Here is a 57,301-nt window from a genome sequence, read left to right on the forward strand (position 1 = left end):
CTTGGGTTCGAGAACTCAGTACAACCGGACAACATGACTAAATGATGACAGCACGGAGATCAAACACCGCCAATTCACTGACTCCGGAAAAACGCAATGGCGCGTTGATGTGGCAGCAAATCGCTAACACCTTAGGCACTGAAATTCGCGACAGAAACTTTAGTGCAACCGGAAAATTACCGGGTGAAAGTGAGCTTGCCGAACGCTTTGGCGTGAAGCGCCACACACTGCGCCAAGCTGTCGCTGCATTGCAAGTTCAGGGCTTGGTAAGAGTTGAGCCGGGACGCGGCACGTTTGTGCAAAACGATTTACTTAACTACCCTTTGTCGCGCCGTACACGTTATGGCGACAACTTGCGCGCCCAAGGTTTGCAGCCCGGCAAACAGCTGCTAACCGCCATGGAAATTCCCGCACCTGAACATGTTGCTGAGCAATTAAAAATTCAATCGGGCGCTGCGGTTTTGATGATTCAAACCTTGGACGAAGCCGATGACCAGCCTATCGGTCTGGCCACTTCTTACTACCCCGCTGCGCGTTTTAACGGCTTGCTAGAACGCTTGGGCGATGGCTCGCAAATTAGCGACATCTTGCGCCACTTTGGTGTGGCTGATTTTGTGCGTGCGAAAAGCTGTATCACCACACAAATGCCGTCAGAAGAAACTGCGCGTTTACTGAAACAGTCTGTACTGCGCCCCTTGCTATGCGTTGAAAACTTAGATGTGGATATGAATGGCGTGCCGGTTAAATATGGCGAGACTTTGTTTTGTGGCGACCGTGTGCAACTGGCTGTGACGTCCGGAGAAAATTCATGAGCGCGCGCTATGCAGTGTATTTTTCACCGGCGAGCAATTCACCTTGGTGGAATTTAGGCAGTCGCTGGTTGGGGCGCGATGAGTCGACTGGAGAGCGCTTGGTACAGCCCTTGTTTACCGAGGATTGTCCTGAAGACTTTCAGAGAATTACCGCAGAGCCAAGACGCTATGGTTTTCACGCCACTTTGAAAGCGCCGTTTCGACTCGCGCATGGCGTGGATGAGTTGGTACTTTTGCCGCGTATGCAGGCTTTGGCTAAAACACTCAAGCCCTTAACTTTGTCTCCTTTGGGGCTGGCTAGCTGGGACGGATTTGTTGCACTCGTGCCGCAACTACCCACTGCAGAATTGTTAGCGCTGGCTGCATCTTGTGTGACTGAACTCGATGATTTGCGCGCACCTTTGACGGCGGATGAATTAGCGCGCCGCACGCCAGGCCTAGACGCGCGCGGCTTAGCGTTGTTGGCGCAGTTTGGTTATCCGCATGTACTGGAGCGCTTGCGTCTTCACTTCACGCTCACTGGCCGGGTTGCACCACAGACTCGGCAGTGGGTGGAGTCTGTATTGCACCCTGCGCTTGAAGGGCTCAACAGACAATCGCCCTTGGTTTTAGACCGGCTGTGTTTATTTGCCGAGTATCAGCCCGGCGCTGCATTTTTGCGGATTGCTGACGTGCAGGTGGGTGCGTGAGTTGGGTGTTTGTCTGCGGCCCTTCCGGTTCAGGAAAAGACAGTGTGATGGCCTGCGCCCGCGAACTTCTTATCGCGCACGACAACATAGTTTTTGCCCGCCGCATTGTGACCCGACCGGTGCAGCCAGGCTCAGACCACGACCCTCAAACCGATTTGCAGTTTGAGCAAGCCTTGCGCGATCAAGCCGTGTGTTGGCATTGGCAGGCGCATGGATTTTTCTACGGCATTGACAGTCGCTATACCCAAGCGGTGAGGGACGGGCAGGTGGTGGTGGTGAATGCTTCGCGCGCCCATGTCGAAAGCTTGTCACCATCAGCTGGTTTTAGCGTGGTGGAAATCAGCGTGGAGCCGGCTCAACTGGCCTTGCGGCTTAGTCAACGCGGTCGTGATTCAGAAAGTTCGCAAGCCCTGCGGTTGGCACGCAATGCCAGTTTTTCTTCTATCCGTGCTGACTGCGTAGTGGACAACAGCAAGGCGCTGGCCGACGCTGGACGCGCGTTAGCTGATTATTTATTGCAGGTTTTCGGTAAGGCGTGAGTACAGACTTTTTCGATTAAATTTTCGGCGTTCAAAAGGCGCTGCTTGGGTTGAACCGAGCAGCGCCTTTTTTATATTGTTGGGGTTAAATAACCGCAGCCCGAATCCGCGCAGAAATCACATCAAGTATGGACACCGTCACGACCACAATAATCATCACCGCGCAAGTCTCAGCGTACTGAAACGCTCGAATAATTTCCCACAACACCACGCCGATTCCACCGGCGCCCACCATGCCGACTACAGATGCTGAGCGCACATTCGATTCAAACCGGTACAGCGAAAAAGAAATCCAAAGTGGCAATACCTGCGGAATGATGGCGTAGATAATTTCTTCCATCGCATTCGCACCCGTGGCGCGAATGCCTTCTACCGGCTGTGAATCTATAGATTCCACCGCTTCAGAAAACAACTTAGCCAGCACGCCAGTGGTGTGAACAAAGAGCGCCAACACACCAGCAAAAGGCCCAAGCCCTACGGCGACGATAAACAGCATTGCAAACACCATCTCGTTGATGGCGCGCGCTGCATCCATAAGTCTTCTGACCGGCTGACGCACCCAAGCTGGTGCAATGTTGTTGGCCGACAGCAAGCCTAAGGGCACTGCAAAAATAACCGCTAGCACCGTGCCCCAGACTGCGATAGATAAGGTGACCAGCATTTCTTGAATGTAGAAACGCCAGTCTCTGAAGTTGGGTGGGAAAAAGTCCGCCGCGTATTGCGTCATGTTGGCCGAGTCACGCCATAAATCAAACGGGCGCATATCCGCACCCCGCCATGAACCGGCCAGCAATGCCAGGCTAACGCCCCAAAGCAGCAGTGTTAGCCAGCTTTTTTTGCTTTCCTTCAGGTCTACTGGCGGCTGCATTTTTGCATTCGTCATATGCAATATCGACACTTACTGACCCAGTGCGGCGAGTTTTTGGTCGATTTCAGCAATTTTGCTGGCTTTTTCTGCAGCGGCCATGCCAGCGTCTGTTTCAAACTTATTTTTTTCTTTGAATAATTCGAGTTGGCGAATGGGCACTAGTTGGGCGTTCGTTGAGGCTTTAAAACCGGATAGCTTACTAAGCTTCATCAAGGCGTCTTTTTCCTGCTGACCACCTGAGCCATAGGCAAAGAAGAAATCTTTGATGCTTTGCTTGGTTGACTCTGGCAGGTCTTTGCGCATGACTAAGGGGTCTAGTGGTATCAGCGGTGAGGTCCAGATGACGCGGAGAGCGTTAAATTTTTCTGGCAGTCTTTCTTTTAGTTTTTCTAAATTTTCACTGTTGTTGGTCGCCACATCAATTTGCTTGTTAGCGACTGCCAGCGCGTTCGATTCGTGGTTGCCGCTACGTGAGACTTTAAAGAAAGTACGTGCATCAATTTTGTTTTTTGCAAATACGTAAAAACTGGGGACTAAAAAACCGGATGTCGAATTCGGATCACCATTGCCAAAAGACAAGTCCTTGCCTTTTTTAAGCATGTCGTCCAGTGTTTTGATGGGGCTGTCTTTGTTCACAATTAAGTGCGAGTAGTAGCCTTTAGTGCCATCGGCGTTAACCATTTGCGCAAACACTTCAGCGTCGGCACGGTCTACAGCTTCCATCGCCGACTTGTTGCCAAACCAAGCCACCTGTACTTTATTAAAGCGCATGCCTTCAATAATTCCTGCGTAATCAGAGGCAAAAAAAGCGTTGATTTTCATGCCGGTTTTCTTGCCCATAGCATCCAAGATAGGTTGCCAGTCAGACTTCAAATTTTGTGAAGATTCGGTAGAGATGATGCCGAAATTGAGCTCTTTAAGATCTGCTGAATGTGCTGGTGTGAGAGCCAGAAGTGCGGAAGTACTTAAACTGAATAAAAGTTTTTTGAGCATAAAAATAGTCCAGATTAAAAATTAAAAAATTAAGACGAAAAACTAACAACGAAATGAGAAGAAAATAATCTGTTTTAAGCGACACGTGTTAGCGGCACGGCCCAGATTCGGTTTGGTACTGGTTTGGCCTTGTCTTCAAGGCTAGAGATGTGATCGCCAAGGGACAATATATCGTCTGCTTCAGCGCCATAAAGCCCGCGCAGCACTGCCGGTGTCAGACCTGCTGAAGGACCGTCATAAACCACAACGCCATGATGCAATGCGATGGTTCTAGGGCAATATTTAATCGCCACATTGACTTGATGCAGCGAGACTACGACGGTGCATTTGTCTTCGCGATTAATTCGCGCAAGTATGTCCATGACTTTGCGTGATGACTCTGGGTCTAGTGAGGCGATAGGCTCATCAGCCAAAACTACTTTTGCGCCTTGCACCATGGCGCGTGCGATGGCGGCGCGCTGCTGCTGACCACCGGACAAAGTTGATGCGCGTTGGGCCCAGCATTCAGCAATACCGACGCGGCGCAATGCCTCGATGCCACCGGCTTTTTCTTTTTCACTAAACCAGCGCATTAAGCTACGCCACATGGGCACGCGGTGCAGCGTACCAGTCAGTACATTGACTATGACTGGTAGTCTGCCGACTAAATTAAATTGTTGGAAGACAAAGCCGATATCAGATCGTACTGAGCGAATATCTTTGGCTACTTTGCCGTTTTTTTGCACATTGCGGCCATGCACGGTGACGGAGCCCGCTGCCGCTTTATCCCCCACCATCAAGCCCGCCATGTGGCGCAGCAATGTAGATTTACCCGAGCCCGATGCGCCTATCAAGGCCACCATTTCACCGGCTTGAATACTGAGTGAAATATTTTGCAATGCCTTTTTACCGCTGCTGAAAGTTTTGCTCAGCGAGTCGATTTCAATTGCGTTTTTCATGCTATCCCTTTGTGTTACTTCACAAATTTAAGGGGGCAATGTGTCTTTTTCATGTCAAATACTGCATTTTTTTGTTCAATGCAAGGTGTGCTTGCCAGAGGATGCAATCAGAAAAAAATGACTTACGGGCGTGATGTGAAGATAAGAATTAAGTCATTTATAGGGTTTCATTTTTGACAAAAGTTATTGATGAATCAACCTAAAGAAAATAGTTAAAGCAACATACTTCACTGATTCTTCGCTTGGTTCTAACGAATGCCCGCTTCGCTGCTTAAGCACTGGTCTTGCCGCATGAACTTCTATTGAAGCTGAAAGACCTGCTTGTGCGGGTGATAGCTCTGCGAGACGCAAAAACTTTTACCGCTAATTACATCGTCGGCTCGTGCCCACGTTAAATCTGGCTAGATTTCAACCGTGCTAATGCTGACACTGCTGATTCAAAATTTTTGGTTGATGGTCAACACACCTGTGCATGTAAAAAATTTACTAGGTAGCCGAATCGTCAGTAATGCATTAGGTTTTTAAGGACGCTACAGCGTTCTTGAACTTTTATTTTGCGTTTTGCTTATTGCTGCGATGCTGATGGATAAAACATTGACAGGGCGTTATGCCTTTGTAGTCTTCATAAGACGAAAAAAATCCCGCTGTAGCTAATTGCTAAGCGGGGTTTTAATGCGGTCAAAGACCTAATTGTTCAACAGACTGGTGCCCGAGGCCGGAATCGAACCGGCACGCCTCTCGGCGGGGGATTTTGAGTCCCCTGCGTCTACCAATTTCACCACCCGGGCAGTCTTTGTTGAGAACTCAATTATGGCACAGTGTGGGGATGAATTATCCAACTCTTGAAGATGCCGTCGGTAAAACACCGTTGGCTAGACTTCAGCGCATAGGCGCTGCTGACAACGCAACTCGCAACAATATTATTTTGGGCAAACTTGAAGGCAATAATCCGGCCGGCTCGGTCAAGGACAGACCGGCTCTGGCGATGATTAAACATGCAGAGGAACGCGGTGAGATCAAGCCCGGCGACACCTTGATTGAGGCCACCTCTGGCAACACCGGTATTGCCTTGGCTATGGCTGCTGCGATTAAGGGCTACCGAATGGTGCTCATCATGCCGGAGGACTTGTCGATTGAGCGGGCCCAGACTATGAAAGCTTTCGGCGCTGAGTTACTACTCACCCCCAAAAGCGGCGGCATCGAATATGCGCGCGACTTGGCCATGAGCATGCAGGCGGATGGCAAGGGCAAGGTTCTCGATCAATTCGCTAATTTTGATAATCCACGCAGCCACTATGAAAGCACCGGCCCGGAAATCTGGGCTGATACGCACGGTAAGGTGACGCATTTCGTCAGCGCCATGGGAACGACTGGCACCATTAGCGGTGTATCGCGGTTTTTGAAAGAAAAAAATCCAGCGATTCAAATTGTTGGTGCTCAGCCCAGTGAGGGCTCACGTATTCCCGGTATTCGCAAGTGGCCAGAAGCTTATATGCCGGCTATTTACGATCCTCGTCACATCGATCAGGTCACACAGGTCAGCCAACTAGATGCGGAAGACATGTGCCGCCGTATGGCGCGCGAGGAGGGTATTTTTGCGGGCGTTTCCGCTGCCGGTGCTTGCTGGGTAGCCCAGCAATTGAGTCAAACCGTGCGGGACGCAGTGATTGTCTTTATCGTCTGCGACCGCGGTGACCGCTACCTCTCCACCGGGATCTTTCCCGCATGAACACCACTTTTCGTTTTTGTCCTCAATGCGCTAATCCGCTCGCACCTATCTCTCGCATGGAAGATGGGGGTGAAAAAACCCGTATGCGTTGCGCCCAGTGCGACTATGTCCACTGGAATAATCCGACGCCGGTGCTAGCGGCGGTGGTCGAGGTTGGCGGTCAAATTTTGCTGGCGCGCAATGCCGCTTGGTCGGGCCGTATGTTTGCGCTAATCACCGGTTTTATGGAGGCTGGCGAGACGCCGCAGTTCGGCATTGCACGCGAGATCAAAGAGGAAACCAATTTAGACACTAGCGCGCTCGACCTGATTGGTGTGTATGAGTTTGTGCGCCAAAACCAAATCATCATTGCTTACCATGCGGTCTGCACTGGCGATGTTGTGCTGTCGCCTGAGTTAGCCGAGTATCGCTTGTACGACCCACAAAACATTAAGTGCTGGCCTGCGGGCACCGGCTACGCAATGGCTGACTGGCTTAAGTCGCGCGGTCATAGTCCGACTTTTGTGGAGTGGCCTAAGGCTTCCTAAGTATCCGCTTTTGAGGCCTGCCAGCGCCGTTGGTCTTTGTCCGCTGCGTCTATTTATAGTTAACTGCTGGGCTAAAATTTGTTTTCATTAAAGGACGCTCAGCCATGCACATAGACAAAGAACTCGACACCAGCAATCTCAATTGCCCGTTGCCCATACTCAAGGCAAAAAAGGCTTTGGCCGAGATGCAAAGTGGCGAAGTTTTGCGTGTGTTGTCTACCGATGCTGGATCAATACGTGATTTTCAAGCTTTTGCTAAACAAACTGGTAATGACTTGTTGGAGCAAAAAACTGAAGGCGCATCTTTTTTCCATGTACTTAAGAGGCGTTAAATTTTTGTAAAAAATTAGTGACAGGCTTTAACAGTCGTTATCTGATGCTATCAACTCTTAATTGTATTTACAGGTTAAAAGTGATAGAAGAAACTTGCAAAAGTCTAGCGGCTGACTTTTGCTAGTTTTTCTAAATCCGTTGATTTTGAAGTCAGAACTTTTTTAATCGAGTTTGAGCTGGGCTAGATATTGTTTAAATTCAGCGCCCACTTCGTGGTGTTGCAAAGCCAGCTCGACGGTGGCTTGTAAAAATCCTTGCTTGCTGCCGCAGTCATAGCGTTTGCCCTTGTATTCAAAGGCGTAGACGCTTTCTTGCGCGATCAAACTCGCAATCCCGTCGGTTAGTTGAATCTCACCGCCTACGCCGCTGGTTTGCTGGCGGATATGCGCGAATATTGCCGGTGTCAAAATGTAGCGACCGGCCACACCCATGAGGGACGGTGCAACTTCAGGGGCAGGTTTTTCTACAATCTTGTTGACTCTCAATAAACCTTTTGACACTACATCGCCGGCCACTATGCCGTAGCGACGCGTGTGCTCGGGCGGTACTTGTTGCACAGCGAGAATCGAACTTTGCAATTCGTTGAACTGCTCGACCATTTGCTTCATCACTGACGGGCCACCACTAGGGCCGACCATTAAGTCATCAGCCAATAGCACGGCAAAGGCTTCATTACCCACTAGGTGTTCGGCACACAAAACGGCGTGGCCAAGACCTAGCATTCGGTTTTGGCGAACATAGGAGAAGTTCATGCCTTCAGGCTGGACTGACTTAAGGATTGCCAAGAGTTCGAATTTTTTGGCTTTTTCGAGTTCAGTTTCTAGCTCGTAGGCATTGTCAAAATGGTCTTCAATCGCGCGCTTGCTGCGGCCGGTGACGAAAATCATATGGCGAATACCGGCTTCATAGGCCTCTTCAACCGCGTATTGAATCAATGGCTTGTCAACGACAGGCAGCATTTCTTTGGGCTGGGCCTTGGTGGCGGGAAGAAAGCGGGTCCCTAGTCCTGCAACCGGAAATACGGCTTTTTGGAGAGTAAATTTTTCAATGACGTTCATGTGTAAATAGTTCTAAAATTTGCATGTACTGTAGTGCGTAAACAATAGATTAAAACATCTCGAAAATAAATGACCAAAGTAGGCATAGAAATAATCCTGTTTAGGCATAAAGCACACCTCTTTCGCCATCTCAACTAGCTAAATATTAGTCAGCCAAAATTACAATGTTCTTGTCTTAGCGCTTGGTATTAGACCGCCAAGCTGCAAAAGGAGTACCAAGCTTTGGACATCTTGTTATTAGACGCCTTGATGCCAGCGGCCAGAGCCTGGCTGGAGGCTCGCTATGAGTTGGCTTTTTGTCCCGAACTGGCGCAAGACTCAGTTGCTCTGCGTCAAAAGGCTCACAGGGCCTGCGCGATTGTCTTGCCGCGAAAGACGCTACTCACCCGTGAACTCATCGCTTTCATGCCGCGGCTCAAGGTGGTGTGCCGGCTGCATACAGGCATTGACAACGCCGACCTAGAGGCTTGCAGGGAACGCGGCATCAAGGTCGTGCATGCGAGCAGTGCCAACCTCAGATCTAACGCGGAATATTTACTCAGTAGCTTGCTGCTTTTGTATAGGCGCGGCCTAGTGTCGTCCCTCATGGGGCGGCGCCTTGCCAGTGTCCCGATCGGTCGAGAGCTGCATGGCAGTACGGTGGCCATACTTGGACTGGCGCCCACAGCTCATATTCTGGCCAATATGTTGCACAGCCTAGGGGTTAAGTTAATTGGCTATGACCCCGTTGTGCCGCCTACAGCGCCGGTCTGGGCACAACTCAAGATAGAGGCAGTTTCGCTGCCTGAGATGATTGCCCGAGCTGATGCTGTGTCGGTGCAGATGCTGTATGCCCCCCGTTTTAAAGATTTCATCAACCATGCTTTGCTCGCTAACTGTAAGCCGCATCAGCTGTGGGTAGGCATTAGCCGCAGTGAGCTGTTCGAAGAACGCGCTCTGGCCGCTGCGTTAGTCGATGGTCGGATTGAAGCATTTATTCTTGATGGTGCCAGTTCCAGCTTTGCTGGACCAGACTCACCGCTGACGGGGATTAAAAGCTTCTTCATCACGCCGCGGCTTGCTCCCCACACCCGCGAGGCCAAACTGCGTTCGAGTTGGTTTTTGGCGCGTCGTCTGGATGAGGTGCTTAGCGCTCCTAGCGTTGATGCCAGTACTGACACCAGCTCTGATGCGATGGTGAGGCACCTGCCCATGGATATACCGATAGATATACCGATGGACATACCCATGTTGGCTTCGCCTTCACAGTGGGGTGAGTCGCCGTCTGGATTGAATGCTGGCCTTTGATCTCCGGCGAACAACCGCTTAAAAGCTAAGTCGGCTTTGCCAGAGCCGACTTTTTTTTCCTTTACAAACGCAGCAATTGCTCTTTAATTTTCTCCAGCGTCGCGCTGAAGTCGGCTAGTCGCTTGTGCTCTTGCGCCAGCACCGCCGGCGGCACCTTGGCCACGAAAGCTTCGTTAGCCAGTTTGGCGTTGACCTTGATCAATTCGCCTTCGAGGCGCGTAGCTTCTTTGCCCAGACGGGCTTTTTCTGCCACCACATCGACTTCCATGTGCAGACAAACACGTGCTTCACCAACCATGGCCACGGGTGCGGATTGCGCTGCTGCGGCCCAAGCGGCTTGATCATCAAACAACTTGACTTCGCTAAGTTTTGCCAACGACTTGAGCACCGGTGCGATGGTGTTCATAAAGTCGCTGTCGCCGACCACAAATAAAGGCAGGCGGGTGGCCGGTGAGACATTCATTTCGCCGCGCAGATTGCGGCAAGCGTCGACCAAGGTTTTGAGCTTGACCACATGGGCTTCAGCTTGCAAATCGATTTTTTCGCTTTGGCTTTGTGGGTATGCCGCTTGACCAATCAGCGGGCCTTTTTGCATGCCTGCGACGGGCGCGACTTTTTGCCAGAGCTCTTCGGTGATGAAGGGAATCAAGGGGTGAGCCATACGCAATATGCCTTCTAGCGTGCGTATCAAGGTACGGCGGGTGGCGCGTTTTTGTGCGTCTGTGCCGGTCTGAATTTGCACTTTTGCGATCTCTAAATACCAGTCGCAAAATTCGTCCCAGACGAATTGGTAAATGCTGCTAGCCACATTGTCTAAGCGGTAGTCAGCAAAGCCTTTGGCGATGTCGGCTTCAACTCGTTGCATGGTCGAGGAGATCCAGCGGTCGGCTTGCGAGAAGCTCAGGTAGTTGTGAAACTCCGCGCCCGGTGCGCATTGCGCCTTGGTGTGCTGGGCTAGGCCGCAGTCTTGGCCTTCGCAATTCATCAGCACAAAGCGAGTCGCGTTCCAGAGCTTGTTGCAAAAATTGCGATAGCCTTCGCAGCGCTTGCTGTCGAAATTGATGCTGCGACCCAAGCTTGCCAGTGAGGCAAAGGTAAAGCGCAGCGCGTCCGCGCCATAGGCGGGAATGCCGGCTGGGAATTCTTTCTCAGTGGTTTTACGCACCTGTGGTGCGGTCTCTGGCTTGCGCAGACCTTGTGAGCGTTTCTCTAATAATGGCGTTAATTCAATGCCATCAATCAAGTCAACCGGGTCCAGTACATTGCCCTCCGACTTGCTCATTTTCTTGCCTTGCGAGTCCTTCACCAAACCGTGGATGTAAACGTGTTTAAAAGGGACTTTGCCGGTGAAATGCTTGGTCATCATGATCATTCGGGCGACCCAAAAGAAGATGATGTCGTAGCCTGTGACAAGTACGCTTGACGGCAAAAACAAATCGAGCTCTTTGGTTTTTTCAGGCCAACCCAAAGATGAAAACGGCACCAGTGAGGATGAGTACCAGGTGTCAAGCACGTCTTCATCGCGGCGCAATGTTTTGCCGGGCGCTTGTTTTTGGGCGTCTTCTTCGTTGGCGGCGACGTAGACTTTGCCGTCCTCGTCATACCAAGCTGGAATCTGGTGGCCCCACCAGAGCTGGCGCGAAATACACCAGTCTTGGATATTGTTCATCCACTGGTTGTAGGTGTTGACCCATTGCTCGGGCACAAAACTGACTTCGCCGTCGCTGACAGCATCACGCGCTTTTTGGGCGATGGATTTGCCGGTTGGGTCGCTCTCGCTGACCTTGCTCATGGCGACAAACCACTGGTCGGTCAACATCGGTTCGACCACCGCGCCGGTCCGGGCACAGACGGGTACGGTGTTTTTATGCGGTACGGCTTTTTGCAAAAAGCCACCTTTTTCTAAGTCCACCAGCAAAGCTTTACGGCAGTCGTAGCGGTCCAGACCTTGGTAAGCCGCAGGACCGTTCTCATTGATCTTGGCGTCTAGCGTGAAGATGGTAATTAGCGGTAAGTCGTGGCGCAGCGACACGGCATAGTCGTTAAAGTCGTGCGCGCCGGTTATCTTGACGCAGCCGCTGCCGAATTCACGGTCCACAAAGTCGTCCGCAATCACCGGAATTGAGCGATCGCACATTGGCAAGTCAACGCGCTGGCCAATCAGGTGCTTGTAACGCGGGTCTTCGGGGTGTACGGCCAGCGCGCCGTCGGCCAACATGGTCTCGGGGCGGGTAGTGGCGATGTGCATGCCGCGCATCGGATTGCCATCGGCGTCTAGCTGTGGGCCGTCGCTAAAGCGGTATTCGATATGCCACATAAAGCTGTCGCGGTCTTCGTTTTCAACTTCCAAATCAGACACCGCCGATTTGAGCACCGGGTCCCAGTTGACTAAGCGCTTGCCGCGGTAAATCAGGCCTTGCTCATAGAGCTGGACAAAGGTGGAGGTCACTACCTTGGACATTTTGCTGTCCATGGTGAAGTACTCGTATTTCCAAGACACCGAGTCGCCCATGCGGCGCATCTGGCGCGTGATGGTGGCGCCGGACTCTTCCTTCCACTCCCACACCTTGGCGACAAAATTCTTGCGGCCTAGGTCGTGGCGGGTTTTGCCTTCGGCTTGTAGTTTGCGCTCGACCACAATTTGCGTGGCAATGCCCGCATGGTCGGTGCCCGGCACCCACAGGGTGTTGTGGCCCAACATACGGTGGTAGCGGGTGAGCGAGTCCATGATGGTTTGGTTAAACGCATGACCCATGTGCAGCGTGCCGGTGACATTGGGCGGCGGTAATTGCACGGAAAAAGATTCTTTTTGCGCGTCCAGCGTTGGGTCGTACTGACCGCTTTGCTCCCACAGATCGCCCCATTTGGCCTCAATCGCTGCGGGCTCAAAAGACTTGGCCAAGCTGTCTAACGCAGGGGTGGGCGCGAATACTTTGATGGCTTCTGGCGGAGTGGACGCTGGGGGAGTTGCTGCTTGTGTCATGGGGGCAATGAGAAAGCGGCATCCGGGAATGCCGCTTGTGGGTTGTGAGGGAGTTGGCTTTATTTTATTCGACTCCGCACTGGCTATTGTTTTGCGCTTGTTTGCTACGTTTATAAGCCTGTAGACATATCGAATTTAGGCATCAGAGATGCTGGCTTAGGGAGTAGACATACAGGATGAATAACCTGCATCCGCACAGTGCCATTGGCTTAATCATGCCTAAGCAGTGCTCTGCGGCAGGAGAGGACAAAAGGAATTTTTAGTTGGCACAGTAGTTGCATTGTGGTTGATGTCTGCGATTGAACGCCAATCTTTTGGAGTCGGATCTTGTAAGCGCTCTCCAACCTTCTAACGCAAGCCCTTAGCCCCAATAAAAGGAAAAAAATGGCCTACCTCGCCCCTTCAGAGTTTGTCACCAAAATGGTTGACGCCGGTGAAGCCAAAATCTTCATGTCCACCCGGGACACCCTCATCCGAGCCTTTATGGCGGGTGCGATTTTGGCTTTAGCAGCAGCTTTTGCCGTCACTATCAACGTGCAAACTGGCCAACCCTTGGCTGGTGCCATCCTTTTTCCCGTGGGCTTTTGTATTTTGTATCTGCTGGGTTTTGATCTGCTAACGGGCGTGATGACGCTTTGCCCGTTGGCATTAATAGACAAGCGCCCGGGCGTTACTTTGCGCGGTGTGCTGCGTAACTGGTGGCTGGTGTTTGTGGGCAATTTCGCAGGTGCTTTCACTGTGGCTTTGATGATGGCGGTCATTTTTACCTTTGGCTTTGAAACAGCGCCTGGCAAGGTAGGTGAAGCCATTGGTCACATCGGTGAAAGTCGCACACTGGGTTATGCCTCACATGGTGCTGGCGGTATGTTGACTTTGTTTCTTCGCGGTGTGTTGTGTAACTGGATGGTGTCTACCGGCGTTGTTGGCGCAATGATGTCCACCACCGTGTCGGGCAAAGTGATAGCCATGTGGATGCCAATCATGTTGTTTTTCTATATGGGTTTTGAGCATTCCGTCGTAAACATGTTTTTGTTCCCCTCGGGCTTGATGTTGGGCGGTAACTTCTCCCTTTATGACTACCTTATCTGGAACGAGATTCCCACGGTATTGGGTAATTTGGTGGGTGGCGTGGCTTTTGTCGGTCTGGCTCTGTACTCGACCCATTTGCGCACCGCGCCTAAGCGTGTTGCTTAAGCCTATTTTTTATAACTGACGTGACAGCATTGGTGCACTGTTGCACCAAGCTGGCGTATAAATTTTCTAAATTAAACCTGAAAGTAAAACTATGAATCGCAACGACGTAACCGAGATGATTATTGGTGTAAAGATAGCCAAGAGCATCAAGTGGTCTGATGTGGCTGAACAAGTCGGCCTGTCTAAAGAATGGGTCACAGCCGGGTGCTTAGGCCAGATGACTTTTGATGCCACTCAAGCCGCCAAGGTGGGGGAAGTATTTGATTTACCCGCAGCAGCCATCGCATTGCTTCAAGTGGTGCCCTACAAAGGCTCATTGATTACCGCCGTGCCTACTGACCCTTTGATTTATCGCTTTTACGAACTCATCAGCGTTTATGGCACCACGTTCAAAGCCCTCATTCACGAGGAATTTGGCGACGGCATCATGTCAGCCATTGACTTCAAGATGAACTTGGCGCGTGAGCCTCATGCCATGGGTGACCGGGTTAGCATCACTATGTCGGGCAAATTTTTGCCATACAAATCCTATTGATTGTGTTTCTCCTTAGGCTGCAGCGGCTAAGGCTGCATGCCTAGCGGGCTCACCACCATACTTCACGCTTATGCAAATCTCGGTTGGCCAGTACTCTGACAAAGGTCGAAAGGCGGTTAACCAAGATTTTTGTGATTTCCGTATTCCCGATGAACCTCAGCTCAGTGCCAAAGGCATAGTAGTTGCACTGGCTGACGGTATCAGCAGCAGCCAAGTCAGCCAAATCGCCAGCAAGGCAGCAGTCACGGGATTTATCGAAGACTACTACTGCACTTCTGACGCGTGGTCGGTTAAAACCTCGGCTGAACGTGTGCTAGTGGCCACCAATGCTTGGCTGTCTGGTCAGACCCGGCAAAGCCCTTATCGCTTTGACAAAGACCGGGGCTATGTCTGCACTTTTAGTGCGTTGGTGCTTAAGTCCACCACGGCACACTTACTTCATGTGGGCGACAGCCGCATTTACCGTCTGAGCGGTCAGTCGCTGGAGCAACTCACCAGCGATCACCGCATTTGGTTATCTTCGGAGCAAAGCTATCTCAGTCGGGCTTTGGGTGCAGACTCGCAACTCGAAGTGGACTACAAAGCCCTACCGCTAGCGCTTGGCGATGTATTTTTATTAGCCACTGACGGCGTGTTTGAGTTCGCTGAGCCTGAGTTTTTGGTGACGACTTTGCACAATGGATTGGCCCAAGCACATGGGCTAGATGCTGCGGCTAAGCTAATCGTCGAGCATGCCCTAGCGCGGGGCAGTACTGACAATCTCACCGCGCAAATCGTGTTTATAAAGGCATTGCCTGCACCTTCTGCGGGCGAAATGCCAGAACGCTTGCGCCAGCTCTTACTGCCGCCACTGCTGAGCGCCCGCACAGAGTTTGACGGCTACAGCATAGTGCGTGAGATTCACAGCAGCAGCCGCAGCCACGTTTATTTAGCCCTAGACAACGCCAGTCAAACCACGGTGGCGCTGAAAACGCCAGGCGTTGATATGCATTTAGACGCGGCGCATTTAGAGCGCTTTTTGCTTGAAGAATGGGTTGCCCGGCGACTCAATAGTCCCTACATCCTCAAACCCATGCCGCCCGAGCGTGAGCGCCACTACGTCTATGTGGTTAACGAGTTCATCCAAGGCCAGACCTTGGCCCAGTGGATGATTGATCACCCCAAACCCAGCCTTGATACGGTCAGGGCCTTGGTGGTGCAAATTAGCAAGGGCTTGCAGGCGTTTCACCGGCTAGAGATGTTGCACCAGGACTTACGCCCAGAAAATATACTCATAGACCACACCGGCACGGTCAAGATTATTGATTTCGGTGCTACCCGCGTCGCTGGCCTGGCCGAAACCGCAGCGCTAGGCACGCTAGAGCACATTTTGGGAACCCCTCAATACACTGCGCCTGAGTATTTTTTAGGCGAGCCGGGCAGTAGCCGGTCTGACTTGTTTTCGCTGGGTGTGTTGACCTATCAAATGCTGACTGGTGAACTTCCTTTTGGCGCCGAAGTTGCCAAAACTCGCACTGTTCTGGCTCAGCGTAATCTGCGCTACAACTGCGCATTAGCGGATGACCGTGAAGTGCCAAGTTGGATTGACGCCGTGTTGCGCAAGGCAGTCAACCCGAACCCCGAGAAACGCTACCAAGAACTTTCAGAGTTTGTGTTTGATCTGCACCAACCCAACGCCGAATTTGTAAACAGCCGCCGCGCACCATTTTTAGAGCGCAATCCTTTGCTGTTTTGGAAGCTGCTGAGCTTGTCGCTGGCATTAGCCTGCTTGGCGTTGATCGCAGGATATAGCCGCGCTTGAGATAAAAAAAGTGCGGGTTCCGAATCTTTAATGAATCGCGGATTCAAGTCTGAAGTGCAACTTTGAAATTAACCGTACGGGTGGGTGAGATGTGAGAGCATCCAAGCTTCCCGACTACCAAGTCAAAGTTGCCCAGAATGATTTACACACACCTCACCCGTGACGAACGTTACCAGATTGCAATCCTCGTCAAAGCAAACTTCAATCAAAGTGAAATTGCAAAAATGATGGACCGTGATAAATCGAGCATCAGCCGTGAGTTGCGTCGTAACCGCGGTCTACGAGGCTATCGCCCTAAGCAGGCAAATGACAAAGCCCAAGAACGTAGACTTGCCTGCGCCAATAGTCCTAGAGTTGCTGACTCGACATGGGCTGTAGTGGAGGAAAAGTTGGCTGAGGCTTGGAGCCCCGAGCAAATCAGCGGCCACCTCGAAGCTAGCCACCAACCCGGTGTTAGCTATGAGAGCATTTACCAGTACATCTACGCTGACAAACGCGCGGGCGGCACCTTGCATAAAACACTGCGTTGCCAGAAGACGCGAAAAAAACGCAGCAGTGGCCGTGAACGGCGCGGCACCATCTCTCACCAGGTCTCAATAGAACTGCGACCCGACATCGTGCTTGAGCGTGCGCGCTTTGGCGACTGGGAGGCTGATCTGGTGATTGGTGCCGGGCAGAAGCAAGCACTAGTGACGATTAATGAGCGTGTCTCTCGCTATTCAATAATTTTCCACGTGCCATTCAAAACAGCGCAAGTCGTAGGGGACGCGTTAATCACTTTACTCAAACCGTTCGCTCATTGCGTGCACACTCTCACGACTGATAACGGCAAGGAATTTGCCCAGCATGAACGAATAGCTTCTGCGCTGAGTGCAGATTTCTTTTTCGCCCATCCATACGCCTCGTGGGAGCGTGGGGCGAACGAGAATATGAACGGTTTGATTCGCCAGTTTTTCCCAAAGGGGATGCGCTTTAATTGCATCACCGACGATGACATTGCTTTAGCGATGCACAGGCTCAATCATCGTCCTAGAAAATGTTTAGGGTATCGAACGCCGCATCAGGTTTTTATGGAACAGTTAGAGTCCTATCAGCATACGGTTGCACTTCAAGCTTGAATCCGCCAATCAAAAAATGGTTTAGTTTTTTAGTTTGCATTTTTAAATGTGATGCCAAATTAGCATGACGCGCCGGGGATTTTTTGCGGCGTTGAGTTACTAATTTTGGTCCTAAATTTTTGGTCCTAAAGTTAGCGTTATTTTTTGTGTCGGCGTCACTACGTTTGCGGTAAAACTGCCCCGTCAATAGTCAATAAATCCGTTATCTCGTGTGGTCAAGCGCCGCTAGCGCCAACGCAAGTCTTGCAAAAAAATCTTGCCGCGATTAGGATTTTGCGAGGGATTTTTTAGAAAAAAAATAATGACTTTTATTTTTAACCGGCCTTTGATTGATAGTGTTTACGCCTTTGAGGCAACAAGCGCTAGTTTAGTTAGCAGGCTTTTTACCTAACGTAAATCTGGAGAATGTTTATGGTTCAACTACTCAAAGCCGTGGCTGCTTTTTCTGCATTAGCTGTTGCCGCTCGACCATCTGATCGTGATGTTCCTATGAGCCCAACACCACGCAACAGCTACCCGCAACTTGGACAGGAAAATATTCCCAACACACCGCTTTTGAGTCGACAAATCAGACAGCTGCTGCAGTCAAGCCTACCCACCACTGACATCCCCACCACCACAACTCCGTTCGTACCCACGACCGACTTTCCCACTACCACCACTCCGTTCGTACCTACGACCGACTTTTTCACCACTACAACTCCGTTCGTACCCTCGACCAACCCTCCCACTGCGCCGCCTCAAAGTAACACCACTACTACCGCGCCGCCTACAAGTACAGCCACCACTACCGCGCCGCCTACAAGTACAGCCACCACTACCGCGCCGCCTACAAGTACAGCCACCACTGCCGCACCGCCTATAAGTACAGCCACCACTACCGCGCCGCCTACAAGTACAGCCACCACTACCGCGCCGCCTACAAGTACAGCCACCACTGCCGCACCGCCTATAAGTACAGCCACCACTACCGCGCCGCCTACAAGTACAGCCACCACTGCCGCACAGCCTACAAGTACAGCCACCACTGCCGCTCCGCCTCCAAGCACAACCACCACTGCCGCACCGTCTACAAGCACAGCCACTACTACTACGCCGCCTCAAAGCACCGCCACCACTACCGTACCGTTTACAAACACGGCCACCACCACTACCGCACCTCGTCAAAACAGCAGCAGCACGATAGCCGTGCTGTCTCAAAACACTACAACCACCACTGCCGTTCCTCTTCAAAATAGCAGCAGCACGACTGCTGCATTTTCTCAAAATTCAACCACTACGACTTCTCTAAACAGCATCACCACAGATCCGTACACCACTACAACTTCTCCTAACCTCATCACCACAGATCCGTACACCACCACGACCTCTCCAGACCGCACCACCACAGATCCATTCAACGGCACCGATACTGATCCTGACGGCGTCAATACTGATTCCACGTCTACTAATTCCAGCACTAATGCTAGCCATAAATTAAACACTGGCGAGGCTGTTGGTGTGGGTGTGGCTATTGGTGCTCTAACTGGTATTGCTATAGGGGCCTATGGCCATAAAAAGTACAGCGAGAGAGACGCGGAAGAAAGTATGAAATCAATGGGAAAAAGGTCGCAAAAAGATGTGGACGACGCTGTTTTAGCCCGCGCGATATTAAAAGTAGAAAATAAAAACAATTCCCCTGACCAATTGAGGAAAGCGGATCAGGCAGTGACGGACGCATTAGAGGCACTAAAAGAGTTCAAAAATCCTGTTTCGATATCTCTAAGCGAGTTAAATAGACCGGCAGAAAAAATAGCTACTCCAAAAACTGCTGATTTTGAAAATAAGTATTCAAGGAATTTGAGTAATTCAAATGTTAGTTTTGAGTCAAGGGAACCCGAAGAAAATGCTGGTGGTACTGGTCTTTTATAAGCACCACGCCGTATTTTTACAAAGAGTTTTTTTACTCTGCGTTTGCGTAGTGAAATACCAAAACTATTTTAAAAATCCCCCTTTAGCGATGAAAACCGCAAGCCAATATTGGCTTGCCAATCGCAGTGCAATGCGCGTCGACCCTGCCAAGTCAAAAATTATGGCGCGACATGCGCTAGTCATGCTTGATTGATTTTTTCTGTCCACTGTAGTTATTGATGACTGGCTTAGCTTGATATTTCTCACACCGCTTGCGGGCAGAAAATATAGAGCTAACCGGACATTGCTGGACTTTGTCAGATATACCCAGATATCTCTAGGGATAGGCAGATAAAGCCCGTATCAGTGGGTTTGCTACTTTAGGTACTAAGTACAGTTACGATAGCCACAGGCGCAGTCATCTGGCTGCATTAATATGTGTTGCACCGGCTTTCCCAAACACCATGTCGCTAGCGGTAAAGTCAGTTGTTCATCCGATTCTTTGAGAAATACCTTTCATGCAGTTTTTACTCTCGCCGGCTAAATCTCTTGATTACGAGACTCCCGCTCATATCGCCAGCCACAGCCAGCCGCTGTTCACGCCCCAGTCTGCCGAATTAATTGAGGTGCTCAAGACGCAGTCACCGCAGCAGATAAGCGCTTTGATGAAGCTATCTGACGCGCTGGCCAATCTAAATGTGGCGCGCTATCAAACATGGTCGCCGCGTTTTACTGCACAAAACGCCAAACAGGCGGTACTGGCTTTTAATGGCGACGTCTATGAGGGGCTAAACGCCAAAACACTCAGCGAGCGCCACTTGATCTGGGCGCAGCAACATGTCTGCATACTCAGCGGCTTGTACGGCGTGCTCAGGCCGCTGGACTGGATGCAACCCTACCGGTTGGAAATGGGTACTGCGCTGGTCACAAAGCATGGCAAAAATTTGTACCAGTTCTGGGGCACACAGATTGCCGACTACCTTAACGCCAAGGCGGCGACGGATATTTCACCGGTGATTGTTAACTTGGCCAGTGAAGAGTATTTCAAGGTTGTTGACCGCAAGGCGCTCAAGGCGCGGGTGGTGAACTGCGTATTTGAAGACTACAAAGGTGGCAAGTACAAAATTATCAGTTTTCATGCCAAGCGCGCGCGCGGCCTGATGCTGCGCTATGCGATTGAGAACAAGCTCACAAGTGTTGATGCACTGGAAGGCTTTGACGCCGAGTCTTACTCGTTTGAGTCCGAGGCCTCTACGCCAGATCGATTAGTTTTCAGACGCAGGCTGGTCGACTGATCCAATTGACTTAAATACCCGCTCGCAAAAAATCCAGCAGACCTTCCTCCAGACTGAGCAAGCCAGCAAGCTTTTTAAAGGAATTTTTGTGTATGAATTCATCGGCCAGCACTCCTTCTTCGATACAACCCGGCCAGCCACTCACGCCAGCGTTACAGGCTTGGATCACGGCGCAGTCAGCTTTGGGACGTACCCGACAAAGTATTTTTAAATCCATGCTGGACGCGGGTTGGCTGGCCGTTAGCGCCAGTCTTGCTCTGCGGCTGACGGACGAAGAAAACGCGGCTTTTGGCGTGCCGCTACTGGCCGAACTGCTAAAGAGCGTCGTCGCTCTGCCTTTGTCGGTGCTGGATGCCGACTCCAATATGGTCGACGCCGGTGATAAATGGGTGCAGGTCTTGGCGCATCAAAACAATTTGCAAAAGGTGGTGTTTGGCAATTTGCTTAGCTCTGCCGAATGCGACACCTTGATTGAACAGGCCAAACAACGCTTGCTGCCAGCGCTAATCGGTGAGGCGCTACCCAGTTGCCAAGGCATGGTGTTTGAACGCAGTGAAAATGCGGTGCTGCAGCGCATAGAAGCGCGAATTGCTAAGTCACTGAATTGGCCCGCACAAAACGGCGAAGGTCTGCAAATACTGTATTACCCAGCGCGCCCGTCCGAGGTGTTGCTTGAGGATTCAGATGCAGCCAATAGCCAGACACAAAACGAGCCCTTTTCGCCATTTGCGCCCTTGGCTAGCGCTGGTATTTCTGGCCCACCAGCGCGTGGCGGCAGGCGCGTAGCGGCGGTAGCTATCTACCTCAGTCAGCCGGATGCAGCCTGCCTGAGTGACTGGAAAGATCTGGACATGACAACGCAATTGCGGCGCGGCAATGCGATTTTTGAGAGCTATCCATCACCCATTCCAAACGCAGCGTTACCGCACAGTTTTAAGCCACCACAAGACTCGGCATGGATAGCCATCAAGTGGTTGCGCGAACGCGAAACAAGTTAAAACCACCACCTATGAAGATTATTGCGAACGGAATTTCTATAGAGGTCGAGGACAGCGGCGCAGGCTTTGATGCGGCTGGTCAGCCATTGCCCACGCTGCTGCTCATCATGGGCTTAGGGATGCAATTAGTGGCCTGGCCACAGACCTTGGTTGCTGGCTTGGTCCAAGCTGGTTTTAGGGTGCTGCGCTTTGATAACCGTGACATTGGCTTGAGCCAGCACTTTGACAGCTTGGGCACGCCCAACTTGCTGTGGGAGGGCCTGAAATACCGGCTTGGTATGAGTATTAGTCCCCCCTACACGCTGCAAGACATGGCGCGCGACAGCTTGGGCGTGTTAGATGCACTTAACATTAAACAAGCACACGTGATGGGCGTGAGCATGGGCGGCATGATTGCTCAGCGCTTGACGCTGCTAGCGCCGGCCCGTGTTGTCAGTCTGGCCAGCATCATGAGTTCCAGCGGTGCGCCAGGTCTACCTGCCACGGATGCAGCGGTTACGCGCGTGCTGCTGAGTCGGCCGCGCGATAAAAGCGTGGCCGCGGCGCAAGAACACACCATGCGGCTGTTAATGGCTATCAGTAGCCCCGGATTTCCTTCTGAAGAAGCGACGCTGCAAGAGCGCGTCGCCAGTTCAATAACGCGCAACTATCACCCCCACGGCCTGATGCGGCAAATGATGGCCGTTGTGGCGGACACCACGCGGGCTTTTGAGCTGGGATCGATTCGCGTCCCTACGCTGGTTGTTCACGGCACCAGTGACCTGCTGGTACCGCTGGCGTGCGGGCAAGATACAGCTAAACGTATTTTTGGTGCCAAATTAGAGATGATTCAGGGCATGGGTCATGATTTGCCCGCAGGTGTGATTGCACGTTTGTTGCCTTTGTTGGCTACGCATATAAACGCTAGCGCCGCGGCGTCTCTAAAATAGCCTCTATGAACATTCCTGAAAATTCGCAGCTAGGCAAAACCTCTGCCTATATCGACCAATACGACGCGTCCTTGTTGTTTCCCATACCACGCGCGACCAAGCGTGCCGAAATCGGTCTAACCGGCAGCACGCCGTTTTTTGGCGCTGACATGTGGAGCGCATATGAGCTGAGTTGGCTAAACCTACGCGGTAAACCGCAGGTAGCATTAGCCCACATCACCGTGCCATGTGAGTCACCCAATATCGTCGAGAGTAAGTCTTTCAAGCTCTATCTCAACAGTTTTAACAACAGCCGTTTTGCCGATGCCAGAGACGTACGTGAACGCATACGTGCCGATATCAATGCCGCTGCCGGCGCCGGTGTGGGGGTTAAAACTTTGGGGCCAGAGCTATTTGACCGCGAGCCGATTCACGAGATGGATGGCTTGAACCTAGACCGTCTAGACGTCGAGTGCATGCACTTCACGCCAGCGCCAGAGTTGTTGTTCGCCGAGTTCGACCAGCCGCCGGTAGAAGAAACCTTGACCAGTAATTTACTTAAAAGTAATTGCTTGGTGACCGGCCAGCCGGATTGGGCCAGTGTGCAAATACGCTACTCAGGATCGCAAATTAACCAAGAAGGCTTGTTGCAATACTTGGTGAGTTATCGCAATCACAACGAGTTTCATGAGCAATGTGTCGAGCGCATATTTATGGATATCTGGACCCGTTGCAGGCCCTTAAAGCTATCAGTTTATGCGCGCTATACACGGCGTGGCGGGCTAGACATCAACCCGTTTCGCACCAGCCACCCGCAAGGTTTACCGGCCAATATTCGTACGGCGCGGCAATAAAAAAACAAAGGGCTAACTAATCAATTACCAATTGCAAATTGGCGATCAACCAGTTAGCCCAGAGACTAGTCGCAAAGTGTTTGCGACTAGTTAGCAGATTAAGTCAACGCTTAAATTAATAAAACGCCTGCAAACCGGTTTGTGCCCGACCCAAAATCAAGGCATGCACATCGTGTGTGCCTTCATAGGTGTTAACTGTCTCTAAGTTAATCATGTGGCGAATTACATGGTATTCATCATGAATGCCGTTGCCGCCGTGCATATCGCGCGCCATGCGTGCAATGTCCAAAGACTTGCCGCAGCTATTGCGTTTGACCATGGAGATCATCTCTGGCACATCGCGGCCTTCGTCCATCAACCTGCCTACGCGCAAGCACGCTTGCAAACCGAGCGTGATTTCGGTTTGCATATCGGCTAATTTTTTCTGTATCAACTGGTTTTGTGCCAACGGACGGCCAAACTGAATCCGGTCCATGGTGTAGTTGCGGGCGCGGAACCAGCAGTCTTCTGCTGCACCCAATGCGCCCCAAGAAATGCCGTAGCGGGCTTTGTTCAGGCAGCCGAATGGACCTTTAAGACCTGACACATTCGGCAGTATGTTGGCTGCTGGCACGAACACATCGTCCATCACGATTTCGCCAGTGATGGAGGCGCGCAAGCTCATCTTGCCTTCGATTTTTGGCGCGCTCAGACCCTTCATGCCTTTTTCTAAGATAAAGCCGTGAATGCTTTCTTGACCGCCGACTTTTCCGTCTGCGTCTTCAAGCTTTGCCCAAACCACAAACACGTCAGCAATCGGGCTGTTGGTAATCCATATCTTGGCGCCGTTCATGATGTAGCCGCCATCGACCGGCTTGGCGCGGCTAAGCATGCTGGCTGGGTCTGAGCCATGGTTTGGCTCGGTCAGACCAAAGCAGCCTACCCATTCGCCGGTAGCGAGTTTTGGCAGGTATTTTTGGCGTTGGGCTTCGTCGCCATAGGCGTGAATCGGGTGCATGACCAGCGAGCTTTGCACGCTCATGGCGCTGCGGTAGCCGCTGTCAACACGCTCGACTTCGCGCGCCACTAAACCGTAGCTCACATAATTAAGACCAGCGCAGCCGTAGCCTTCAATCGATGAGCCCAAAAAGCCCATGGCGCCGAATTCATTCATGATTTCGCGGTCAAAGTGCTCATTGCGCGCGGCCATTAAAACCCGGGTTTGCAAACGCTCTTGGCAAAACTCATGGGCTGCGTCAACGATGGCACGCTCGTCGTCGGTAAGCTGCTCGGACAACAAGAACGGGTCTTGCCAGTTAAATTTTTGTTTGACGTTGGTTTTCATATCTTGCGTCTCTTTATGAAGTTGTAAACATTGTGTGATCAAAGTGTAGGCGCTTGTTGTCCATATCACTTAATAATTGTTATTTTCCGCTGGCAATGAATAGTTGTCTAATATCGTTTAACTAATTGACGATACATTTTTTATATTTATGGAGTTGTCATGGAATTTCGTCATCTGCGCTACTTCTTGGTTCTAGCGGAAGAACTTCACTTCGGCCGAGCTGCGCGACGCTTGTCCATGTCGCAACCGCCGCTCTCGCTCAATTTGCAGCAATTAGAAAGCGCAGTAGGCGCACAACTGCTGACGCGTAACAGCAAGTCGGTGCAACTGACTGCCGCTGGCCGTGCTTTTGTGCCAGCCGCACGCGCACTACTAGAGCAAGCCGAACAAGCGGCTGCCTTAGCGCGGGACGTGGGTTTAGGCATGGCCGGCAACTTACGTATAGGCTTTGCCGGTACCTTGCTCTACAGCGGTCTGCCCGAAATATTAGCGCGCTTTCAGGCAAAGCACCCTTTGCTGCGGGTGATGCTTAAAGAGTTGAGTTCTAGCGAGCAACTCATAGAAATTGCACACGACCGCTTAGATTTAGGCTTTGTCCACACCACCCGTGTGCCGCCAGAGTTAAGCCAAATACTAGTGGCCAGCCAAGCTTTTGTTTGCTGTTTGCAGCAAGGTCATGCACTGTCGCGCAAGCGTCAGCTGCCTTTGAAAATGCTCGAAGGTCAGCCGTTTGCCGTGATCTCGCGTACCGCCTCGCCGGACTACCATGACCGCATCTTGGCGAGTTGCGCAGATGCCGGATTTAAGCCCGAGATTCGCTACGAGTTGCAACACTGGCTGAGCGTTGCCTCCTTGGTGGCGCAAGGAATGGGCGTGGCGTTAGTGCCTGAGGCGCTGCGTCAGTCGCGGATTGCGGGCGCAGTTTTCGTGCCTTTGGCAGCGGCTTCCCCCTCTGCCTCTGGCGAGCCAGTCAATCCAGCCGTCAGTGCTTATGAGACCCATTGTTTGTGGAAAACTGGTCGCGAAGACGCCGCCTTGGCTGCTTTTGTAGCGGCAGTACGGTCTGCTTCTGATGGGATTAAGTTAATGCCGAGCAAAATGAAAAGTGTGAAAAACGATGCAAGGCTCGGGTGATGAATTTTTTAAACCAACTCAAGTTGTGGGCTAAGAAAATAAAACGCGATGGTTTAACGCTTTGGTTTGCCTTGAAAAATCCTGACACACCTTGGTTTGCCAAAGCTTTAGCGGCATTGGTGGTTGCCTACGCGCTTAGCCCTATCGATTTAATTCCTGACTTTATCCCCGTGCTTGGCTACCTAGATGATGTGATTTTGTTGCCGCTGCTGATTTGGCTGACTATCAAAATGCTGCCGGCTACGGTGCTGTGCAGTTGCAGAGAAAAAGCCGATGAATGGATTGCTTCCAAAGCGGCGAAACCCAAAAGTACGCTGGGCGCGGTTTTAGTCATAGCCTTGTGGATGGCGCTGAGCTATGGGTTGTGGCGCTGGTATAGCCAGTGATAAGACTGAATTAGCTAGCTTGAGGATTAGGTTTTTTTGGCAAGGCGTTGACTTCAGGCCTAACTATTGACAGGTTCGTGGGTTGAAAATTAAGGCTTAAAGCGTTGCCACCACCTTGGGCTATGTAGGGTTCTGCCGTTAGCAAATTCAAGCCGGGTTAGAAACTTTATAAAAAACGTAATAAAAACCGTTATGTAAAACGTCACATGGGCGGGGCTATGAAAGGTTTAACACCATGCTTTACCCAGAGCGTGTCCATAGCGGCCAAAATGATTGTCCAAGACATGAAAGATGACTATGAATGAAATGCAAACCATCACCCTAGGCGGCGGCTGCTTCTGGTGCACCGAGGCGGTTTACGTCAAAGTACGCGGCATCACCGATGTGGAGTCAGGTTACAGCAATGGCCAATCTGCCCAGCCCTCATATGAGGCGGTCTGCACTGGCCGCACTGGCTGCAATGAGGTGGTTAAGCTCACTTACGATCCCGCTGAAATTTCTTTGAGCGAGATACTCGAGATATTTTTCGTCATCCACGACCCCACCAGCCTGAATCGCCAAGGCAACGACGCCGGTACCCAATACCGCAGCGGCATTTACTATTCCACCGATTTGCAAAAACAGCAGATAGATGCTTTTTTGCACATAGCTAGCCAAGACCACACATTTGAGAAATCAATCGTTACCGAAGTATTCCCCTTGGCCGACTACTGGCCGGCAGAGGAATATCACCAAGACTATTTCGAAAACAACCCCAGCCAAGGCTATTGCGCCTTTGTGGTCGGACCCAAGGTCGAGAAGTTTAGAAAAACTTTTGCATCAAGAGTGAAGGCTTAATTATTCAATTACTAAGCATACTTAGTTTTGCTTAGCGGCTTAAATAACTGGCCTAACTTGAGCTAGTCAGCTCGTTCAGTTAGTTCAGTTTGAGCGCAAAAATTTTCTTGCGCTAAAGCTTAAAGGTAAGGCGTCGAGGCTTACGGCTCTTGCCAAAAGCTTTGACTTAAACCTTGATGAAAAACTTGACGAAAAACTTGACGGTAAAGTGGCGCTGTCGAACGAATTAAACCGACTTTTTCTGCGCCGCATCCAAACCCAACGCGCTAGTGTCTAGTGCGCCGTGGCCCGCCGCTATCAATTGGTCCATGCGTGCTGCAATGCCGGGTAATGCTGACATCGGTCGGCCGTCAACTGCTTCCAACATTAGGCCAACATCTTTGCGTGCCATTGCCAATTCAAAGCTAGCGTTGAAGTCGCCGCTAGCCATATTTTTTCCGCGTATTTTGACCATGCCATTAAGGTCTAACCAGCCCAAAGTGTCCATCGCATCAGCGCCGTCCACACCGCTGGCTTGGGCCAATGTCAACACATCAGCCATCACGCCGACTAAGCCAATGATGGCGGCATTGCCAAACAATTTGTGGGCGGCAGCTAGATCAGCTTGCTCGCCCAGATATTGAAGCTTGGAAGTCATTGCGGCCAACGCATCTTGCACGCTTTCAAACAAATCTTTAGGTCCTGCAACCATGATCACGCCCTTGGCTGCACGCGCTGCGGGTGGGCCCATAAAGACTGGGCAATGCAGGTAATTAATGCCCTCGGCCTGCAGACGTTTTGCCCGCGCCAAAGTCAATGCTGGCAGGGTAGTGCTGTGGTCAAGCAATACCGCGTTGGGTAGCAGACCTGCGCGGGCTGCTGCAATGACTTCTTCAACCACTGCATCGTCTTTTAATACCATGTGCACCCGCTCTGCACCCTTGACGGCCTCAGCCGGTGTGGCGGCTGGCGTGATGCCAAACGCGGTCAATGCTTTGAGTTTGTCTTGTGAACGGTTCCAGGCCGTGACCTGGTCGCCGCGCTTGGCAGCAGCTTCAGCAAAAGCGCTGCCTAAAAGTCCACAACCGAGATATGCAATTTTTGCCATGATGACACTTTATAAAAAAAAGTCAATTCCTGCGCCGCGTTTATTGGTGCGGACAGCTACCGAGCCGATTGGCCGGTGTTAAAAATCATCTTAACGTCTGCATGCTTTTGCTGCTCTGCGCTAACTTTTCTCTGCGTGATGCCAGCAAAATATTTCGCTAGCGATTAGACGTATAAGAGTGCCATGCATTTATCAAAATTAATTGACGTCAACGCTGGCTCAAATACCATCACCGACTTGGGCGCTGATGCGCTGTCCGAGGCCATTCATGCTAAGGCCGTGTCTTGCCGCGAGGTTATGCAGGCTTATCTAGACCGTATCGCGCGGGTCAATCCTCACGTCAATGCCATCATTAATTTACAAGATGCGGATAGCTTGTTAGCACAGGCGGATGTGCGCGACGCGCAGCTCGCCAATGGTCACAGCATGGGCTGGATGCACGGCATGCCGCAGGCCATTAAAGACCTTGCCATGGTCGCCGGCATACCTATGACGCAGGGCTCGCCGCTGCTAAAAAATAATATTCCTAGTCAAGACTGTTTGATGGTCGAGCGCATGAAAGCCGCCGGCTGCATAGTGATTGGTAAGACCAATACGCCCGAGTTTGGACTTGGCTCACACACTTTTAACCCGCTGTTTGGGGCGACCCGCAATCCCTATGATTTAGGAAAAACCGCTGGTGGCAGTAGTGGTGGTGCGGCCGTGGCCTTAGCGTGTCGCCTGTTACCAGTGGCCGATGGCAGTGACTTCATGGGCAGCCTGCGCAATCCTGCGGCTTGGAATAATGTTTTTGGTATGCGGCCTAGTCAGGGCAGGGTGCCGTCTTGGCCGGCGTCAGATGCGTATATTGCCCAGCTATCGACCGAAGGGCCGATGGGACGCAGCGTACGCGACATCGCCATGCTGCTGAGTATTCAGGCCGGTTACGACACCCGCGCGCCGCTGTCCTTAGGCAGTGATGGTCGGCAATACAGCGCGCCTATTGCCGGACCGGCTCAGCCTTGGCGCATCGGTTGGTTGGGTGACCTTGATGGCTATCTGGCTATGGAAGATGGCATTTTAGACAGTTGTAAAAGCGGTTTGAATCGCTTAGAGGGCATTGGCTGTGTGGTGGATAGTTTGCCTTTAGGCACGGCGCCTGCGCCGATTTGGCAAGCCTGGCTGGTGTGGCGGCGCGCACTGGTGGCATCGCGCTTACTGCCGTTTACGCAAACGGCTGAGCAACGCGCTTTGTTAAAACCCGAGGCTTTGTGGGAGTGCGGTCAAGCTGGCGAATTGAGCGCCGCACAGTTGTTAGCGGCCAGCGCCCAACGCACAGCTTTTTACAACCATATGTGCAAGTTGTTTGTACGCCATGACTTTTTGGTTTTACCAACTGCTCAAGTCTGGCCGTTTGAAGTTAGCCAACACTGGCCAAAGCGTATTGGTGAGCGTGAGATGGACAGCTATCACCGCTGGATGGAAGTGGTGATTTACGCGACTTTTGCCGGCCTGCCTTGCATTAATGTGCCGGTAGGCTTTAACGCGCAAGGCTTGCCAATGGGTATGCAAATCATAGGTCGGCCGCGTGGTGATATGTCTGTATTGCAATTAGCCCATGCTTACGAAGCAGTCGCGCAAGACTTGCTGGCGCGCAGGCCAGCGGAGTCTACTTTTTCAGCGCAATAAATCAGGCGCGGATTCAAGCTTGAAGTGCAGCCGCGCATTTTGTGGAAACATGGCTTTGAGCGCGTCTGCGTCCATTTCGGCTTTAAATTAAAGCGTGACCTGAGTGCTTAGTCGCGCTGCGCTGCAGGCCTGTCGCTGATTTCGTCGAGCAGGCGTTTGACGTGCGTCAGACGATCCCATGGAGAGAGGCCCAGTGCGTAAGGCTACATGCGCGCCCAACCCCAAACAGCATATCGACCTATTTGTATTTGTCGCCATGCTTGTTAAATAAAAGTGCACGGGTAGGAATACAAAAATATTTACTCAAACTGAGTGCATCTGTCTGTTGATGAATAATAAGTATGCATACCTTGTGTTAGCCTCCCGGCTTATTCTTACAACAAGAGGTATCGATTTATGAGTGCTGGCGCTAGCCACAAGGGCAACACAGGCCACGAAGATTCCGCTGAAGTCTCCGCGGTCTACGCCAAAGTTACATGGCGACTAATTCCGTTTCTTTTTCTTTGCTACATCGTCGCCTACCTAGACCGGGTTAACGTTGGTTTCGCCAAACTAACCATGCTCTCAGACCTCAATTTGAGTGAGGCAGTCTACGGTTTAGGCGCGGGTATTTTCTTCGTGGGTTATTTTCTTTTTGAAGTGCCTAGCAACATCATCTTGCATAAGGTTGGCGCGCGCCGCTGGATTGCGCGAATCATGATTACTTGGGGCGTGATCTCGGGTTGCATGATGTTTGTGACCAGTGAATGGTCTTTTTATATATTGCGTTTTTTGCTCGGTATTGCTGAAGCGGGATTTTTCCCCGGCATTATTTTGTATATCACTTACTGGTTTCCCGCTGACCGCCGCGGAAAAATCACCACACTATTTATGACCGCTATTCCGCTGGCCGGTGTGGTGGGTGGACCGTTATCGGGTTGGATTTTGCAGAGTATGGACGGCACCATGGGCTACGCCGGCTGGCAGTGGTTGTTTGTGGTCGAAGCAGTTCCTTCCGTCATCATGGGCGTGCTGGTCTTGGTGTTGATGACCGATGGCATTTCACATGCGAAATGGCTTAACCCGCGTGAAAAGAAAATTTTGCAAGACCGCATTGATGCTGATGGTCAAGACAAGCAAGATCACTCGATTAAGAAAATTTTCACCAGCTTGATGATTTGGCGCTTTGCACTGATTTATTTCTGCTTCGTCATGGGTCTGTATGGGATTGGCTTTTGGTTGCCTAGTTTGATCAAAGGCATGGGTGTTGCTGGCGCGCTGGATATTGGTTTGCTGTCTGCGATTCCCTATGCAGTAGCAGTCGTTGGCATGGTCTTGGTTAGCCGCAGCGCCGACAAGCACAGCGAGCGCCGCTGGCATGTGGCCATCCCGGCTGTGCTGGGCGCTATCGGTTTAATTTTAAGTGTGCTGCTGCACGGCAATGCAGTGCTTTCCATGGCCGCACTAAGTCTGGGCACCTTTGGAATTTTGACCTCGCTGCCATTGTTTTGGAGTTTGCCAACTGCATTCTTGCGCGGTACAGCGGCCGCGGCCGGCATTGCGCTGATTAACTCGCTGGGTAATTTAGCCGGTTTCGTCAGCCCATTTTTGATTGGCGTGATCAAGACCCGTACCCAGAGCACTGACGCTGGCATGTATATGCTGGCGGCTTCCTTAGTCGTGGGTGCTTTGCTGACGCTGAGTATTTCCGCCAAGTCGATAGCTGAGAAAAAGTAACCGTCAACCTAAACCTCAGTTAATAAAACCTTAAAACGGATCAGCTAAAAACTGATCCGTTTTTTTTTTATGCTTTATTGAGCGGCTTTTTTTGCACTTTTATTGCTGCGGTAAATCAGTACCAATGCCAAGCTCAGACAAACCATGGCGGCGATCCGGCTGTCCGACAGTGCAATCGCAGGGTTGCCCAACCAGCCAAAATTATCTATCAGCATGCTCATGCCAAGCTGGCCGACAATTGCGGTCACAGTCGCGGCTGCCGTGCCAATACGCGGCACAGCTGCCACCATTGAGACCATGTAGACCACGCCAAACAGCGCGCCCATTAACTGCCATTTCGGCACGCTCAGCAGATTTTCGGCATGCGGTGGTTCAAAAAAGAAAACCAGTAGCGCAGTGATGACCGCGCCGACTATAAAAGTTAAAAAGCTAGAGCGTAGTACGCCGACTCGCTGGCCAAGACGGCCATTGATGGCGGCTTGAATGCTCAGTGCCACGCCGGCAGCAACCACTAGTGCGGTGAGAATTAATTCGCTCATTGCGCACCGCCTGCAATTAACACCAATGCGGCGACGATGAGTGCCAGCGCCAGCAAGCGCTCAGGCCCGACCCGCTTATGTGCCGTGCCTAGCCAGCCGAAGTGGTCAATCAACAAACTCGCGCCGACTTGGCCCGAGAGTATGGCAACCATGGTCATACCAATGCCGATATAGGGTGTGGCCACTGTCAGTACCACCACATAAATAGGGCCGAGCAGGCCACCTAATAGTTGCCAGCGCGGTAACTCTTTAAAAGCTGGCCCGTCTTTGGGTCCAAAAAACAGCAGCAGCAAACCGAGTAAGGCGCTACCTACGCCGAAGATGCTCAGCGTCGCCCAGAGGTGACCAACGTCGTTGCCAAGCGGGCCGAGTAAACCGGCCTCGACCGACAAGCCCATACCGGCAAATATTACCAAGGGTAAAAGTAAAAAATTCAAACTCACAAAGAACATCCTGACTTACAAAACAATTAAATAACTGGCAAGAGGTCGATTCTGATCGCTTTCGTCATATGAATAAACGGCACAATCGCCATAACACTTGTGAGGAAATTGCATCAATGGAGTCGTACTTTGGATAAATTTAATGACTTGAGCATCAAGACTTTGCGCTTGTTTGTGGCGGTCTTGAACCACGGCAGCTTTTCTGAGGTGGCACGTCAAGAGGGTATTTCTCCGTCCTCCATCTCACGTCAAATTCAGCAGATGGAGGCGGCCTTGGGTCAGCAGCTTTTTTACCGGCATACGCGCGCGGTCAATGCCACTGAGGCGGGTCGCTTGCTGGGCTTTCACGCGCGCAAAGTGTTGGCGCAACTGGCTGAGGCGGGGCTGGCCTTGCAAGAGCAGGCTAATCAGCCCAGCGGTCAGATACGTATCAATGCGCCGCTGGCTTTTGGACAACTCCATATCGCGCCGCATCTGGCTGAACTGTGCCAGCTCTATCCGCAATTGAGCATAGATTTGCAGCAGACCGACAGCTTCGTAGACCCATTGCTGGCGGCAGAAGATTTGTTGTTTCGAATTGGCGTGCTCAATGATTCGGGCATGCAGGGCCGAATCTTAGCGGCACAAAACTATAGGCTCGCGGCCAGCCCGACCTATCTCGCTAAGGCTGGCGTGCCGCTAACACCGGAACAATTACAGCAGCATCAATGCTTAATTTTTAAGGGCGACCATGGACCGCAGCGTTGGTTTTTTCGCTATCCCGGTCAAGACTGGACGGCGCACGCGTTGCGCGGACCGTTGCAAGGCAATAACGCAAAAACCCTTACCCAAGCAGCGTTAGACGGCATGGGCTTGGTGATGTTTCCAACTTGGTTGATCGCTCAAGCTTTGCGTGATGGCTCTCTGGTGACGGTGCTGCCAGACTACGCGGTATCCAACAGCCTAGAGCAGCAACAAATCGCAGCGCTTTATCCCGGTGGGCGTCATCTCTCGCTCAAGGTTAGAGCCGTGATTGACTTTTTTGTCGCTAAATACGGCTCGCCCGCTTACTGGGATGTGGGCGGTTTTTAGCTTGTAGTTGCTGGGCTTAAAAATTCACGTTGTCGCGGCCCTTGAGGTTCAAAATCTCACGCGCCTCATCCGGCGTAGCGACTTCCAGGCTTAACGCATGAATCATGGCGACGGCGCGCTTGACTTGATCGGCATTGGTTTTTGCCAATTGTCCCGGGCCGTCCCAGAGCGAATCTTCCAGCCCAACCCGCAGATTGCCGCCCATGGCCAGCGACTGCGCAGCGATAGGCATTTGGTTGCGACCTGCGCCCAGCACTGACCAAACGTAATCGTCACCAAACAGCCGGTCCGCCGTGCGCTTCATGTGGGCTACGTCCTCGGGATGAGGGCCAATCCCGCCCAGCAATCCAAACACCGATTGAATTAAAAACGGCGGCTTGATCAAGCCGCGTTCAATGAAGTGGGCGGCGGTGTAGAGGTGACCTATGTCGTAGCATTCGATTTCAAAGCGCGTGCCGTTGTCAGCGCAGCTCTCCAAAATATGCGCGATGTCTTTGAAAGTATTTTTAAATACTCTGTCATCGCTGTTGGCCAAATAGGGAATTTCCCAATCGTATTTGAAGTTTTTAAACCGCTCCAACATGCCGTACAAACCGAAGTTCATAGAACCCATGTTGAGTGATGCAACTTCTGGCTTGTAGGTATGCACAGGCACCAAGCGTTCAGCAACCTGCATAGTCGGTGCGCCGCCTGTGGTGATGTTGATGACTACATCGGTGGCGGCTTTTATCTGCGGCAAAAAGTCTTTGAATAACGCCGGGTCTTGTGAGGGTGAGCCGTCTTCTAGTTTGCGTGCATGTAAATGCACAATGGCGGCACCGGCTTGGGCCGCACCAATCGCCGCGGCGGCGATTTCTTCACTGGTAATGGGCAGGTAGGGCGACATTGACGGCGTATGTATGGCACCGGTTACTGCGCAAGTAATAATGACTTTTTTAGATTTCTTCACGGCTTGTCTCCTTGGTTTTTTATTAAAAAATAAGTTTGGTTTTAGTTTGTCTGATTGCGTTTGTGCGCCACCAAAGCCATTAGCCGGTTGTCGCGCCAGCGCGTGCGTTCCGCCAATTCGGCGGCTGATAACTCTGAGCGCCGTTCAGCTTCAAGCTTTAGCAGCACTGCGTTTTCCCATTCGTTTGGCAACTGCGCTTTGGCGACATTTTTATAGGTCGGCCCATAACGCTGGGCATAGTCAATCACGCCGCCGGGCGCATTTAAATCAATGGTTTCAAACGGCCCCATAAAAGCCCAACGCAGACCCAGACCGTCTTTCATGACCTTGTCCAGATCGGCTGCTGAGGCGTAACCCTCGGCATATAAATTGAGTGCCTCGTTAAGCACCGCGCCTTGAATGCGGTTGAGCAAAAAGCCGGTGATCTCTTTTTTCAGCAGTACCGGTGTTTGGCCCGCTCGGCTGTAGAGGTCGTGGGCTCGCTGCACAGCCGCCTCTGAAGTCCAAGGCGCTGGCGCAATTTCAACCAAAGGCACGAGGTAGGGCGGGTTGACCGGATGGCCCACTAAGATGCGGCCCTTTCCGGCTAAATCGGCAGAAAACTCTGACGCCATTAACCATGAGGTTGAGCTAGCCAAAATCGTCTCCGGCCCACAAAGCGCATCAAGCGCAGCAAATATTTCGCGCTTAGCTTCAATCGTTTCGCGTATGTTTTCTTGCACCAGCGCAGCGCCTTGAACCGCTTCAGCCAAACTGCTTGCGATGCGAATACGCGCCAACACACTAGCCGGCGCTTCTTCAATTAAGCCGTGTTCGGCTAAGTCGCTGATGTTCTCTAGCAGCAATGCTTGGCAGTCAAGCAGCGCTTGTGGTGCGGCGTCGTAAAGCCCTACCTCGCAGCCCGCGCGTGCAAACACAATCGCCCAAGCACGGCCGATTAAGCCGGCGCCAATGATGGCAATTTTTTCGTTCATGTGGTTTGTCCCTTTGTTGCCAAAGCTTAGACCTTAACGCAGTACGCTAAATTCTGGTCAGGGACTGGTCAAATCAAGTTTGATTCGTTTTTTAGGGACGGCGGATTCAAGCTTGAAGTGCAACCGTATGCTGATAGGACTCTAACTGTTCCATAAAAACCTGATGCGGCGTTCGATACCCTAAACATTTTCTAGGACGATGATTGAGCCTGTGCATCGCTAAAGCAATGTCATCGTCGGTGATGCAATTAAAGCGCATCCCCTTTGGGAAAAACTGGCGAATCAAACCGTTCATATTCTCGTTTGCCCCACGCTCCCACGAGGCGTATGGATGGGCGAAAAAGAAATCTGCACTCAGCGCAGAAGCTATTCGTTCATGCTGAGAAAATTCCTTGCCGTTATCTGTCGTGAGTGTGTGCACGCAATGAGCGAATGGTTTAAGTAAAGTGATTAACGCGTCCCCTACGGCTTGCGCTGTTTTGAATGGCACGTGGAAAATTATTGAATACCGAGAGACACGCTCGTTAATCGTCACTAGGGCTTGCTTCTGCCCGGCACCAATCACCAGATCAGCCTCCCAGTCGCCAAAGCGCGCACGCTCAAGCACGATGGCGGGTCGCAGTTCTATTGAGACCTGGCGAGAGATGGTGCCGCGCCGTTCACGGCCGCTGCTGCGTTTTTTTCGCGTCTTCTGGCAACGCAGTGTTTTATGCAAGCTGCCGCCCGCGCGTTTGTCAGCGTAGATGTACTGGTAAATGCTCTCATAGCTAACACCGGGTTGGCATCGAGCTTCGAGGTGGCCGCTGATTTGTTCGGGGCTCCAAGCCTCAGCCAACTTTTCCTCCACTACAGCCCATGTCGAGTCAGCAACTCTAGGACTGTTGGCGCAGGCAAGTCTACGTTCTTGGGCTTTGTCATTTGCCTGCTTAGGGCGATAGCCTCGTAGACCGCGGTTACGACGCAACTCACGGCTGATGCTCGATTTATCACGGTCCATCATTTTTGCAATTTCACTTTGATTGAAGTTTGCTTTGACGAGGATTGCAATCTGGTAACGTTCGTCACGGGTGAGGTGTGTGTAAATCATTCTGGGCAACTTTGACTTGGTAGTCGGGAAGCTTGGATGCTCTCACATCTCACCCACCCGTACGGTTAATTTCAAAGTTGCACTTCAGACTTGAATCCGCGGACTTTTATTACGCTATCTGTGAGTAGTTACCCTGCGATTAGTGATCAGTTATTGCTGCTCACCCGGCGCTTTTATTTCGCTCAGCTTGGCGCTGCATTCGTTGTATTTACTGCGTCTGGCGCAGCTGTTAAACCCGCCCAGGCCAGCTTGCCTGAGACATCCATATGTGTGAGGTAGACCCGTAAATCAAACTCGTATTGGTGGTACTCGGGCTCCATATAGGTGCAGAGTTTGTAGAAGTTTTTATCGTGGCCCTTTTCTTTAATATGGGCTAACTCGTGCACGGTAATCATTTTTAAAAATTCTAGCGGTGCTTCTTTAAACAGCGAAGCCACGCGTATTTCACGTTTGGCTTTTAGTTTGTTGCCTTGCACTCTGGAGATGGTGGTGTGGGTGCCCAATGCATGGGCGATGACTTGCAAGCGGTTGTCGTAGGCAATTTTGGAGAGCGGCTCAGAGCTACGCAAAAATTCGTTTTTTAGCGTCATCACGTAGTCGTACAAAGCTTTGTCGGTACGCACGCCGTGGGCTTGCGGATATTTTTTAAGCAGCATCGCGCCCAGCTTGCCTTGGTCTTGCAATTGCTGGACTTGAGTCTGTAGGTTTTGGGGGTAGGCGCTGAGGTATTTCATGATTAAACGATGGATCACCATAACACTATTGGCTTTGGTGAAAATATTGTCGATATTCGGTTTGAGGTCGGGATTACGTTAAGGTTCAAGGCTTGAAATTTTTGGAGCTGTACTTTGACTTAATCGCTAGAGTAAGCCAAGTACCGGCAGCAGATGCGCTGCTCATATTTAATCTTGCAACTTAACGCTGTTTGCACATGCTTGCGTTGAAATATTAAATTGTTCAAAATCAATAGTGACTTTGCTTTAAATATTTATAGTTGTCAGTTGACAACTTTTAAAACATATTTATGCTGAAGACTATGAATGAGTCGCACAAAACACCCGAAAAAAGAAATAGAAGATGCAGTTAAACATGCAGAAAATAACGGGTGGCGTGTATCAGTTGGTGGCAGTCATGCTTGGGGGGAAATTTACTGCCCTTATAACAATGACGAATGTCGATGCGGAGAGTTTTGCATCACAAGCGTATGGAATACTCCCAAAAGTCCTGCTAACCACGCTAGTGGGTTAATCCGCGTGGTAAACAATTGCTCTACGCATAAAAAAATCGAATTGAAGCGAAAATTAACTCGGCCTAGTAGTAAGAGCATGGACTATACATTTACCCTCAAATACCTACTTTCTGAAAACGATTGCAACTACGACGATCTGCTTGAACGATTGGGTGCTGCCGGCTGTGACGATGCTTTGGTGGGTGTCGGCCAGCCAGGCCGGATTGCGCTGGAATTCACCCGTGATGCGAAGAGTGCGCAAGCAGCACTTTTGAGTGCGCTCAAAGATGTCAAGCAAGCTATTCCCACGTCTAAGCTGATTGAAACAGCACCTGATTTTGTTGGGCTTACAGATGTGGCGGAGTTTGTCGGGTTAAGTCGGCAAAATATGCGCAAGCTAATGCTTAAACATGCCAACAATTTTCCCATGCCAGTTCATGAAGGTAGTGCTTCTGTTTGGCATTTGGCAGATGTGCTGAACTGGTTAAAAGCCAGAGGCAATTACAAACTAGAACAAAAAATTCTTGATGTAGCCTTAGTCGCCAAACAAATTAATATCGCCAAAGAAGCGTTGCAACTCGCACCCAAAATTCAACTTGCGGTGCAAGCGCTAGTCGTCTAAATCTGCGCTGAGCTATTGCCTCTGTGCAAATTTAAATCCATCAAAAAAACAAATCTGCTGACCGTTTTTGATTGATTAGCTATTGACCTTTTCGCAAGCCACAAACAGGCACTTACCGCGCCGTGTATTCAAACGAAAATATTGACTGCTAAAAGATTTCAGACGTGAATTGCATTCTCAGATCTGCGCGACTAAACCTAGGTTGCGGCATCGAGTGGGTTGTGCGACAGCTGGTGTGCGTTCGCAACATCACCCACATCGCCTCGCTAGTTTTAAGCCTCACGCCTTAAAGCCGGAAACAAAATCACATCCCTAATGCTAGGGCTATCAGTGAGCAGCATCATCAAGCGGTCAATGCCAACGCCGCAGCCACCGGTGGGCGGCATGCCGTATTCCAGTGCGCGTACAAAGTCGTGGTCGTAGAACATGGCTTCGTCGTCGCCGCTGTCTTTGGCTGCGACTTGGGCGTTAAAGCGTGCGGCTTGTTCCTCTGCATCGTTAAGCTCGCTAAAGCCGTTGCCAAATTCGCGGCCGGTGATGTAGAGCTCAAAGCGCTCGGTCACTTCTGGCCGGCTGTCGTTGGCGCGGGCTAGTGGTGAAATCTCGGTGGGGTGTTCCATGATGAACGTCGGCTGCCAGAGTTTGTCCTCTACCGTTTCTTCAAAATACATCACCTGCAAGCTCGCTAAACTGCGCGTTGATAAGCGGTCTTTTTCTTCACTCGCGCCGAGTTTTTTCAAGGCGTTGGTGAGCCAGACGCTGTCGTCCACACCATCACCAGCCGGTGTGTGTTTGAGTATCGCTTCGCGAATCGTCAGGCGCTCAAAAGGCTGGCTTAAATCAACTGGTTTGCCGGCATACGTCAGCTGGGTTGAGCCACACACTTTTTCTGCTGCGTGGCGGATTAAAGCTTCAGTAAAACTCATCAAATCGGTGTAATTCCACCAAGCCGCGTAGAACTCCATCATGGTGAACTCGGGGTTATGGCGCACGCTAATGCCTTCGTTGCGGTAGCTGCGATTGATTTCAAAGACGCGCTCAAAGCCGCCCACAATAAGTCGCTTGAGGTAGAGCTCAGGGGCTATGCGCAAAAACATTTCCTGGTTTAGCGCGTTGTGATGGGTCTTAAAGGGCTTGGCGTTGGCGCCGCCGGGAATCGGGTGCAGCATGGGAGTTTCGACTTCTAAAAAGTCGTTCTTGACCATGAAGTCTCGAATGCTGGAGACGGCCTTGCTGCGCGACATAAAGCGCTTGCGTGCGTCGGCGTCCATGATCAGGTCAACATAGCGCTGGCGGTATTTGACTTCTTGATCGGCCATGCCGTGGAATTTGTCTGGCAGGGGGCGCAGGCTTTTGGTGATTAAGCGCAGACCGTCGGCATGAATGGACAATTCGCCGACCTTGGTGCGAAATAAAGTGCCGGTAGCTGAAACGATATCGCCCAAATCCCAGTGTTTAAAGTCGCTGTGAACCGGCTCGCCCACGCCTTCGTTGTTGATATAAATCTGAATGCGGCCGTTAGATGGACCGAAAGACGAGTCTTGCAGGGTTGCAAAGCTGGCTTTGCCCATCACGCGCTTGAGCATCATGCGACCGGCGACATGCACTTTTATGGCCAAGGTTTCCAGCTCTTCCTTGCTGGTTTCCGCGTAGCGAGCGAAAAGCTCTTCTGCATGGTGGCTGGGCTTGATGTCGTTGGGGAAGGCAATGCCGGTGCTGCGCAAGGCCTTGAGCTTTTCGCGCCGTTCGATAATCAGTTGGTTTTCGTCTTGTGGTGCGGGAACTGCTGCGGCTGGCGTTGGATGAGTCATGAAGGCGGTCTTGTGCGGTTAGGGGCTAAATGGCGGCAGGCTGTGGCTTGCCCGAAGGCTTTATTTTAGGTTTTTAAAAAGCCGCTTTGCATTTGGACGTTTTCTGGGCCTCAAATGATTCTGTTTTGACTTAGATAAGCTATTTTCTACGTCAGTTTGCGGCGATTTTTCCGTCGATCTGGTGGCACGACGCGTGCAGCCAAGGGTAACCGAAATACCCGAAATTAATGCGGTTTTTTAGCCGGTTTAAATTTGGCTTTTCATCCTGAATTGAAATGACTCCAACGCTATCTCTGCACCAGCGTTTTAACCTAGGGACTTGCCATTAGTCATTAATAAGCACATATATCCTGTTCACTTTAACGCTCAGGCGTTGGTCAATTGACGCTGAGGTTCAAAGCCATCAGCGGATTTAAAAAATTACTTAAGTTCAGACAAAGCTGTGGCGGACGCAGGTCAAGTGATTATTGGTTTGACGCTAGCCTTTTAAATATGTTGTATGAGTGTGCCATTTGAGATGACCATCTAAGAATGTCATACAAAAGTGCCATACAAGAGGGCCGACACCGCCGATACTGTGGTTATTATCAAAGTGGTTTTGAGGATTTGGTACTGACGCTGAGTTACCGCTCAAACTTGTCGGCTAGTTGTTGCTGCGACAGCTGGCTTTGCTTTGCTCCGGTTATCTGCTTAGCCACATCCCCTATCTTCTGGACAAAGTCAAAAGTTATCAAAGGTTTGAAAATGTCCGTTTTTAAGTTTAAGAGCCGTGTTGTGCTCAGTCGCGCGACTGGATTCCCGACAGATGCTTGCATGGTTGCTGCGTCCATTACTTTGTTTCAATTCGCTAGCTATCTGTATTCGCTTCCCTGCAAAAGCCAGTCACAACAAAGCCGTGCTACACGCTATCTGAGCCACGCTTTGACGATGCGAAAGGACAGCTATGCAGCTGCGTAAATCACTAATGCCTTTCTGGTTAGTGGATTTTTTGTTACTGAGCATTAGCTGGTGGTTGGCGTTTTGGTTACGGTTTAATTTTTCCATTCCAGATGAATTCAATCCATTAGTCTGGCTGTCTATGCCCTTGATGTTGGGCGCTTACCTGCTTGGCTTGGTGCTGGCGCGGGTCTATAGGCAAGTGTGGCGCTACATAGGTCTGCCTGAATTACGCCAGCTAGGCTTGGGTGTTTTTCTGGGCGGTCTACTTTGTGTGGCTGCGGTGCTGATGATGAGGTATCCACAGTTTCCACGCTCAGTGCTTCTAATTCATCCGATGCTAGTGGTGCTGTCGCTAGGTGCTGCACGCGCCGGATGGCGCACTTTTGCCGAGCATACAGAACTCTCACCTAACTCCCAACCACTGCTCATCATTGGCTCACTGGAAGACGCCACCAGCGCGCTGCGCGTTCTCAAGGGCTCAAGTCAATGGCATTGTGTAGGCATTGCCTCACCGCTGATGAAAGAGCAGGGCGCTTACTTGCAACAAATACCGGTACTTGGTTTGGCCAGCGAGATTGCAGAAATTGCTCGCTCTACAGGTGCAACTACGGTGCTGCTTGCCAGCCCACCGGGTTCAACACAGCGCCGGGACGCGCTGCTGCAAGCTAATCCTGCCGGCTTGACGCTGTTGGCCATGCCGCGCGCTGATGCTTGGCTGCGCGCTGATGGCGCAAGTTTGCACAAAATTGAACTAGAAGACTTGCTTGGCCGCGAAGCCGTGCAGCTCGATATGCGCGGCCTGGCTGAATTGTTCTCTGGACAAACAGTCTGCGTGTCAGGCGCGGGCGGCTCGATTGGCTCAGAGCTTTGCCGACAAATTGCACGCTTGGGTGTGGCGCGACTAGTGTGTATTGATGCTTCTGAGATTGCAGTCTACAAACTGGAACAAGAGCTGAGCCAAGCCCACCCCCACATGCAAGGCATTTACTACACCGCCAACGTGCGCGAGCCAGAGCGCCTGTTAGCGGTTGTGCAAAGCCATCAGCCCACGGTTTTCTTTCATGCTGCGGCCTATAAGCATGTGCCATTGATGGAGTCAAACAATGAAATTGAAGCGGTGCGCACGAACATTTTGGGCACGCTGAACGCCGCACGCGTGGCCGGTTTGTGTGGCGCGAAAAAGTTTGTTTTGATCTCTACCGACAAGGCAGTCAACCCCACCAATATCATGGGTGCGACCAAACGCATGGCCGAGTTGGTGGTGCAAAGCGTGGCGCGAGAGTTTGCTGCGACTGACTTTGTCTCCGTGCGCTTTGGCAATGTGCTGGGCTCTAGTGGCTCGGTAGTGCCGCTGTTCACAGAGCAGATCGCCAAAGGCGGGCCCATCACCGTGACGCATCCCGACATCGTGCGTTATTTCATGACTATTCCTGAGGCTGCGCGGCTGGTGTTGCAAGCCGGTTTGATGGGAAAAAGTGGGCAGATATATGTGCTGGATATGGGTGAGCCCATGAAGATTGCTGAGCTGGCGCGCTTGATGATTAAATTGTCTGGCCGCTCTGAAAATGAGATTGCATTGGTTTTTACCGGTCTGCGCCCGGGCGAGAAACTCTACGAAGAATTACTCGCAGACGACGAAACCACGGAGCCCACACCACATGCCAAACTGCGCATCGCCAAGAGCAATGGCTTGCAAGCCGTGCAGATTGAAGGCGTAGTAGCTTGGGTAAACGATGCCGGTGCCGCACCATCGAGTGCCGACATTCGGCAGTGGCTGCGCAGCCATGTGCCGGAGTATCAGGCGCGGCTGTGATTAAGAAAAAAGTGTGCGGACCAACGTTTTGGAGTTCTAAGTTTCTGTGCTCACTGGGATGCTAGCAAGCGTTGCTAGCCGACCTACTTTTTAACCAAAAATAAATCCGTCAGTTCGACCGGGTGATTGCGCTTCATGCGCGGCTTGCCCGGCGATCGAATTGGCCGCCTCAGCTTTGACTAGTTTGATGCGCTGTTGCCAATGCTCGGCTTGCTTGATTAAATTTTCAATAATGTTTTCAAAAACGTCTGGCTGGAGCTGGCCCACGTTATGGCCATAAACCAGCATCACCGCGTTCGTCTCTTCTTCTAGGCATAAGGTGGCGCCAGAGGTGCGGTGCCAGTAAAGATTGGCACCCATGAGTTCGCGTAGCAAGGGTTCAGCGCCTGTGTCGGGCAATTCGCCCAAGTAAATGGAAAGCACCAGCCGGCCTTCGGGGTCATCGTACTCAATGTTTAAAACAATATCGCCTTCAAACAACAACATGCAGCTGTGATTTTCATCGTCTAGCTTTAAGCCTTGCAGCGTTAGCGTTTGTGCCAAGCCTTCTATGAGTTTGCGAGCTTTTGCGTAGTTGTTCATTCAGGCTGACTGTGGGGTTAAAAGTCGTAGGCTGCGGTATAGCCTTCTAATGTTATTTGTGCTCCATCACCGGCTTGTGGTGTGATGCGGTAGGTTAGTGAGTAGAGTCCGATGCCATCGCCTTCGGTGAATATGTTGACGCCGTCCCTATTTATCACTGCGGGCTTAAAGCTGTAGCTGCTGCGTACTAGCCAACTGTTATCGGCTTGCTGCCAAGCTTCATGCTCAATATTGAACGATTCAGTTGCTAGTGAGCCATTCATTGCCTGCACAGTACAGGCTTCATTAAATCTATTAATACCGTTTTGATTCATACAAAAGCTGATGGCTTTCATTGTCTCTGGGCTTGCGCCGCTGATTTTTAGTTTGGAGTTAAAACTTGTTTTGATAGTTGTCTTAAGTTCCGGTGTATCACTCTCGCCATTAACGAGCGCTGCATTAATGAGTTCACCATTAATGCTAAAACGAGAGCGTACGATGTCTTTATTCATAGTGGCGCTTAAACCATTTTCTAGCCCATCACGATTGATGTGGTTCAAAATTTCGGCTCGCATATTTGAAAAAACAACGCCAGCTCTAAAGTCAGCGCTGACTGGACTAGATGTAGTAGCTTTTTTGGTGACGCCGCGCACATCTATTTCGTCTTGTCTGGTGAGCATGCTGCTTAGTTGTTGGCTTGGTGCTTGAGCCGCTGACACTAACGTTAAAGAAGTAAAGTCTGTGGCAGTTAGTTCTGCAGAATTTTGGCTTTGATTTCTCAGCGACTGTTGCAAGATCTTGCCAATTGCAGGGCGCCAAACTGCATTGGCAGTTGGGCTTACAACTTCAAGACTAGGTTCTATAACGAGAGAGCTGCCTAGTTTTTCCAGTGCAGTGTTGGCTTCGTTTTTACTAAGTCCCGCGACAGCAACAAACACAAGCTGCTGGATCAGCGCATGTGCTCCGATGTCTGATACACCAACGCTAAAAGCCATCCATTGCGGCCTGGCGTTTTCTTGTATGGCGTTTAAAGCAGACTCTAATGTATTTATTATCGTGGGCTGCTGAGACTCAGAAGCTTGTGATTTTCCTTCTGTAGAGTTGATACCTTTTAGTGCTTTGGTAAGTTTTTCGTAGTGCTCGATCTGCACCGTATTTAGCGGAGTATTTTTGCTGATCTCATCTAGTTTTTTCTTCTGCTCATCTGAAAAAATGCTTGAGCTATTAACAGCCTTTAGGGCTATGACATGTTGACCAAGTACTGCGTCAATCTTTGCTGTTAGATTTATTTCCATTTCTCGGCATATGCCTGGCGCTGTCGATCGATTGTCGGCTTTTACGTGTTCCAACATAGCTCTGCTAATGGTTTGGATCACAGGCCCTGACACGCCATTTTTTAACGCTATTTGAGAAATCGTTGAATTAGGGTTTGCTGCGTCTAGCATTGACTCGGTGCGCTTGAGAATAAGCGCTTTCGGCAGCGCTGCCTGAGGGTCTGGTAATTCACAGACTTGTTTGAAGACCTCTAGTTGCTGCTCATCTGTGATGCCTGTACCTGCAACTTCTAGTTTTAAAGTTGCTGCAATGTTTACGCTGCGTTGGATTAGTTCTAAGTTAAGTGGACGTTGCTTGCCAACTTCTTGAAGGTAGTTTTTTTGTGCATCACTTAGTGGGCACGAGGCGTCATGAAGCTGGTCAAGACTTTGGTTGTGCAATTTATTATTTTCGGTAATTGCTTTTTCAACTGTGTTGCTAATTGTTTTGTCTATAGCGCTCACAATCTCTGAGGTTCTACTGTTTGGTTTGCCGCATAGTTGCTGAGAAATTACCTCCGCACTCATATTGCTTAAGCTTTCTAAGAAGGCTTTTACTTCGCTTGCAATGACTGCTTTATCAATGGGTGCTGTCGTATTCAGTGTTTGAAGAGCGTTGTTGAAATGAGTGTCAACAGTGCTTTTTAAAGCGTCAGTTCTAAGGTTTTGTCTTATATTTTCTTTCAGAGCTTTATTAATAATCGGCTGCATCTCCTCTTGGATATTTTTTTTATTCTCACTTAATTCCGTTTTGGAGTTTCCCTTATTAAGCTTGTTGGCTTCTATTTTTGATGCGCGGATTCAAGTCTGAAGTGCAACTTTGAAATTAACCGTACGGGTGGGTGAGATGTGAGAGCATCCAAGCTTCCCGACTACCAAGTCAAAGTTGCCCAGAATGATTTACACACACCTCACCCGTGACGAACGTTACCAGATTGCAATCCTCGTCAAAGCAAACTTCAATCAAAGTGAAATTGCAAAAATGATGGACCGTGATAAATCGAGCATCAGCCGTGAGTTGCGTCGTAACCGCGGTCTACGAGGCTATCGCCCTAAGCAGGCAAATGACAAAGCCCAAGAACGTAGACTTGCCTGCGCCAATATTCCTAGAGTTGCTGACTCGACATGGGCTGTAGTGGAGGAAAAGTTGGCTGAGGCTTGGAGCCCCGAGCAAATCAGCGGCCACCTCGAAGCTAGCCACCAACCCGGTGTTAGCTATGAGAGCATTTACCAGTACATCTACGCTGACAAACGCGCGGGCGGCACCTTGCATAAAACACTGCGTTGCCAGAAGACGCGAAAAAAACGCAGCAGTGGCCGTGAACGGCGCGGCACCATCTCTCACCAGGTCTCAATAGAACTGCGACCCGACATCGTGCTTGAGCGTGCGCGCTTTGGCGACTGGGAGGCTGATCTGGTGATTGGTGCCGGGCAGAAGCAAGCACTAGTGACGATTAATGAGCGTGTCTCTCGCTATTCAATAATTTTCCACGTGCCATTCAAAACAGCGCAAGCCGTAGGGGACGCGTTAATCACTTTACTCAAACCGTTCGCTCATTGCGTGCACACTCTCACGACTGATAACGGCAAGGAATTTGCCCAGCATGAACGAATAGCTTCTGCGCTGAGTGCAGATTTCTTTTTCGCCCATCCATACGCCTCGTGGGAGCGTGGGGCGAACGAGAATATGAACGGTTTGATTCGCCAGTTTTTCCCAAAGGGGATGCGCTTTAATTGCATCACCGACGATGACATTGCTTTAGCGATGCACAGGCTCAATCATCGTCCTAGAAAATGTTTAGGGTATCGAACGCCGCATCAGGTTTTTATGGAACAGTTAGAGTCCTATCAGCATACGGTTGCACTTCAAGCTTGAATCCGCCATGTAATTTCTTCATTAGATTTAGCGATAAAGTCATCGCATTTTTCGGGGGTCAAAAAGGGAAGCTCTTGGAGCTCTTTATGCATTGAGAGCAGCAGTAATGCCTTTGTGGTTTGGGCTTCTACTTCATTGGCACTGATTGATCCTTGGGTGTAGATGGCTTGTTTTTTACAATTTTCTAAAATCGTTTTTTTAAGGAATGTTGTATCGTCTTTTGCTGAGACTGGCCTTTTTTTTACTATCTCTTTGATGAGGGCATCGGCGATAGTATTAATACGTTTGGAGTTTTGTGCTGCACAATTTTTACTGGCTTTGTCTAGGGCCGCGAGGGTAGTTGTAACAGTCTTGGCGCTTAAAGGTTTGCCGTTTATTGGTGGCAGCGAACATAGGTTGGTCAGGTCGCCATGCTTTGCTTTTAGTGCTTGGATAAAACCACTTCGAACATCGTTGTTGTTCGCTATATATTCCTGCGCTGCAGCGGGGTAGTTATCACAGGTTTTTTTGGCATCTGCGACCGAGCGCCATTTACCGAATACTGAGCTGCTCGACAAAGACCCCAAGAATGAAGTCCAGCGGCTCGGCGGCATGAGCGGCTTATTGATTGTTAGCTGACTGGCTTTTAGCGTAACGACGGATTTGCCGAGATCTGTGTGGTTCTTTTTAAAAGTGCTTATTGCTTGACTGAAACTTCCGATGTCCATCGTCTGACCCCACCTATAAAAGATTTATAACGGCTAACTTGCCGTCACTTAACGCATTCTTTGCTGGGCTTGGGCCGCAGCAATGAATGCACACCTTTTATTCGTAACATCAAGCCAGCATATGTCGCCGGCGTGCTGGCTTAAAACGCAATCCCGGTGCGGTCTAGGATGTCGCTCACGAGTTCGAGTCTGACCAGTGGATTGTCTAGCTCCATTAAGCGCTGCTTGAGCTCTATGGGCATGGGCAGCAGCTCGCACCAGCGGTTGGCGACCCAGCCGCAGTCGTCGAGCTGATAGGGCTCTTGCATAGGCATTTGATCGGCGGGTATTTGGCGTTCTTTTAGGCTTTTGATCAGCTTGCCTAGGGAGTTGGCAGTTGCCTGCAGATCGGGTGGGATGGCGACCTGCATGTCATTGGCAATTTGCGTAACGTCGGCTATCCACAAACCGTGTTTGAGCTTTTCGTAGCGCTGGATATTAAAGCGCTGCGTGCCGCTGCAACGGATCATCATCAAGCCTGGTTGCGGAATTGAGAAGGTGTCTATAGTGACCAGCGTGCCGACCATTGAGAAGGCTTCGTTGGCAAAGCCGTCGCCGCTAGGGCCGGTGTTGGCGGGTTTTTTTACTTCTGAGCCTTCGGTCAGCGCAACCACGCCAAAGGGCGCGCCAGCTTTGTGGCATTTGCCAATCATGTCGAGGTAGCGGACCTCGAATATTTGCAGTGGCAGCAAGCCGTCCGGAAACATGACCGAACCTAAGGGGAATAAAGGAAGAGATGCGAGACTTAATGGCTCAGACATGGATGAATGCCTAGTTTGAATGTGAATTTTTAATCATCTCACAGACTAAAAATTCAGTTTGCGTCGCTCGCTTAAATCCTGTCAATACCAAGGCAGTAAGCAGATTTTCGTCTGTACTGCCATCGGTTTTAGCTCACTGCATCGGCTGGCAAGCGTTGCAGCATGGCGAGTGTGCTGGCGATGGTTTTACGCAGCTCGCGGCGGTCACAGATAAAGTCAACCGCACCTTTGGTTTGCAAGAACTCAGCGCGCTGAAAGCCTTCGGGCAGTTTGACGCGCACGGTGGACTCAATCACGCGCGGTCCGGCAAAGCCTATCAAGGCCTTGGGCTCGGCAATGACAACATCACCAATAAAGGCAAAACCAGCGCTTACGCCGCCCATGGTTGGATCGGTCAATACGCTGATGTAGGGCAGGCCTTTTTTCGCCAGCCGCGTCAGTGAGGCATTGGTTTTAGCCATTTGCATTAGGCTAAGCAAGCCTTCTTGCATGCGTGCACCGCCGGTTGCAGTAAAGCAAATAAAAGGTACTTTTTGTTCCATGGCGGCATGCACGCCGCGCACAAAACGCTCGCCCACTACGCTGCCCATGCTGCCACCCATGAAGTCAAATTCAAAGCAGGCAACGACGACGCCTATGTTGTGAACTGAGCCGCCCATGACTATGAGTGCGTCAGTCTCTCCCGTGTTTTCTAGTGCATCTTTCAGCCGCTCGGTGTATTTGCGGCTGTCTTTGAATTTCAGCGCGTCTACCGGTAGAACTTCTTGGCCTAACTCGTAACGGCCTTCAGCATCGAGAAAGGCGTCTAGCCGCTCGCGTGCGCCTATCCGGTGGTGGTGGCTGCACTGCGGGCAGACGTTCTGATTTTTTTGTAAGTCGGCCTTATAAAGAACCGACTCGCAGCTTGGGCATTTAATCCACAGCCCTTCGGGCACGCTGCGGCGCTCGGTTGGGTTGGTGGGGGTGATTTTGGGGGGTAGAAGTTTTTCTAACCAGGACATGGAGGGATTCCTTGTAGAGATGCTTGCCGCTCAGGCGCTGAAAACGTTTAGGGCTAGTCTAGCGCAAGGCGGATTTCACGCAAAAAGTCGCGTGCGGTTGCGGCGACTTGCTCACGCGGCTGGTGTTCAATCAGCTGGATGATTTTGCTGCCAATAACCACTGCATCGGCGACCTTGCCAATCGATTGTGCGGTCTGCGCGTCGCGAATACCAAAGCCAACGCCTACTGGTACGCTCACATGTTGACGAATGCGCGGCAACATTTGAGCCACGGCATCCACGTCTAAGGTGCCAGCACCGGTAACGCCTTTGAGCGAAACATAGTAGACATAGCCGCTGGCGACTTCTGCGACTTGCTGCATGCGGGCATCGGTTGATGTGGGCGCTAGCAAAAAGATCAAGTCCATGTTGTTGGCGCGCAAGTCAGCGGCAAACTGCACGCACTCTTCTGGCGGGTAGTCCACGATTAGCATGCCGTCCACACCGGCTTCGGCGGCATCGCGGATAAAGGCGCTTTGCGGCTTGTCAGATGGGGTTTTGACAGCGTGGCGAATATCGTAGCGCTCGACTGGGTTGGCGTAACCCATGAGCACGACTGGCGTCTCGGTGTTGGTTTGGCGGAATTCCCGCACCATTTGCAAAACTTGTAACAAGCCTATGCCCATGCTGAGGGCTTTTTCGCCGGCTTTTTGAATCACTGGGCCGTCCGCGCTGGGGTCAGAAAAAGGCACGCCCAGCTCGATCACATCGGCACCGCCAGCGACCATGCCGTGCATGAGTTCAGGTGTGACATCGGCAAACGGGTAGCCAGCGATGACGTAGGGAATCAAGGCCTTGCGGCCCTGAGTTTTTAGCTTGGCGAAGGTAGCTTGGATGCGGCTCATTTGACCAGTCTCACGATTTGTTCTTGGCCACCTTTGACGGATTGGCCCTTGCAGGAGGGGCGGCAGTAAAAGTCTGCATTGCTCAAGTCGGCGATAGTGCCTATGTCTTTGTCGCCGCGGCCAGAGAGGTTGACCAGAATCGTCTGGTCGCTGCGCATGGTTTTGGCTAGCTTCATGGCATAGGCCACGGCATGGGCTGACTCAAGCGCGGGGATGATGCCTTCTACTTTGCACAGGTAGTGGAATGCTTCTAGCGCTTCGGTATCCGTAATGCCCACGTATTCGGCCCGGCCTATGTCTTTTAGAAAGGCGTGTTCTGGGCCTACGCCGGGGTAGTCTAGACCGGCGCTAACGCTGTGCGTTTCAGTGACTTGACCATCTTCATTTTGCAGCACATAGGTACGGTTGCCGTGGAGCACACCGGGAATGCCGCGTTGCAGCGAAGCCGAGTGTCGACCACTGTCCATGCCCTCACCAGCGGCTTCTACGCCAATGAGACGGGTGTTTTCGTGGGCGATATAGGGATGAAATATGCCCATGGCATTGCTGCCACCACCTACGCAGGCGACGACCGCATCGGGCTGCTTGCCTTCGGTCATGAGTGGCATTTGTGAAATGCATTCCGTGCCTATGACGCTTTGAAAATCTCTGACCATCATTGGATAGGGATGGGGGCCGGCAACCGTGCCAATGATATAAAAAGTGTTGTCGACATTGGCAACCCAGTCACGCATGGCTTCGTTTAGCGCGTCTTTAAGCGTCTTGCTGCCGCTGGTGACAGGCACTACTGTGGCGCCCAGCAGCTTCATACGGTAGACGTTGGGGCTTTGACGCAGCACGTCTTCGCTACCCATGTAGACCACACATTCCAAGCCGTAACGTGCGCAAATAGTCGCAGTGGCTACGCCGTGCTGGCCAGCGCCGGTCTCGGCAATAATGCGCGGCTTACCCATGCGCTTAGCCAACATGGCTTGACCAATGGTGTTGTTAATCTTGTGCGCGCCGGTGTGGTTAAGGTCTTCGCGTTTGAGGTAGATTTGCGCCCCACCTTGCTCACGGCTCATGCGAGCTGCGTGGTAAATAGGTGAGGGCCGGCCTACAAAGTGCTTGAGTTCGTAGTTAAATTCAGCGATGAACTCGGGGTCATACTGATATTTGGCATAAGCAGCTTTTAGTTCATTGATTGCGTGGGTCAGTGTCTCTGAGACAAAGCTGCCGCCGTAATTGCCAAAATGGCCTTTGAGATCAGGTTGTTGGTATTCGTACATGGTTTCTTGCAAGTTGCTCGTCAGCAGCGCGAACGGCGGCGACGAATTGTTTGATTTTTTCGTGGCATTTGATTCCCTTAGAAATCTCAACGCCAGAGCTCACATCAACGGCCAGCGTTTTAGCGCGTGGCCTTACCTGCAAAATGCCATCGATCACATTTGCATGCGTCAATCCACCAGACAAAACGAGGTGAGCGTTGACGCTTGGAGGAAGAAGTGACCAATTGAATGTTTTTCCGCTGCCACCAAAACCCTCGACATGAGCGTCTAGCAAGATGGCCTGTGCGGCTTTAAAGTCCTGTGTGTATTTTACGAGATCAAAGAATGCCGCACCGTCACCTAGGGGAATACGCGCTGCACGAATAAACGGACGGCCTAGGCGCTGGCAATCTGCTGGCGCTTCGTCGCCGTGAAATTGCACCACTGCCGTCGGGATTAAGCGGCAAGCCGCTTGAATGTTTTCCAGCGGCTCGTTCACAAACAGCAGTACTGGGGTGACGAATGCTGGCAGTCGGCTAACCAGTTCGGCTGCGCGTTCGGCACTGACATTGCGCTGGCTAGGTGGGTAGATCACGAAGCCAACAGCGTCTGCGCCGGCGGCGACTACTGCGTCCACATCTTGCTCGCGTGTCAGGCCGCAGATTTTGATTCGGGTGCGTTCAATTGTCATGGAAGCCAATCATAGGCGGCTGTGCGTTCTGGCAAGCCGTAACGGTCTTCATAGCGTGGGCCTAAAAAATACAGACCATCGGGTGAGAAGGTAGGCGCTGCTGCATCGCGCCGCTTGGCCGCTAGGACCTGATTAATCCAATCAGGCGCTTGCGCGCCTTGGCCGACTGCCATTAAGCAGCCCATGATGTTGCGAATCATGTGATGCAAAAACGCGTTGGCTTCAAATTCAAAGCGCCAGTAGCCTGCACGCTGGCTGATGTCTATGCGGGAAATCGTTTTAATCGGCGATTTGGCTTGGCATTGTGCGGCGCGAAAAGAGCTGAAATCGTGCTCACCTATCAGCAACGCAGCGGCTTCTTGCATCGCCGGTCCGTTGAGGGGACGAAACACCCAACCGACCCGACCGCGTTCAATGCTGGGCCGCACTGGCGACTCCAGCACCACGTAGGCATAACGCCGCGATGTCGCGCTGCCCCGGCAATGAAAATCGTCCGGCACTTCGCGCGCCCATTGCACGGCGATGTCATGCGGCAAGAAACTATTTGTGCCGCGCACCCACGAGGCGATGTCGCGCTGCAGCGAGGTGTCAAAGTGGGCCACTTGCATTAAGGCGTGTACCCCGGCGTCGGTGCGTCCGGCGCAGTTTACCCGTATTGGCCCGGTGGAAAAACGTGCCAAGGCCAGTTCGAGTTTGTCTTGTACTGTGTTGCCCGATAACTGGCTTTGCCAGCCTTGGTAGGCGCTGCCGCTATAGCTGATGCCTAGCGCGATTCTCATGCTGCTGTCCCTGACTGTGCTAATGGTGCTGATGGTTGTGATGGCGTCGGCCGAGGCCTAGCTTCAAATATTAAAAACAGTTTCAAGCGTGGCGTTAAGGCAATGCGTTGATAAACGCCTGTGCTTTATCTTTCAGTGCGCCACTGGCTTGTGCTAGCACTTCCTTTGCCAACGTACGCGCACCGTCTTGGTCGCCAATTGCGAGGAACTCTTGGGCAAGCGCAAGCTTGGTCTCTAAGGGGCTCTGTGCATCGTTTGAGGCTTTTGGCTCTGGACTATTGCTTTGCTGAGGTTCCAGATCTAGCGATAAAGCGCCCATGTCGAATTCAATCACGTTATCTCGCGATATGTTGGGTGAGGCGGGGGGAGTTGCTGGTGGGGTGCTTTCTGCGAAGGCTTGCGTCGGTGTGTAGGTCGCGCTTGGAGTTTCTATATCTAAGCCCTCAGACAGAGGGTCCGAAGCTTGGGCTTGGTTTGCTGTTTCGCCCAGCAGAGTTGGATCTTGGGGCTTAAGTGTGCTGGGCTCAACGGTTAAATTATCTAGCGAAATGTCTAAGTCGAAATCAATGTTTTTCTTGCTCTGCGCTGTCAATGGTGCGGCTTCGGCGATGGGAGATTGTCCTGACGCTGTTGCTTGATCTAAAACTGCAGGGCTTGGTCGAATTTCAGTTTTGTCGGCAAAATTGTTTTGCTTAGGCATGTATTCTTGCACGCTGGCTAGAAGGTTTTGTTCCAAGTTAGGCTGTGTATTGGCTGCCAACAGGGGTTCGGCCAAAGGTGCTGGCTTGGCAAGCTCAGTCTTGGTGTCCAGCGCAGATTGACCTTCTTTGTACAAATTGTTGTTTGGGTCAATCTCACGACCCATTTCACTGATGTAAAGCCATTCAGGACCTACGTTGCCACTTACTTTGCTGGCTACTTTAGCCAAGCTTTCGAAGGCTTTGATATCACGGCGTTTGGCATAAATTTCCAGAAGTTTGGCATGTATGGCGACCCGTACAGGACTGCTGCGCAAGGCTTCTGTGAGAATTTCTTCGGCCTGCAGATCGCGTCCATAGGCGAGGTAGACATCGGCCTCGGCAACCGGATCTACATCGCCTCCGGCGTCAAGCTGGCTAGGTGAGTAGATTAAAGAGGAGCCCGTGCCGCCACCGTCAGAGGTGTCAATGTGCTGACCACCGCTGGCGCCAAAGAAGGAGTCCGCTTGCGCTCTGCTTTCCATAAACGAGCTATCAACCTGTGCGAGGTTTCGGCGTTGCCGGTAACGGTAAAGACCTAGGGCTCCTAGCAACAAGAGTATCAAACCCAAGCCAGGAATCAAGAAGGCGCTGTCGTTAAAGAGAGCTTTTAAGTCTTGCTCTTGATCTTTAGCTTTTGGTGCTGCTGGTTTACTGGCTGAACTACTTGCAGCAGGCGCGGCTAGCGCTGCGCTTGAGGCCGCTGCGGCAGAAGCGGCAGCGGGAGCCGCAGCTAGATCTGCCCCAGCGGTACTGGCTGGTGCAAGAGGGTTTGTTGCGGTGGCATTTGCAGCTGACGAGCTCGGTTGGCTGGCCACAGCCGTTGGCGCTGCTGTGGCGAGGGCCGGAATGCTTGGAACGGTTAGCGCAAGATCACTTGCAGATTTCGCACTGCTTGAAGCCGCATTGTTAGCGGCTGGACCGCTGGTGTCCCCGGTGAGGCGTTTTAGTTCGGCTATGTTTTTAGCCAACTCGGTTATACGCGCTGCGTTTTGAGCGAGTTGGCGCTCGTTGGCGATTTTCTCTTCGGCTGAGGCGGTTTTGCCTTGTACAGCACCTTTAGACAAAGTCAGCTTATCTGGCGCTGCGGCACCGGCTGCAGCGTCTTCGACCTTGGCTTGTAGCTTGCCGCCCAACTCACGCGTTGCGTTACTTTGTTCGACCTGACCCATGCCTTGCGCCAGCTTGCGCCTAAAGTCGTTGAAATCTTTGCTCTGCGCCACAATCAAGCGTGTGGCTTCTTGTGGCGCTGTCGCTTGAGCTTGTTCGGTATTGGGTATTTCTAGCAGGCTGCCGGATTTGAGCCGATTGACGTTATTGCCCACGAATGCGTCAGGATTAAGCCTGAGCAGTGCAATTAGCATTTGGTCTAGAGATACGCCCGACTTGTTATTTGCAGCTACAACGCCCCAGGCTGTGTCGCCATTTTTGACGTTAACAGCTGACTTTGCGGGTTTGGCTGGCGTGACGTTGAGCGGTGCAGGGCGTGGTGGAGTTTTTTCTGTCTCTGGCTGCTTAGATTGTGCTGCTGGGTCAGGCAAGCTGGGCTTAAGTGCGGGTGCGGCGGGTAGTGTTCTGCTTTTTTCTACTGGTGCGGGCGCTGGCGCCGCTAAAGTGATGGGGTTTGTCGGGGTAGCGGCCCGATTTGCGTTCAGTTGGGGTGGATCAAACAGCATCGTGTAGTCACGCACTATTCGGCCAGATGACCATTTCGCTTCGATTATTAGGTCTAAAAATGGCTCGTTAATCGGGCGAGTGCTGGTCAGGCGCAGATAACTGCTGCCGTTAGAGCGTTTTTGCAGGCTAACAACGATCTCGCTGGCTACGTTGCTATAACTTAAGCCGGCCGCCCTGAATGTCTCGGGCGATGCTATGTTGGCTTGTAGGCTGCTGAGTTCTTCGGCGTTAATCTGTGGGATCTCAACTTCAGCCTTGATCGGTTGACCCAGTAAGGACTGTACCGTGATACGTCCTAGGCCTAGTGCCGTGGCATCTAGGCTGGTCAAACAACCAATCAGTGCAATGGCACTGGCCAGCGCTGAAAAACGCCGAAAATTGCAGTTAGTCATGGAATTTTGGGTCTCCGCTGCTTGATGTGATCGTAATTTTATTTTGCTTAAGCGCACAAAAAACCTTGAGGCAATAGTCTAAAAACAACCTTACCATCAAGGTATTGGACTGACAAGCTTAGAGGCGGGTTAAGGTCTGCTGGCGCGCAGTCGCGCTGGTCTACCGGTTTTATCGTTGCATTAAAGCAACGCTACCACATGGCTTTCAATTTATAAAACCGAGTTATCAATTTTTTAAGCTTGAAGCAGTATGCGCAGCATACGGCGAAGTGGTTCAGCCGCGCCCCAAAGCAGTTGGTCGCCCACTGTGAATGCTCCCAGATACTCAGGACCCATGGCCAACTTGCGCAGTCTGCCAACTGGAATTTGCATGGTGCCTGTGACGGCCACTGGTGTCAGGTCCTTGAGCGTAGCTTCGCGGTTGTTCGGTACAACTTTGACCCAAGCGTTGTCAGCTGCAATCAGGGCTTCGATATCAGCTAGCGGTACATCTTTCTTAAGTTTGAACGTCAGCGCTTGGCTGTGGCAGCGCATCGCACCTACGCGCACACAAAAGCCGTCGACTGGCGTTGCTGGTGTACCAAAGCCAGGGCCTTGGCCGAGTATTTTGTTGGTTTCTGCGCCGGCCTTCCATTCTTCCTTGGTCATGCCGTTGCCAAGGTCTTTGTCTATCCATGGAATCAAGGAGCCACCTAGCGGCACGCCAAAGTTAGCAGTTTCCAGTGCGTTAAGGCTTTGCTGCTTGAGCAGCAGACGGCGGTCGATTTCTAAAATCGCTGACTTTGGATCGTCGAGCAGGGTTTTGACTTCTGCATTGAGCGTGCCGAACTGAGTAAGTAGCTCACGCATATGCTGAGCACCACCACCGGAGGCCGCTTGATAGGTCATGCTGGTCATCCATTCGACCAAGCCGGCTTTGTACAGTGCGCCAACGCCCATCAGCATGCAGCTGACGGTGCAGTTGCCGCCAACCCAGTTATTGCCGCCTTTGGCTAAGGCGTTTTGAATCACGGGAAGGTTAACCGGGTCCAGCACTATGACCGCGTCGTCGTTCATGCGCAGTGTTGATGCGGCATCAATCCAATGGCCTTTCCAGCCGGCTGCGCGCAGCTTAGGGAAAACTTCTGCGGTGTAGTCGCCGCCTTGGGCGGTGATGATGATGTCGCAGCGTTTGAGGGCGTTTATGTCGAAAGCGTCCTGCAGCACGGTTTCATTTTTGGCTTGGCTAGGTGCTTTGCCGCCGGCGTTTGAGGTCGAAAAAAACAGCGGTTCGATGAGCTCGAAGTCGCCTTCGGCTTGCATACGGTCTATCAGCACGGAACCGACCATGCCGCGCCAGCCTACGAGTCCGGTGAGATTGCCTGAGAGTTTCATTGCATTGCCCTTGAAAAAGTTCTGGAAAGAAGGCTTTTTTCCCGGCTCATCGAGCCGGTGGGGCACGACGAGGCAGGCTGCTCAGCCTTTGTTTGTCGTTTTAATGGAGGTGGTCTGCGCAATAAGCGGCCCAAAGCGGATCACGTGCTGGGCGGCGATCTGGTTTTGGGCGGTGACATTCATGTGCATATCCTGAAGTGTAACCGCCTGCCTTCAGCGCTTTGCCCAGAGCAAGGTGATTAGTCCCGAGACATGGCCTTGACCACGGCTTCACCCATTTGCGCG

The 57,301-nt window shown here is 51.4% G+C and carries 53 protein-coding genes, 1 tRNA gene and 1 pseudogene (1 of these 55 only partly in view); 26 read left to right on the forward strand and 29 right to left on the reverse strand.

What is annotated here, in order from left to right:
- Window positions 1–41 precede the first annotated feature (41 nt).
- The 3 genes from phnF to HC248_RS04445 are packed head-to-tail and all read left to right on the forward strand — an operon-like array spanning window position 42 to window position 2,040.
- Window positions 42–812 carry a phosphonate metabolism transcriptional regulator PhnF gene (gene phnF / locus HC248_RS04435; protein ID WP_238342717.1) on the forward strand — a complete coding sequence of 257 codons (771 nt, stop codon included), beginning with the start codon at window positions 42–44 and terminating at the stop codon, window positions 810–812.
- On the forward strand, window positions 809–1,501 hold the full coding sequence (locus HC248_RS04440; RefSeq protein WP_168921451.1) for a DUF1045 domain-containing protein: 693 nt from the start codon (window positions 809–811) through the stop codon (window positions 1,499–1,501). The genes phnF and HC248_RS04440 overlap by 4 nt, the downstream gene beginning before the upstream one ends.
- The gene (locus HC248_RS04445; RefSeq protein ID WP_168921452.1) at window positions 1,498–2,040 is read left to right on the forward strand and encodes a phosphonate metabolism protein/1,5-bisphosphokinase (PRPP-forming) PhnN; all 543 of its coding nucleotides are present in this window, start codon (window positions 1,498–1,500) and stop codon (window positions 2,038–2,040) included. The genes HC248_RS04440 and HC248_RS04445 overlap by 4 nt, the downstream gene beginning before the upstream one ends.
- Before the next feature lie 85 nt (window positions 2,041–2,125).
- Here HC248_RS04445 and phnE read toward each other — a convergent pair whose 3' ends face one another.
- The 4 genes from phnE to HC248_RS04465 all read right to left on the reverse strand — a co-directional run bounded on the left by phnE (window position 2,126) and on the right by HC248_RS04465 (window position 5,627).
- Window positions 2,126–2,908 carry a phosphonate ABC transporter, permease protein PhnE gene (phnE, locus tag HC248_RS04450; protein ID WP_168923667.1) on the reverse strand — a complete coding sequence of 261 codons (783 nt, stop codon included), beginning with the start codon at window positions 2,906–2,908 and terminating at the stop codon, window positions 2,126–2,128.
- 30 nt (window positions 2,909–2,938) lie between these two features.
- Window positions 2,939–3,901, reverse strand: a complete 963-nt coding sequence (gene phnD / locus HC248_RS04455; RefSeq protein WP_168921453.1) for a phosphonate ABC transporter substrate-binding protein — start codon at window positions 3,899–3,901, stop codon at window positions 2,939–2,941.
- Between the two features lie 74 nt (window positions 3,902–3,975).
- Window positions 3,976–4,839: a phosphonate ABC transporter ATP-binding protein gene (phnC, locus tag HC248_RS04460; RefSeq protein WP_168921454.1), complete on the reverse strand. Its 864-nt coding sequence runs from the start codon at window positions 4,837–4,839 to the stop codon at window positions 3,976–3,978.
- Window positions 4,840–5,542: 703 nt separating this feature from the next.
- Window positions 5,543–5,627: transfer RNA gene (locus tag HC248_RS04465), tRNA-Leu, on the reverse strand.
- A 38-nt stretch (window positions 5,628–5,665) separates the two neighbouring features.
- Here HC248_RS04465 and cysM point away from each other — a divergent pair.
- From cysM to HC248_RS04480, 3 genes are all read left to right on the forward strand, one after another.
- Window positions 5,666–6,568 carry a cysteine synthase CysM gene (gene cysM / locus HC248_RS04470; protein ID WP_168921455.1) on the forward strand — a complete coding sequence of 301 codons (903 nt, stop codon included), beginning with the start codon at window positions 5,666–5,668 and terminating at the stop codon, window positions 6,566–6,568.
- Entirely contained in the window at window positions 6,565–7,095 is a 531-nt protein-coding gene (locus tag HC248_RS04475; protein WP_168921456.1) for an NUDIX domain-containing protein, read from the forward strand. Before cysM ends, HC248_RS04475 begins: the two co-directional genes overlap by 4 nt.
- Window positions 7,096–7,199: 104 nt before the next feature.
- Entirely contained in the window at window positions 7,200–7,427 is a 228-nt protein-coding gene (locus HC248_RS04480) for a sulfurtransferase TusA family protein (RefSeq protein WP_168921457.1), read from the forward strand.
- 162 nt (window positions 7,428–7,589) lie between these two features.
- Here HC248_RS04480 and galU read toward each other — a convergent pair whose 3' ends face one another.
- Complete coding sequence (gene galU, locus HC248_RS04485; RefSeq protein ID WP_168921458.1) at window positions 7,590–8,486, reverse strand: UTP--glucose-1-phosphate uridylyltransferase GalU; 897 nt, start codon at window positions 8,484–8,486, stop codon at window positions 7,590–7,592.
- Window positions 8,487–8,708: 222 nt separating this feature from the next.
- Here galU and HC248_RS04490 point away from each other — a divergent pair, with 222 nt between their 5' ends.
- Entirely contained in the window at window positions 8,709–9,773 is a 1,065-nt protein-coding gene (locus tag HC248_RS04490; protein WP_168921459.1) for an NAD(P)-dependent oxidoreductase, read from the forward strand.
- Window positions 9,774–9,834: 61 nt separating this feature from the next.
- On the opposite strand, the gene HC248_RS04495 is transcribed toward HC248_RS04490, so the two are convergent.
- On the reverse strand, window positions 9,835–12,756 hold the full coding sequence (locus HC248_RS04495; protein ID WP_168921460.1) for a valine--tRNA ligase: 2,922 nt from the start codon (window positions 12,754–12,756) through the stop codon (window positions 9,835–9,837).
- A 384-nt stretch (window positions 12,757–13,140) separates the two neighbouring features.
- Between HC248_RS04495 and HC248_RS04500 the strand changes: the two genes are divergently transcribed.
- The 4 genes from HC248_RS04500 (at window position 13,141) to HC248_RS04515 (ending at window position 17,404) form a co-directional block, all read left to right on the forward strand.
- Window positions 13,141–13,950 (forward strand): formate/nitrite transporter family protein, encoded by an 810-nt coding sequence (locus tag HC248_RS04500; RefSeq protein WP_168921461.1) that lies wholly within the window; start codon window positions 13,141–13,143, stop codon window positions 13,948–13,950.
- Window positions 13,951–14,041: 91 nt separating this feature from the next.
- Entirely contained in the window at window positions 14,042–14,485 is a 444-nt protein-coding gene (cynS, locus tag HC248_RS04505; RefSeq protein WP_168921462.1) for a cyanase, read from the forward strand.
- Window positions 14,486–14,555: 70 nt separating this feature from the next.
- A complete protein-coding gene (locus tag HC248_RS04510; protein ID WP_168921463.1) occupies window positions 14,556–16,286 on the forward strand; it encodes a bifunctional protein-serine/threonine kinase/phosphatase in 1,731 nt (576 codons plus the stop codon).
- A gap of 137 nt (window positions 16,287–16,423) precedes the next feature.
- Window positions 16,424–17,404, forward strand: coding sequence for an IS30 family transposase (locus HC248_RS04515; protein ID WP_168921464.1), 981 nt, complete (start codon window positions 16,424–16,426; stop codon window positions 17,402–17,404).
- Between the two features lie 740 nt (window positions 17,405–18,144).
- Here HC248_RS04515 and HC248_RS04520 read toward each other — a convergent pair.
- Window positions 18,145–18,489: a hypothetical protein gene (locus tag HC248_RS04520; RefSeq protein WP_168921465.1), complete on the reverse strand. Its 345-nt coding sequence runs from the start codon at window positions 18,487–18,489 to the stop codon at window positions 18,145–18,147.
- A gap of 103 nt (window positions 18,490–18,592) precedes the next feature.
- Between HC248_RS04520 and HC248_RS04525 the strand changes: the two genes are divergently transcribed.
- The 5 genes from HC248_RS04525 to queF all read left to right on the forward strand — a co-directional run bounded on the left by HC248_RS04525 (window position 18,593) and on the right by queF (window position 23,349).
- Complete coding sequence (locus HC248_RS04525) at window positions 18,593–19,315, forward strand: hypothetical protein (RefSeq protein WP_168921466.1); 723 nt, start codon at window positions 18,593–18,595, stop codon at window positions 19,313–19,315.
- A 497-nt stretch (window positions 19,316–19,812) separates the two neighbouring features.
- Entirely contained in the window at window positions 19,813–20,589 is a 777-nt protein-coding gene (gene yaaA, locus HC248_RS04530) for a peroxide stress protein YaaA (protein ID WP_168921467.1), read from the forward strand.
- Between the two features lie 92 nt (window positions 20,590–20,681).
- Window positions 20,682–21,587: a prolyl 4-hydroxylase family protein gene (locus HC248_RS04535; RefSeq protein ID WP_168921468.1), complete on the forward strand. Its 906-nt coding sequence runs from the start codon at window positions 20,682–20,684 to the stop codon at window positions 21,585–21,587.
- 11 nt (window positions 21,588–21,598) lie between these two features.
- Window positions 21,599–22,516: an alpha/beta fold hydrolase gene (locus HC248_RS04540; RefSeq protein WP_168923668.1), complete on the forward strand. Its 918-nt coding sequence runs from the start codon at window positions 21,599–21,601 to the stop codon at window positions 22,514–22,516.
- Between the two features lie 5 nt (window positions 22,517–22,521).
- Complete coding sequence (gene queF / locus HC248_RS04545) at window positions 22,522–23,349, forward strand: NADPH-dependent 7-cyano-7-deazaguanine reductase QueF (RefSeq protein WP_168921469.1); 828 nt, start codon at window positions 22,522–22,524, stop codon at window positions 23,347–23,349.
- Window positions 23,350–23,464: 115 nt separating this feature from the next.
- Here queF and HC248_RS04550 read toward each other — a convergent pair whose 3' ends face one another.
- Entirely contained in the window at window positions 23,465–24,673 is a 1,209-nt protein-coding gene (locus HC248_RS04550) for an acyl-CoA dehydrogenase (protein ID WP_168921470.1), read from the reverse strand.
- 159 nt (window positions 24,674–24,832) lie between these two features.
- Between HC248_RS04550 and HC248_RS04555 the strand changes: the two genes are divergently transcribed.
- The 3 genes from HC248_RS04555 to msrA all read left to right on the forward strand — a co-directional run bounded on the left by HC248_RS04555 (window position 24,833) and on the right by msrA (window position 27,030).
- Entirely contained in the window at window positions 24,833–25,807 is a 975-nt protein-coding gene (locus HC248_RS04555; RefSeq protein ID WP_168921471.1) for a LysR family transcriptional regulator, read from the forward strand.
- Complete coding sequence (locus HC248_RS04560) at window positions 25,807–26,193, forward strand: YkvA family protein (RefSeq protein WP_168921472.1); 387 nt, start codon at window positions 25,807–25,809, stop codon at window positions 26,191–26,193. Before HC248_RS04555 ends, HC248_RS04560 begins: the two co-directional genes overlap by 1 nt.
- A 297-nt stretch (window positions 26,194–26,490) precedes the next feature.
- On the forward strand, window positions 26,491–27,030 hold the full coding sequence (gene msrA, locus HC248_RS04565) for a peptide-methionine (S)-S-oxide reductase MsrA (RefSeq protein ID WP_168921473.1): 540 nt from the start codon (window positions 26,491–26,493) through the stop codon (window positions 27,028–27,030).
- Window positions 27,031–27,256: 226 nt separating this feature from the next.
- Here msrA and HC248_RS04570 read toward each other — a convergent pair whose 3' ends face one another.
- Window positions 27,257–28,117, reverse strand: a complete 861-nt coding sequence (locus HC248_RS04570; protein WP_168921474.1) for an NAD(P)-dependent oxidoreductase — start codon at window positions 28,115–28,117, stop codon at window positions 27,257–27,259.
- A 183-nt stretch (window positions 28,118–28,300) separates the two neighbouring features.
- Between HC248_RS04570 and HC248_RS04575 the strand changes: the two genes are divergently transcribed.
- Window positions 28,301–29,785 carry an amidase gene (locus tag HC248_RS04575; protein ID WP_168921475.1) on the forward strand — a complete coding sequence of 495 codons (1,485 nt, stop codon included), beginning with the start codon at window positions 28,301–28,303 and terminating at the stop codon, window positions 29,783–29,785.
- A gap of 396 nt (window positions 29,786–30,181) precedes the next feature.
- Window positions 30,182–31,501: an MFS transporter gene (locus tag HC248_RS04580; RefSeq protein ID WP_168921476.1), complete on the forward strand. Its 1,320-nt coding sequence runs from the start codon at window positions 30,182–30,184 to the stop codon at window positions 31,499–31,501.
- Between the two features lie 74 nt (window positions 31,502–31,575).
- On the opposite strand, the gene HC248_RS04585 is transcribed toward HC248_RS04580, so the two are convergent.
- Both HC248_RS04585 and HC248_RS04590 read right to left on the reverse strand, forming a co-directional pair.
- Window positions 31,576–32,040 (reverse strand): DMT family transporter, encoded by a 465-nt coding sequence (locus HC248_RS04585; RefSeq protein ID WP_168921477.1) that lies wholly within the window; start codon window positions 32,038–32,040, stop codon window positions 31,576–31,578.
- On the reverse strand, window positions 32,037–32,483 hold the full coding sequence (locus HC248_RS04590) for a DMT family transporter (protein ID WP_202882417.1): 447 nt from the start codon (window positions 32,481–32,483) through the stop codon (window positions 32,037–32,039). Before HC248_RS04590 ends, HC248_RS04585 begins: the two co-directional genes overlap by 4 nt.
- A 129-nt stretch (window positions 32,484–32,612) precedes the next feature.
- Between HC248_RS04590 and HC248_RS04595 the strand changes: the two genes are divergently transcribed.
- A complete protein-coding gene (locus HC248_RS04595) occupies window positions 32,613–33,554 on the forward strand; it encodes a LysR family transcriptional regulator (protein WP_168921479.1) in 942 nt (313 codons plus the stop codon).
- 16 nt (window positions 33,555–33,570) lie between these two features.
- On the opposite strand, the gene kce is transcribed toward HC248_RS04595, so the two are convergent.
- The 4 genes from kce to HC248_RS04615 all read right to left on the reverse strand — a co-directional run bounded on the left by kce (window position 33,571) and on the right by HC248_RS04615 (window position 37,298).
- Entirely contained in the window at window positions 33,571–34,503 is a 933-nt protein-coding gene (kce, locus tag HC248_RS04600; protein ID WP_168921480.1) for a 3,5-dioxohexanoate:acetyl-CoA acetone transferase, read from the reverse strand.
- A 41-nt stretch (window positions 34,504–34,544) separates the two neighbouring features.
- Window positions 34,545–35,477 carry a 3-hydroxyacyl-CoA dehydrogenase gene (locus HC248_RS04605; protein WP_168921481.1) on the reverse strand — a complete coding sequence of 311 codons (933 nt, stop codon included), beginning with the start codon at window positions 35,475–35,477 and terminating at the stop codon, window positions 34,545–34,547.
- A gap of 106 nt (window positions 35,478–35,583) precedes the next feature.
- A complete protein-coding gene (locus HC248_RS04610) occupies window positions 35,584–36,564 on the reverse strand; it encodes an IS30 family transposase (protein WP_168920958.1) in 981 nt (326 codons plus the stop codon).
- Between the two features lie 182 nt (window positions 36,565–36,746).
- Complete coding sequence (locus tag HC248_RS04615; protein WP_168921482.1) at window positions 36,747–37,298, reverse strand: YgjP-like metallopeptidase domain-containing protein; 552 nt, start codon at window positions 37,296–37,298, stop codon at window positions 36,747–36,749.
- 306 nt (window positions 37,299–37,604) lie between these two features.
- On the opposite strand from HC248_RS04615, the pseudogene HC248_RS17620 reads away from it, so the two are divergent.
- Window positions 37,605–37,847 (forward strand): annotated as a pseudogene (locus tag HC248_RS17620) (hypothetical protein); the annotation flags it as partial.
- 42 nt (window positions 37,848–37,889) lie between these two features.
- On the forward strand, window positions 37,890–38,414 hold the full coding sequence (locus HC248_RS17455) for a helix-turn-helix transcriptional regulator (protein ID WP_202882418.1): 525 nt from the start codon (window positions 37,890–37,892) through the stop codon (window positions 38,412–38,414).
- Window positions 38,415–38,686: 272 nt separating this feature from the next.
- Here the strand turns inward: HC248_RS17455 and lysS are convergent, their stop codons facing one another.
- Complete coding sequence (gene lysS / locus HC248_RS04625) at window positions 38,687–40,225, reverse strand: lysine--tRNA ligase (protein WP_168921484.1); 1,539 nt, start codon at window positions 40,223–40,225, stop codon at window positions 38,687–38,689.
- A gap of 623 nt (window positions 40,226–40,848) precedes the next feature.
- On the reverse strand, window positions 40,849–41,055 hold the full coding sequence (locus HC248_RS04630) for a hypothetical protein (RefSeq protein WP_168921485.1): 207 nt from the start codon (window positions 41,053–41,055) through the stop codon (window positions 40,849–40,851).
- Between the two features lie 113 nt (window positions 41,056–41,168).
- Between HC248_RS04630 and HC248_RS04635 the strand changes: the two genes are divergently transcribed.
- On the forward strand, window positions 41,169–42,977 hold the full coding sequence (locus tag HC248_RS04635; RefSeq protein WP_168921486.1) for a polysaccharide biosynthesis protein: 1,809 nt from the start codon (window positions 41,169–41,171) through the stop codon (window positions 42,975–42,977).
- A 90-nt stretch (window positions 42,978–43,067) separates the two neighbouring features.
- Here the strand turns inward: HC248_RS04635 and HC248_RS04640 are convergent, their stop codons facing one another.
- Both HC248_RS04640 and HC248_RS04645 read right to left on the reverse strand, forming a co-directional pair.
- Window positions 43,068–43,559, reverse strand: coding sequence for a type III secretion system chaperone (locus HC248_RS04640; RefSeq protein ID WP_168921487.1), 492 nt, complete (start codon window positions 43,557–43,559; stop codon window positions 43,068–43,070).
- 17 nt (window positions 43,560–43,576) lie between these two features.
- On the reverse strand, window positions 43,577–45,562 hold the full coding sequence (locus tag HC248_RS04645) for a hypothetical protein (protein ID WP_168921488.1): 1,986 nt from the start codon (window positions 45,560–45,562) through the stop codon (window positions 43,577–43,579).
- Between the two features lie 184 nt (window positions 45,563–45,746).
- Here HC248_RS04645 and HC248_RS04650 point away from each other — a divergent pair, with 184 nt between their 5' ends.
- A complete protein-coding gene (locus HC248_RS04650) occupies window positions 45,747–46,727 on the forward strand; it encodes an IS30 family transposase (RefSeq protein WP_168921489.1) in 981 nt (326 codons plus the stop codon).
- Here the strand turns inward: HC248_RS04650 and HC248_RS04655 are convergent.
- The 10 genes from HC248_RS04655 to leuB all read right to left on the reverse strand — a co-directional run.
- Window positions 46,718–47,434 carry a hypothetical protein gene (locus HC248_RS04655; RefSeq protein ID WP_168921490.1) on the reverse strand — a complete coding sequence of 239 codons (717 nt, stop codon included), beginning with the start codon at window positions 47,432–47,434 and terminating at the stop codon, window positions 46,718–46,720. The genes HC248_RS04650 and HC248_RS04655 overlap by 10 nt on opposite strands.
- Before the next feature lie 140 nt (window positions 47,435–47,574).
- Window positions 47,575–48,234, reverse strand: a complete 660-nt coding sequence (locus HC248_RS04660) for an LON peptidase substrate-binding domain-containing protein (RefSeq protein ID WP_168921491.1) — start codon at window positions 48,232–48,234, stop codon at window positions 47,575–47,577.
- Window positions 48,235–48,362: 128 nt separating this feature from the next.
- Window positions 48,363–49,235 (reverse strand): acetyl-CoA carboxylase, carboxyltransferase subunit beta, encoded by an 873-nt coding sequence (gene accD / locus HC248_RS04665; RefSeq protein ID WP_168921492.1) that lies wholly within the window; start codon window positions 49,233–49,235, stop codon window positions 48,363–48,365.
- A 53-nt stretch (window positions 49,236–49,288) separates the two neighbouring features.
- Complete coding sequence (gene trpA / locus HC248_RS04670) at window positions 49,289–50,119, reverse strand: tryptophan synthase subunit alpha (RefSeq protein WP_168921493.1); 831 nt, start codon at window positions 50,117–50,119, stop codon at window positions 49,289–49,291.
- Window positions 50,116–51,387 (reverse strand): tryptophan synthase subunit beta, encoded by a 1,272-nt coding sequence (trpB, locus tag HC248_RS04675; protein WP_168921494.1) that lies wholly within the window; start codon window positions 51,385–51,387, stop codon window positions 50,116–50,118. The genes trpA and trpB overlap by 4 nt, the downstream gene beginning before the upstream one ends.
- A complete protein-coding gene (locus tag HC248_RS04680) occupies window positions 51,365–52,057 on the reverse strand; it encodes a phosphoribosylanthranilate isomerase (RefSeq protein WP_202882419.1) in 693 nt (230 codons plus the stop codon). The genes trpB and HC248_RS04680 overlap by 23 nt, the downstream gene beginning before the upstream one ends.
- Window positions 52,054–52,836, reverse strand: a complete 783-nt coding sequence (gene truA, locus HC248_RS04685; RefSeq protein ID WP_168921495.1) for a tRNA pseudouridine(38-40) synthase TruA — start codon at window positions 52,834–52,836, stop codon at window positions 52,054–52,056. The genes HC248_RS04680 and truA overlap by 4 nt, the downstream gene beginning before the upstream one ends.
- A 94-nt stretch (window positions 52,837–52,930) precedes the next feature.
- Window positions 52,931–55,642 (reverse strand): FimV/HubP family polar landmark protein, encoded by a 2,712-nt coding sequence (locus HC248_RS04690; protein WP_168921496.1) that lies wholly within the window; start codon window positions 55,640–55,642, stop codon window positions 52,931–52,933.
- A 234-nt stretch (window positions 55,643–55,876) separates the two neighbouring features.
- Window positions 55,877–57,016, reverse strand: a complete 1,140-nt coding sequence (gene asd, locus HC248_RS04695) for an aspartate-semialdehyde dehydrogenase (RefSeq protein WP_168921497.1) — start codon at window positions 57,014–57,016, stop codon at window positions 55,877–55,879.
- Window positions 57,017–57,255: 239 nt separating this feature from the next.
- Window positions 57,256–57,301: the final stretch of a 3-isopropylmalate dehydrogenase gene (gene leuB, locus HC248_RS04700; protein WP_168921498.1), read on the reverse strand. Its footprint extends 1,046 nt past the window's final position; 46 of the gene's 1,092 nt are visible here — the last part of the coding sequence; its start codon lies off the right edge, out of view; it ends in the stop codon at window positions 57,256–57,258.

This window comes from Polaromonas vacuolata, from assembly GCF_012584515.1.
Classification (GTDB): domain Bacteria; phylum Pseudomonadota; class Gammaproteobacteria; order Burkholderiales; family Burkholderiaceae_C; genus Polaromonas; species Polaromonas vacuolata.

Coding starts and splice junctions, on each gene's coding strand:
- phnE (WP_168923667.1), bottom strand. CDS start 2,908: ATGCAGCCGCCAGTAGACCTGAAGGAAAGCAAAAAAAGCTGGCTAACA.
- HC248_RS04635 (WP_168921486.1), top strand. CDS start 41,169: ATGCAGCTGCGTAAATCACTAATGCCTTTCTGGTTAGTGGATTTTTTG.
- trpB (WP_168921494.1), bottom strand. CDS start 51,387: ATGTACGAATACCAACAACCTGATCTCAAAGGCCATTTTGGCAATTAC.
- lysS (WP_168921484.1), bottom strand. CDS start 40,225: ATGACTCATCCAACGCCAGCCGCAGCAGTTCCCGCACCACAAGACGAA.
- HC248_RS17455 (WP_202882418.1), top strand. CDS start 37,890: ATGGACTATACATTTACCCTCAAATACCTACTTTCTGAAAACGATTGC.
- HC248_RS04515 (WP_168921464.1), top strand. CDS start 16,424: ATGATTTACACACACCTCACCCGTGACGAACGTTACCAGATTGCAATC.
- HC248_RS04575 (WP_168921475.1), top strand. CDS start 28,301: ATGCATTTATCAAAATTAATTGACGTCAACGCTGGCTCAAATACCATC.
- yaaA (WP_168921467.1), top strand. CDS start 19,813: ATGCAGTTTTTACTCTCGCCGGCTAAATCTCTTGATTACGAGACTCCC.
- HC248_RS04580 (WP_168921476.1), top strand. CDS start 30,182: ATGAGTGCTGGCGCTAGCCACAAGGGCAACACAGGCCACGAAGATTCC.
- HC248_RS04555 (WP_168921471.1), top strand. CDS start 24,833: ATGGAATTTCGTCATCTGCGCTACTTCTTGGTTCTAGCGGAAGAACTT.
- HC248_RS04690 (WP_168921496.1), bottom strand. CDS start 55,642: ATGACTAACTGCAATTTTCGGCGTTTTTCAGCGCTGGCCAGTGCCATT.
- phnC (WP_168921454.1), bottom strand. CDS start 4,839: ATGAAAAACGCAATTGAAATCGACTCGCTGAGCAAAACTTTCAGCAGC.
- cynS (WP_168921462.1), top strand. CDS start 14,042: ATGAATCGCAACGACGTAACCGAGATGATTATTGGTGTAAAGATAGCC.
- HC248_RS04605 (WP_168921481.1), bottom strand. CDS start 35,477: ATGAACGAAAAAATTGCCATCATTGGCGCCGGCTTAATCGGCCGTGCT.
- HC248_RS04640 (WP_168921487.1), bottom strand. CDS start 43,559: ATGAACAACTACGCAAAAGCTCGCAAACTCATAGAAGGCTTGGCACAA.
- HC248_RS04680 (WP_202882419.1), bottom strand. CDS start 52,057: ATGACAATTGAACGCACCCGAATCAAAATCTGCGGCCTGACACGCGAG.
- queF (WP_168921469.1), top strand. CDS start 22,522: ATGAACATTCCTGAAAATTCGCAGCTAGGCAAAACCTCTGCCTATATC.
- cysM (WP_168921455.1), top strand. CDS start 5,666: ATGAATTATCCAACTCTTGAAGATGCCGTCGGTAAAACACCGTTGGCT.
- HC248_RS04535 (WP_168921468.1), top strand. CDS start 20,682: ATGAATTCATCGGCCAGCACTCCTTCTTCGATACAACCCGGCCAGCCA.
- HC248_RS04475 (WP_168921456.1), top strand. CDS start 6,565: ATGAACACCACTTTTCGTTTTTGTCCTCAATGCGCTAATCCGCTCGCA.
- HC248_RS04650 (WP_168921489.1), top strand. CDS start 45,747: ATGATTTACACACACCTCACCCGTGACGAACGTTACCAGATTGCAATC.
- asd (WP_168921497.1), bottom strand. CDS start 57,016: ATGAAACTCTCAGGCAATCTCACCGGACTCGTAGGCTGGCGCGGCATG.
- HC248_RS04540 (WP_168923668.1), top strand. CDS start 21,599: ATGAAGATTATTGCGAACGGAATTTCTATAGAGGTCGAGGACAGCGGC.
- HC248_RS04500 (WP_168921461.1), top strand. CDS start 13,141: ATGGCCTACCTCGCCCCTTCAGAGTTTGTCACCAAAATGGTTGACGCC.
- HC248_RS04570 (WP_168921474.1), bottom strand. CDS start 28,117: ATGGCAAAAATTGCATATCTCGGTTGTGGACTTTTAGGCAGCGCTTTT.
- HC248_RS04630 (WP_168921485.1), bottom strand. CDS start 41,055: ATGGACGCAGCAACCATGCAAGCATCTGTCGGGAATCCAGTCGCGCGA.
- HC248_RS04615 (WP_168921482.1), bottom strand. CDS start 37,298: ATGAAATACCTCAGCGCCTACCCCCAAAACCTACAGACTCAAGTCCAG.
- accD (WP_168921492.1), bottom strand. CDS start 49,235: ATGTCCTGGTTAGAAAAACTTCTACCCCCCAAAATCACCCCCACCAAC.
- phnF (WP_238342717.1), top strand. CDS start 42: ATGATGACAGCACGGAGATCAAACACCGCCAATTCACTGACTCCGGAA.
- truA (WP_168921495.1), bottom strand. CDS start 52,836: ATGAGAATCGCGCTAGGCATCAGCTATAGCGGCAGCGCCTACCAAGGC.
- HC248_RS04610 (WP_168920958.1), bottom strand. CDS start 36,564: ATGATTTACACACACCTCACCCGTGACGAACGTTACCAGATTGCAATC.
- HC248_RS04645 (WP_168921488.1), bottom strand. CDS start 45,562: ATGCAGCCGATTATTAATAAAGCTCTGAAAGAAAATATAAGACAAAAC.
- msrA (WP_168921473.1), top strand. CDS start 26,491: ATGAATGAAATGCAAACCATCACCCTAGGCGGCGGCTGCTTCTGGTGC.
- HC248_RS04560 (WP_168921472.1), top strand. CDS start 25,807: ATGAATTTTTTAAACCAACTCAAGTTGTGGGCTAAGAAAATAAAACGC.
- HC248_RS04660 (WP_168921491.1), bottom strand. CDS start 48,234: ATGTCTGAGCCATTAAGTCTCGCATCTCTTCCTTTATTCCCCTTAGGT.
- HC248_RS04510 (WP_168921463.1), top strand. CDS start 14,556: ATGCAAATCTCGGTTGGCCAGTACTCTGACAAAGGTCGAAAGGCGGTT.
- HC248_RS04585 (WP_168921477.1), bottom strand. CDS start 32,040: ATGAGCGAATTAATTCTCACCGCACTAGTGGTTGCTGCCGGCGTGGCA.
- HC248_RS04480 (WP_168921457.1), top strand. CDS start 7,200: ATGCACATAGACAAAGAACTCGACACCAGCAATCTCAATTGCCCGTTG.
- HC248_RS04655 (WP_168921490.1), bottom strand. CDS start 47,434: ATGGACATCGGAAGTTTCAGTCAAGCAATAAGCACTTTTAAAAAGAAC.
- phnD (WP_168921453.1), bottom strand. CDS start 3,901: ATGCTCAAAAAACTTTTATTCAGTTTAAGTACTTCCGCACTTCTGGCT.
- HC248_RS04495 (WP_168921460.1), bottom strand. CDS start 12,756: ATGACACAAGCAGCAACTCCCCCAGCGTCCACTCCGCCAGAAGCCATC.
- galU (WP_168921458.1), bottom strand. CDS start 8,486: ATGAACGTCATTGAAAAATTTACTCTCCAAAAAGCCGTATTTCCGGTT.
- HC248_RS04550 (WP_168921470.1), bottom strand. CDS start 24,673: ATGAAAACCAACGTCAAACAAAAATTTAACTGGCAAGACCCGTTCTTG.
- HC248_RS04440 (WP_168921451.1), top strand. CDS start 809: ATGAGCGCGCGCTATGCAGTGTATTTTTCACCGGCGAGCAATTCACCT.
- trpA (WP_168921493.1), bottom strand. CDS start 50,119: ATGAGCCGCATCCAAGCTACCTTCGCCAAGCTAAAAACTCAGGGCCGC.